The sequence below is a fragment of the Streptomyces sp. NPDC041200 genome, assembly GCF_055591805.1.
In genome coordinates this window covers 55699-112804 of record NZ_JBVIZF010000015.1, presented here as the reverse complement: position 1 = coordinate 112804, position 57106 = coordinate 55699, and the positions used below count along the sequence as shown (strand labels likewise).

The following is a 57106-nucleotide window of genomic DNA, read 5'->3' as shown; positions in this document are numbered from 1 at the left end:
GAGTACGAGCTGGAGCTGATGCGCGACAAGCACGACAACGTCGTGGTCGTCTGCTCCATCGAGAACTTCGACCCCATGGGCGTGCACACCGGTGACTCGATCACCGTCGCCCCGGCGATGACGCTGACCGACCGCGAGTACCAGGTGCTGCGCGACATCGGCATCGCCGTCATCCGCGAGGTCGGCGTGGACACCGGCGGCTGCAACATCCAGTTCGCGGTCAACCCCGAGGACGGCCGGGTCATCGTCATCGAGATGAACCCGCGCGTCTCCCGCTCCTCCGCGCTGGCCTCCAAGGCCACCGGCTTCCCGATCGCGAAGATCGCTGCCCGGCTGGCCGTCGGCTACACGCTGGACGAGATCCCCAACGACATCACCGAGAAGACCCCGGCGTCCTTCGAGCCCACGCTCGACTACGTCGTGGTCAAGGTGCCGCGGTTCGCCTTCGAGAAGTTCCCGGCCGCCGACGCCCGCCTCACCACCACCATGAAGTCGGTCGGCGAGGCCATGGCCATCGGCCGCAACTTCACCGAGGCGCTGCAGAAGGCGCTGCGGTCGATGGAGAAGAAGGGCAGCCAGTTCGACTTCACCGGCGAGCCCGGCGACAAGGCCGAACTCCTCCAGCAGGCCGTCATCCCGACCGATGGCCGGATCAACACCGTCATGCGGGCCATCCGCGCCGGGGCCACCCCGCAGGAGGTCTTCGACGCCACGAAGATCGACCCCTGGTTCGTGGACCAGCTCTTCCTGATCAAGGAGGTCGCGGACGAGCTGGCGGCCGCCGACAAGCTGGGCCCGGAGCTGCTCGCCGAGGCCAAGCGGCACGGCTTCTCCGACGCCCAGATCGCCGGGATCCGCTCGCTGCGCGAGGACGTGGTCCGCGAGGTGCGGCACGCGCTCGGCGTCCGGCCCGTCTACAAGACGGTCGACACCTGCGCCGCCGAGTTCGCCGCCAAGACCCCGTACTTCTACTCCTCCTACGACGAGGAGACCGAGGTCGCGCCGCGCGAGACCCCGGCCGTGATCATCCTCGGCTCCGGCCCCAACCGCATCGGCCAGGGCATCGAGTTCGACTACTCGTGCGTCCACGCCTCCTTCGCGCTGAGCGCCGCGGGCTACGAGACCGTCATGGTCAACTGCAACCCGGAGACCGTCTCCACCGACTACGACACCTCCGACCGGCTCTACTTCGAGCCGCTCACCCTGGAGGACGTCCTGGAGATCGTCCACGCCGAGCAGCAGGCGGGCCCGGTCGCGGGCGTCATCGTCCAGCTCGGCGGACAGACCCCGCTCGGCCTCGCCCAGGCCCTCAAGGACAACGGCGTGCCCATCGTCGGCACCTCGCCCGAGGCCATCAACCTCGCCGAGGAGCGCGGCGCCTTCGGCCGGGTGCTGACCGAGGCCGGACTGCCCGCCCCCAAGTACGGCACCGCCTTCTCGTTCGAGCAGGCCAAGGGCATCGCCGCCGAGATCGGCTACCCGGTCATGGTCCGCCCGTCCTACGTGCTGGGCGGCCGCGGCATGGAGATCGTCTACGACGAGGCCTCGCTCGCCGCGTACCTGGAGCGCCACGCGGGCCTCATCTCCGAGCACCCGGTGCTCATCGACCGCTTCCTCGACGACGCGATCGAGATCGACGTCGACGCGCTCTACGACGGCCAGGAGCTGTACCTCGGCGGCGTCATGGAGCACATCGAGGAGGCCGGTATCCACTCCGGCGACTCGGCGTGCGCGCTGCCCCCGATCACCCTCGGCGGCTTCGACATCAAGCGGCTGCGCGCCTCCACCGAGGCCATCGCGCGCGGCGTCGGCGTGCGCGGGCTGATCAACATCCAGTTCGCGATGGCCGGGGACATCCTCTACGTCCTGGAGGCGAACCCGCGCGCCTCCCGTACGGTCCCCTTCACCTCCAAGGCCACCGCCGTACCGCTGGCCAAGGCCGCCGCCCGGATCTCGCTGGGCGCGACCGTCGCCGAACTGCGCGCCGAGGGCCTGCTGCCCGCGACCGGCGACGGCGGCACCCTGCCGCTGGACGCGCCGATCTCCGTCAAGGAGGCCGTCATGCCCTGGTCGCGGTTCCGCGACGCCTCGGGGCGCGGCGTGGACACCATCCTCGGCCCGGAGATGCGCTCGACTGGCGAGGTCATGGGCATCGACTCGGTCTTCGGCGCGGCGTACGCCAAGTCGCAGGCCGGGGCGTACGGGGCGCTGCCCACCAAGGGGCGCGCCTTCGTCTCCGTCGCCAACCGCGACAAGCGCTCGATGATCTTCCCGGCCCGGGAGCTGGTCGCCCTCGGGTTCGAGCTGATGGCCACCTCGGGCACGGCGGAGGTGCTCAAGCGCAACGGCATCAACGCCACCGTCGTCCGGAAGCAGAGCGAGGGGGAGGGGCCGGACGGTACGAAGACCATCGTCCAGCTCATCCACGACGGCCAGGTCGACCTGATCGTCAACACCCCGTACGGCACCGGCGGCCGCCTCGACGGCTACGACATCCGTACGGCGGCCGTCGCCCGCGGCGTCCCGTGCCTGACCACGGTCCAGGCCCTCGCCGCCGCCGTCCAGGGCATCGAGACGCTCGGCCGGGGCTCGGTCGGCGTCCGGTCGCTCCAGGAACACGCGGAACATCTGACGTCCGCCCGCGAGGAGTGAGACGAGGGAGGGGGACACCGGCCGGTGTCCCCCTCTTCGCGAGCCTGTCCGTCTTCGCGAGCCCGTCCGTCTTCGCGAGCCCCTCCGTCTCGCCGCCCTTCTCGCCGCGCGCAGAAAGCTCCCCATGTACTCGCTGCTCTTCAACCTGATCTTCCGGCGCATGGACCCGGAGAAGGCCCACCACCTGGCCTTCGGCTGGATCCGGCTGGCCGCCCGCGTCCCCGTCCTGCGCACTTTCCTCGCGGCCCTCCTCGCCCCCCGGGACAAGGCGCTGCGCACCGAGGCGCTGGGCCTGCGGATGCACGGGCCGTTCGGGCTCGCCGCCGGGTTCGACAAGAACGCCACCGGGATCGACGGCATGGCCATGCTCGGCTTCGACCATGTCGAGATCGGCACCGTCACCGGTCAGCCGCAGCCCGGCAACCCCAAGAAGCGGCTCTTCCGGCTGGTCGGCGACCGTGCGCTGATCAACCGCATGGGCTTCAACAACGAGGGCTCGGCCGCCGTCGCCGCCCGTCTCGCGGCCCGCCGCGCCGCCTTCCGTACGACGGTCGGCGTCAACATCGGCAAGACCAAGGTCGTCCCGGAGGCGGAAGCGGTCGCCGACTACGTGACCTCGACCGAGCGACTGGCCGCCTTCGCGGATTACCTCGTCGTCAACGTCTCCTCGCCCAACACCCCCGGACTGCGGAACCTCCAGGCCGTCGATCAGCTGCGGCCGCTGCTGACCGCGGTCCGCGAGGCCGCCGACCGGACCGTGACCGGGCGCCGGGTGCCGCTGCTGGTAAAGATCGCGCCAGATCTCGCCGACGCGGACGTGGACGCGGTCGCCGACCTCGCGGTCGAACTCGGGCTGGACGGGATCATCGCGACGAACACGACCATCGCGCGGGACGGGCTCGGTCTGACGTCCCCCGCGCAGGTCACCGCCGAGACCGGCGGGCTGTCCGGCGCCCCCTTGAGGGCCCGCTCGCTGGAGGTGCTGCGGCGGCTGCACGCGCGGGTGGGGGACCGGCTCACGCTCGTGGGGGTGGGCGGGATCGAGACGGCCGATGACGCGTGGGAGCGGATCCTCGCGGGGGCGACGCTGGTGCAGGGCTATAGCGCGTTCGTCTACCGCGGGCCGTTCTGGGCCCGCGGGATCCATCGCGGCTTGGCCGCCCGCCTCGCCGCCTCGCCGTACGAGACGTTGGCCGAAGCGGTGGGGGCCGAGGCCGGGGCGTAACGCCTGCGGCGCCTTGTTCCCCACCCCGCCCCTTCCCGAACCGGGGGCAAGCCCCCGGGCCCCCGCCGGGGCTCCGCCCCGGACCCGGCTGGGGCTCCGCCCCAGACCCCGCTCCTCAATCGCCGGAGGGGCTGGGTTGTACGCCCGGAGGGGCTGGGGGTGGGGCATCTTGCCCCGGGCCGCTGCCGGTAGCCGCACATCTTCGAGGAGAGAACCATGACCACCCCCACCCCCTTCGGGACACGCCTGCGCCAGGCCATGGACGAGCGCGGTCCGCTGTGCGTCGGCATCGATCCGCATGCCTCCCTGCTCGCCGACTGGGGGCTCGGGGACGACGTGGCGGGGCTGGAGCGGTTCACGCGGACCGTGGTGGACGCGCTCGCCGGGCGCGTCGCCGTGCTCAAGCCGCAGTCGGCCTTCTTCGAGCGCTTCGGGTCGCGCGGCATCGCCGTGCTGGAGCGGGCCGTGGCGGACGCGCGGGACGCCGGGGCGCTGGTGCTGATGGACGCCAAGCGTGGCGACATCGGGTCCACGATGGCCGCGTACGCCGCCGCCTACCTCGACCCCACCAGCCCGCTGTTCTCGGACGCGGTCACCGTCAGTCCCTACCTGGGCTTCGGCTCGCTGCGGCCCGCGCTGGACGCCGCGCGGGCGAGCGGGGCGGGGGTGTTCGTACTGGCGCTGACGTCCAACCCGGAGGGCGCCGAGGTGCAGCACGCGGCGCGGCCGGACGGGACGACCGTCGCCGCGTCCGTGCTGGCCCACCTCGCGGCGGAGAACGCCGAGGAGGCGGGGCGGGGCGCGCTCGGCTCGTACGGGGCGGTCGTCGGGGCGACCCTGGGCGGCACCGCGGAGCGGATCGGGGCGGATCTGGCGATCGGCGGGCCGCTGCTGGCGCCCGGCATCGGCGCCCAGGGCGCGACCCCGGCGGACCTCCCGGCGGTGTTCGGCGCGGCGGTCCGTAACGTCGTTCCGAGCGTCAGTCGCGGGGTCCTGAAGCACGGACCGGATGCCTCCGCGCTGGTCGAAGCGGCGGCCCGAATGGCTGATGACGTGCGTGCCGTGGCTGAATAACCGAGCTATTTTGTCCGTGAATGTCCCAGTCGAGCGAGTCTGACCAGGACTTTTCGTCTGTTCTCGCTGACTGGAGCGGGATCGGCCGCTAGTCTCCGACGAGAGCGAACGCGCTGTTGCGTTGCGCGTTGCTCCGCAGGTGAGGGCCGACTAGGTTCCTCACCGGTCCATATCCGACAGTTCGACATCCGAGGTGACGTAGGCGTGGCTCTTCCGCCCCTTACCCCTGAACAGCGCGCAGCCGCGCTCGAAAAGGCCGCCGCGGCTCGCCGGGAGCGCGCCGAGGTCAAGAATCGGCTCAAGCACTCCGGCGCGTCTCTGCACGAGGTCATCAAGCAGGGCCAGGAGAACGATGTCATCGGCAAGATGAAGGTCTCCGCCCTCCTGGAGTCCCTGCCGGGCGTCGGCAAGGTCCGCGCCAAGCAGATCATGGAGCGGCTCGGCATCTCCGAAAGCCGTCGTGTGCGCGGGCTCGGCTCCAACCAGATCGCATCCCTCGAGCGTGAGTTCGGCGGCGCCGCCGGCTGACGTTTTCCGGCACCGCCGGGAACCTGGATAATCTGCTGCATGGCAGCACATCCAGTACGTCCGCGGCTGACCGTGCTCTCCGGCCCCTCCGGGGTCGGTAAGAGCACGGTCGTCGCGCATATGCGCAAAGCACACCCCCAGGTCTGGCTCTCGGTCTCCGCCACGACTCGTAAGCCCCGCCCCGGTGAGCGGCACGGTGTCCAGTACTTCTTCGTGGACGACGGAGAGTTCGACAAGCTCATCGCCAACGGTGAGCTGCTGGAGTGGGCCGAGTTCGCCGGTAACCGCTACGGCACCCCCCGCGAGGCGGTCATCGACCGGCTCGACGCGGGAGAGCCGGTGCTGCTGGAGATCGACCTGCAGGGCGCGCGGCAGATCCGCGAGTCCATGCCGGAGGCCCAGCTGGTCTTCCTCGCCCCGCCCAGCTGGGAGGAGCTGGTCCGCCGGCTCACCGGCCGGGGGACCGAGGCGCCCGAGGTCATCGAGCGCCGGCTGGAGGCGGCCCGGATCGAACTGGCCGCCGAATCCGAGTTCGATACCACCCTGGTCAACACCTCCGTCGAGGGCGTGGCGGCTGAGCTGCTAGCCTTGATGCGAGTGGCTTGATCTTCAATTCATTCTTGCCATGAGGCGTAATAAGGAAGGCTAGAGAGTGTCCTCTCCCATGACCGCGCCCGAGGGCATCATCAACCCTCCGATTGATGAGCTGCTCGAGGCGACCGACTCGAAGTACAGCCTCGTGATCTACGCGGCCAAGCGCGCGCGTCAGATCAACGCGTACTACTCGCAGCTCGGTGAGGGTCTGCTCGAGTACGTCGGCCCCCTGGTGGACACCCACGTCCACGAGAAGCCCCTGTCGATCGCGCTCCGCGAGATCAACGCGGGTCTGCTGACCTCCGAGGCCATCGAGGGCCCGGCTCAGTAAGGTCCAGATCGCTCATCACCGGCCCGGCGGCCTCGCTGCCGGGCTCGTGGTGTGTCATGGGTACGTATACGTTTCGCGTAAACGGCGGGGAAGAGGCGAGCGATGGCCAAGGCGGACACACCCCGGGTCGTACTGGGGGTCAGCGGCGGGATCGCCGCCTACAAGGCGTGTGAGCTGCTGCGACGGCTGACGGAGTCCGGGCACGAGGTACGCGTCGTGCCGACCGCGTCGGCGTTGCACTTCGTCGGCGAGGCGACCTGGTCGGCGCTCTCCGGGCATCCGGCGGGCACCGAGGTGTGGGAGTCCGTCCACGAGGTGCCGCATGTGCGCATCGGCCAGTCCGCGGACCTGGTCGTGGTCGCCCCGGCCACCGCCGACCTGCTCGCCAAGGCCGCCCATGGCCTCGCCGACGACCTGCTCACCAATACGCTGCTCACCGCGCGATGTCCGGTCGTCTTCGCGCCCGCCATGCACACCGAGATGTGGGAGCACCCCGCGACCCAGGAGAACGTGGCGACCCTGCGCCGCCGCGGCGCCGTGGTCATCGAGCCCGCCGTCGGGCGGCTGACCGGTGTGGACACCGGCAAGGGGCGGCTGCCGGACCCCCAGGAGATCTTCGAGGTCTGCCGCCGGGTGCTGACCCGCGGGCCCGAGGCGGCCCGCCCGGATCTGGCCGGACGCCATGTGGTGATCAGCGCCGGAGGCACCCGCGAGCCGCTGGACCCGGTGCGCTACCTGGGCAACCGCTCCACCGGCAAGCAGGGGTACGCGCTGGCCCGCTCCGCCGTGGCCCGGGGTGCCAGGGTGACTCTTGTCTCGGCCAACAGCGAGCTGCCCGACCCGGCCGGTGCCGATGTGGTGCGGGTGGGGACCGCGGTCCAGCTGCGGGAGGCGGTCCTGAAGGCCGCCGCGGACGCCGACGCCGTCGTGATGGCCGCAGCGGTCGCCGACTTCCGGCCCGCCCACTACGCCCCGGGAAAGATCAAGAAGCGGGACGGGCGGGAACCCGAACCGGTCGTTCTGGTGCGCAATCCGGATGTTCTGGCGGAAATCTCCGCCGAGCGTGCCCGCCCCGGGCAGGTCGTCGTCGGTTTCGCGGCCGAGACCGACGACGTTCTGGTGAACGGCCGGGCGAAGCTCGCCCGCAAGCGCTGCGATCTGCTCGTGGTGAACGAGGTGGGGGAGCACAAGACCTTCGGCTCGGAGGAGAACGAGGCCGTGGTGCTCGGGGCGGACGGCACCGAGACGCCCGTTCCGTACGGCCCGAAGGAGGTCCTGGCCGACACGGTCTGGGATCTGGTGGCGGCCCGTTTGGGCTGAGTCCTCGGGTCTCCGGCGGCCCTCTTCGCATCATCTTCACAGGACATTCGCGTGACCTTTCGCCCTACGTGGGTAGGCATTGCCGCCACCGTGGGTTGATCGGGGCGGGAGCGCCCGTTCGGGCCATGACAGCTTTCTGTCATGGAGGCCTTGCTGTATTTCAGCTCGAGGCGAGGTATGTTCCAGGTCAGGCCAGCTCGTCCTGTGAGACGGGGATGCTCGACCGGCGGGATCGCCGGATAAACTGGCCCAGGAACCGCATCGGGCGCAGCCCCCGGGCGGTCCCGCCCATGATCAGCCAGCAGCCGCTGCAACCCCAGGGAGCGATGTGTCCCGCCGCCTGTTCACCTCGGAATCCGTGACCGAGGGTCACCCCGACAAGATCGCTGACCAGATCAGCGACTCCATCCTCGACGCGCTCCTCAAGGAGGACCCGACCTCCCGGGTCGCCGTCGAGACCCTGATCACCACCGGCCTGGTCCACGTGGCCGGTGAGGTGACCACCAAGGCGTACGCCGATATCGCGTCGCTCGTCCGCAACAAGGTCCTCGACATCGGCTACGACTCGTCGAAGAAGGGCTTCGACGGCGCCTCCTGCGGCGTCTCGGTGTCCATCGGCTCGCAGTCCCCCGACATCGCCCAGGGCGTCGACTCCGCCTACGAGCTGCGGGTCGAGGGCGACGAGGACGAGCTGGACAAGCAGGGCGCGGGCGACCAGGGCCTGATGTTCGGCTACGCGTGCGACGAGACGCCCGAGCTGATGCCGCTGCCGATCAACCTGGCGCACCGGCTCTCCCGCCGGCTGTCCGAGGTGCGGAAGAACGGGACCATCCCGTACCTGCGCCCGGACGGCAAGACCCAGGTCACCATCGAGTACGACGGCCACAAGGCGGTCCGCCTGGACACCGTCGTCGTCTCCTCGCAGCACGCCTCGGACATCGACCTGGACTCGCTGCTCGCTCCCGACATCAAGGAGTTCGTGGTCGAGCACGTCCTGAACGAGCTGGTCGAGGACGGCATCAAGCTCGACACGGACGGTTACCGGCTGCTGGTCAACCCGACCGGCCGCTTCGAGATCGGCGGCCCGATGGGTGACGCGGGCCTCACCGGCCGCAAGATCATCATCGACACCTACGGCGGCATGTCCCGCCACGGTGGCGGCGCCTTCTCCGGCAAGGACCCGTCCAAGGTCGACCGCTCCGCCGCGTACGCGATGCGCTGGGTCGCCAAGAACGTCGTCGCCGCGGGCCTCGCCCAGCGCTGCGAGGTCCAGGTCGCCTACGCCATCGGCAAGGCCGAGCCGGTCGGTCTCTTCGTCGAGACCTTCGGCACCGCCACGATCGACGCCGAGAAGATCGAGAAGGCCATCTCCGAGGTCTTCGACCTGCGCCCGGCCGCGATCATCCGCGACCTCGATCTGCTCCGCCCGATCTACGCCCAGACGGCGGCCTACGGCCACTTCGGCCGCGAGGACTCCGACTTCACCTGGGAGCGCACCGACCGCGTCGACGCCCTCCGCGCGGCGGCCGGTCTGTAAGGACCTGGCCGGTACGGCTTGAGGAAAGGCCCGGACGCCCCCGCGGCGTCCGGGCCTCCGCATGTCCGAGGCCTCTGCTAAGACTTGATCTGTGAGCAGGGACGACGAGCAGCGCGAGACCCCGGCGGAGGAGCCGCAGGGAGGTGAGCAGCTCGCGCTCATCCGGGACAGCGTGCGCAAGGCCAAGGTGCCCCGGGCCAAGCCGCGCACCTGGCGCGGAGCGGCGCTGGCCAAGGAGCTTCCGGTGGCCAAGGTGCTCGTGGACAAGGGGCCGGTCCACCTCGACAAGCTGTGGGACTACGCGGTTCCGGCCGAGATGGACGCCGAGGCCCGGCCCGGGGTACGGGTGCGGGTGCGGTTCGGGGCCGGGACGGGGAGGGTGCGCGAGGGGCGGCGCGAGGGCGGCGGGCTGCTCGACGGGTACGTCGTCGAGCGGGTCGCCGAGTCCGACTACCGCGGGCCGCTGGCCGCCATCGCCCAGGTCGTCTCGCCCGAGCCGGTGCTCGGGCCGGGGCTGCTCGCGCTGTGCCGGGCCGTCGCCGACCGGTACGCCGGATCGCTGGCCGACGTCCTGCAGCTGGCCATGCCCAAGCGCCACGTCCGCGCCGAGTCCGAGACCTCCCCGCCGCCGCTGCCCCCGCCCGGACCGCCCGCGCCCGGCAGCTGGCAGCGCTATCCGGCCGGGCCCGGATTCCTGGACGCGCTCGCGGGCGGCGGCACGCCCCGGGCCGTATGGACCGCGCTGCCCGGGCCGCACTGGCCGGACGAGTGGGCCGCCGCGGTCGCCGCCACGCTCTCGTCCGGGCGCGGCGCGCTCGTCGTCGTACCGGACGGCCGCACCGCCGCCCGGGTCGACGCGGCGCTCGCCCGGGCGCTCGGCGGCGCGGGGCGGCATGTGCTGCTGACGGCGGATCTCGGGCCCGAGGAGCGCTACCGGCGGTGGCTGGCGGTCAGCCGCGGGTCGGTGCGGGCCGTCGTCGGCACCCGGGCGGCCATGTTCGCGCCGGTCCGCGACCTCGGCCTGGTGGGCATCTGGGACGACGGCGACCACAGCCACAGCGACGACCACGCCCCGCAGCCGCACGCCCGCGACGTCCTGCTGCTGCGCGCCGTCCACGAGAAGACGGGCTTCCTGCTGGGCGACCTCGGACGCACCGTGGAAGCCGCCCAGCTGGTGGAGAACGGCTGGGCCCGGGCCCTGGAGGCCGACCGCGAGCAGGTCCGCGCGGCGGCCCCGCTGATCCGTACCGTCGACGAGGGCGAGGTGGCCCGGGACACCGAGGCCCGCGCCGCCCGGCTGCCGACCCTCGCCTGGCAGACCGTACGGGAGGCGCTGACCCGGGGCCCGGTACTGGTGCAGGTGCCGCGCCGGGGCTACGTACCCCGGCTGGCCTGTGAGCGCTGCCGCGAGCCCGCCCGCTGCCGGCACTGCTCGGGCCCCCTGGAGGCGCGTGACGCGGACCGGCTGGCCTGCGGCTGGTGCGGGCGGGCCGAGACCGCCTGGCACTGCGCCGAGTGCGGGGGCTTCCGGCTGCGGGCGAGCATCGTCGGCGCCCGGCGCACCGCGGAGGAGCTGGGCCGCGCCTTCCCCGCCGTGCCGGTCCGTACCTCGGGCCGGGACCACGTCCTGGACACCGTGCCGGACCGCCCGTCGCTCGTCGTCAGCACCCCCGGTGCCGAACCGGTCGCCGAGGGCGGCTACGCGGCCGCCCTGCTGCTCGACGGCTGGGCCCTGCTCGGCCGCCCCGACCTGCGCGCGGGCGAGGACGCGCTGCGCCGCTGGCTGGACGCGGCCGCGCTGGTGCGGGGGCATGAGGACGGCGGGCTCGTCGTGGTGACCGCCGAACCGACACAGCGGCCCGTCCAGGCGCTGGTCCGCTGGGACCCCGCCGGTTACGCGGCGCGCGAACTCGCCGAGCGGTCGCAGCTGGGCTTCCCGCCGGTCTCCCGGATGGCGGCGGTGGCCGGGCCCGCGGAGGCGGTGGCCGAGCTGATCGCGTCGGCGCCGCTGCCGGAGGGGACGGAGACCCTGGGGCCGGTCCCGCTGTCCCCCACCCCGCCGGGCCGCCCGCGCCGCCCCGGCGATCCGCCGCCCGGAGCGCAGTGGGAGCGCGCCCTGCTGCGGGTGCCCCCGGGCCAGGGCCGTGCCCTGGCGGCGGCCGTCAAGGAGGCCAAGGCGCTACGGCTGGCCCGCGGCGACAGGGACCCGACGGTCCGGGTGGACCCGCTGGACATCGGCTGAGCGTTGTCAGCCGTTGCGCGGGCTCGGGAAGACGCCCGGGCGGGGTTCGGGGAGGGCCGGGGTGGGGTGCGGGACGGAGCGGGCGGCCGGGACGGCCGGGGCGGCCGGGACCGGCGGCACGGCGGCCGGCTCGGGGCCGCTGTGCCCTACCGGGGGCTCGCCGCCCTCCGCGGGGCTCGCCGTCGCGGCGCGGCGGGACCCGTAACGGCGGTGCACCGCCTGCTTGGTGACGCCGAGCGCCGAGCCCACCGCGTCCCAGGAGAAGCCGAGCGAGCGGTCGAAGTCGACCGCGGCGGTGACCAGGGTTTCGACGCTGTCCCGCAGCTCCTGGGCGAGCCGTACGGTGGGCGCCGGGGCGCGGCCGTAGACGACGAAGCCCGCGGACGGTCCGGTGCGCCGCGGCCGGTAGACGTTGCCCAGCTGGGCGGTGAGGGTGCGCAGCGCGTCCACCTGCCGGCGGACCCGCTCGATGTCCCGGACCAGGAGGTGCAGGCTGGCCCGTGCCTGGGCGTCGTGAGTTGCGTGGTCGGCCATGAACAAGCCTCTCGAACCGGCGGTGAAGGGGGTGGGCGGGAAGGGTGCCGGGCCGCGGGTCGCGGCCCGGTGCGGTCAATCTCTCTTGACCAACGCGGCACCCGCCCGTCGGTCACGGTCCGGGGCGTGCGGGAGTTGGCCCGTACGCCCCCAGGCCCTGTCCGGCGGATCTTCGCGGGCCGCCGGACCATAGACTGAGGCGCCGTTTCCGCCGTATCACGCCCCGCTACGAGAGGTAGTCCGTCACCCATGAGGCTCGTCTTCGCCGGTACCCCCGAGGTCGCTCTGCCCGCGCTGGACGCACTGATCGCGTCCGACCGGCATGAGGTGGTGGCCGTCGTGACCCGTCCCGACGCGCCCGCCGGGCGCGGCCGCCGGCTGGTGGCCAGCCCGGTCGCGGAGCGGGCCGAGGAGGCGGGCATCGAGGTGCTGAAACCGGCCAAGCCGAGGGACGCGGACTTCCTCGCCCGGCTCACCGAGATCGCCCCGGACTGCTGCCCGGTGGTGGCCTACGGCGCGCTGCTGCCCAAGGCGGCGCTGGAGATCCCGGCCCACGGCTGGGTCAATCTGCACTTCTCGCTGCTGCCCGCGTGGCGCGGCGCGGCGCCGGTGCAGCACGCGGTGCTCGCGGGCGACGAGGTGACCGGGGCGTCGACGTTCCAGATCGAGGAGGGGCTGGACTCGGGGCCGGTGTACGGGGTGGTCACCGAGGACGTACGGTCCACCGACACCAGCGGCGATCTGCTGGCCCGGCTGGCCATGGCCGGGTCCGGGCTGCTCGCGGCGACGATGGACGGCATCGAGGACGGTTCGCTGCGCGCGGTGCCGCAGTCCGCCGAGGGCGTCTCCCTCGCCCCGAAGATCAACGTCGAGGACGCGGAGATCGACTGGTCGGCGCCCGCGCTGCGGGTCGACCGGCTGGTACGGGCGTGCGCCCCGGCGCCGGGCGCGTGGACGACGTTCCGCGGGGAGCGGCTGAAGGTGGTCTCGGCGGCTCCGGCGGCGGACCGTACGGATCTGGCCCCCGGCGCGCTCGCCGCGACCAAGAAGGCGGTGTACGCGGGCACGGCCAGCCACGCCGTGGAGCTGACCTGGGTCCGGCCGCAGGGCAAGAAGCCGATGCGGGCGGCGGACTGGGCACGTGGCGTACGGATCGCCGAGGGCGAGCGGCTCGGCGGCTGACGCGGCATGGAGGGGGATGGGGCGCGCCGGGGGCGCCGGTCATTGACTTGAACCTTGGTTGAAGTCCTACCGTCCTGATCGTGCCGCCGGTCCGGACCCACCGGCGTAACTTTCGTGGCGGCACCCCGGAACCCTTCGGAGGTGCGCGATGAGCATGGAAGTCACCGCGTGGCATTCCCTGTACCAGGCCACCCACGCCCACGACGACCGGCGGCCCTTCTCCCGTGCGACCCTGCGCCGCATCGGGACCTTCGCCCGCCCGCACCGCCGCCCGCTGCTGCTGTTCGTCCTGCTGAGCACCGTGGTGGCGGTGACCGCGGTCGCCACCCCGCTGCTCGCCGGCAGGGTGGTGAACGCGATCGACCGCCACGCGCACCAGTCCACGGTCCTCGGCCTGGCCGGGCTGATCGCCGCCATCGCGGTGGCCGAGGCGGCGGTCGGGCTGCTGACCCGGCGGCTGTCCGCGAACATCGGCGAGGGGCTGATCCTCGATCTGCGCACGGCCGTCTTCGACCACGTGCAGCGGATGCCGGTCGCCTTCTTCACCCGCACCCGCACCGGTGCGCTGGTCAGCCGCCTCAACAATGATGTGATCGGCGCGCAGCGGGCGTTCAGCGACACCCTCTCCGGAGTGGTGAGCAACGCGGTGACGCTGCTGCTCACCTTCGTCGTGATGGTCGGCATCTCCTGGCAGATCACGCTGCTCGCGCTGGTGATCCTGCCGGTGTTCCTGCTGCCCGCCCGCCGGGTCGGCAGGCGGCTCGCCACGCTGCGGCGCGAGGCGGCGGCCCACAACTCCGCCATGGGCACCCAGATGACCGAGCGGTTCTCCGCGCCCGGCGCGACGCTGGTGAAGCTCTTCGGCCGCCCGGCCGACGAGTCCGCCGAGTTCGCCGCGCGGGCCCGCCGGGTACGGGACATCGGCGTCCGCACCGCGATGGTCCAGGTCTCGTTCGTCACCGCGCTGACCCTCGTCTCCGCCCTGGCCCTCGCCCTCGTCTACGGACTCGGCGGCTACTACGCGCTGCGCGGCAGCCTCGACCCCGGCGCCGTCGTCTCCCTCGCGCTGCTGCTCACCCGGCTGTACGCGCCGCTGACCGCGCTGGCCGGGGCGCGGGTGGAGGTGATGAGCGCCCTCGTCAGCTTCGAGCGGGTCTTCGAGGTGCTCGACCTGAAGCCGCTGATCACCGAGAAGCCGGACGCGCGGCGGGTCCCGGACGGGCCGGTGGCGGTGGAGTTCGACCACGTCGACTTCGGCTACCCGTCCGCCGACAAGGTGTCGCTCGCCTCCCTGGAGGAGGTGGCCCAGCTGGACACCCGCGGCGGCCTCCAGGTGCTGCACGATGTGTCCTTCCGAGCCGAACCCGGCCAGATGGTCGCGCTGGTGGGATCGTCCGGCGCGGGCAAGTCGACCATCGCGCAGCTGCTGCCGCGCCTCTACGACACCGACGAGGGCGCCGTCCGGCTGTCCGGCGTGGACGTCCGCGACCTGACCGCCGCCTCGCTGCGCGAAGCCCTCGGCATGGTCACCCAGGACGGCCACCTCTTCCACGACACGATCCGCGCCAACCTCCTGCTGGCCCGCCCCGAGGCGGTCGAGGAGGAGCTGTGGGAGGTGCTGCGCCGGGCCCGGCTGGACGGGCTGATCGCGTCGCTCTCGGACGGTCTCGACACGGTCGTCGGCGAACGCGGCTACCGCCTCTCCGGCGGTGAGCGCCAGCGGCTGACCATCGCCCGGCTGCTGCTGGCCCGCCCCCGGGTGGTGATCCTCGACGAGGCCACCGCCCATCTGGACTCCACCTCCGAGGCCGCCGTGCAGGAGGCGCTCGCCGAGGCCCTGGACGGGCGGACCGCCGTGGTGATCGCCCACCGGCTGTCCACGGTGCGGGCGGCGGACCTCATCCTCGTCGTGGAGGACGGCCGGATCGTGGAACGCGGCACCCACGACGCGCTGCTCGCCGCCGAGGGGCGCTACGCGGAGCTGTACCGCACCCAGTTCCAAACCCAGCCCCGGCCCGATGGAATGCCCGGGGAGACAGCGAACGCGCTCAGCTGAGCCGCGTAGGCTGGGTGGGGGTGTCTTGCCGATCATGCCGGGCTCCCGACGCCTGGCACGGCTCCTCGCGGCCCCGCGCTCGTCGCACGCAGCGCCGCTGCGCTCTCCTCACGCGGGTTGCGAGCTACCGCGCCAGACGCCGCTCGCTGATCCGGCCTGATCGGCAAGACACCCCCTAGTGCTGATCACCCATACCCTCCGGAGCACATTTCCCGTGAGCCACCAGCCCGGCCCTCCCCGTCGCAGCCGCCCCGGCAAGCCCTACCGCCGACCGAAGAAGGACCCCGTACGGATCCTCGCCTTCGAGGCGCTGCGGGCGGTCGACGAACGGGACGCGTACGCCAACCTCGTCCTCCCGCCCCTGCTCCGCAAGGCGCGGGAGGACGGTGGCTTCGACGCCCGGGACGCGGCGCTCACCACCGAGCTGGTCTACGGCACCCTGCGCCACCAGGGCACCTACGACGCGGTCATCGCCGAATGCGTGGACCGCCCGCTGCGCGAGGTGGACCCGCCCGTCCTCGACGTGCTGAGCCTGGGCGCCCACCAGCTGCTGGGCACCCGCATCCCCACCCACGCCGCCGTCTCCGCGAGCGTCGAACTGGCCCGGGTGGTGCTCGGCGACGGCCGCGCCAAGTTCGTCAACGCGGTGCTGCGCAAGATCGCCGCCGCGGACCTCGACACCTGGCTGGAGCGGGTCGCCCCGCCGTATGACGAGGACCCCGAGGAACACCTCGGCGTCGTGCACGCCCATCCGCGCTGGATCGTCTCGGCGCTGTGGGACGCGCTCGGCGGCGGCCGCGCCGGGATCGAGGACCTGCTGGAGGCCGACAACGAACGGCCCGAGGTCACCCTCGTCGCCCGCCCCGGCCGGTCCGGCACCGACGAACTGGTCGCCGCCGTCGGCGAGGAGTCCGCGCTGCCGGGCCGCTGGTCCCCGTACGCCGTGCGGCTCACCGAGGGCGGCGAGCCCGGCGCGCTGGACGCGGTCCGCGAGGGGCGCGCCGGGGTGCAGGACGAGGGCAGCCAGCTCGTCGCCCTCGCCCTCGCGAACGCCCCGCTGGACGGCCCCGACCGGCGCTGGCTGGACGGCTGCGCGGGCCCCGGCGGCAAGGCCGCCCTGCTCGGCGCCCTCGCCGCGGGGCGCGGCGCGGCCCTGGTGGCCGCCGAGAAGCAGCCGCACCGGGCCCGGCTGGTGGAGCGGGCCCTCACCGGCAACCCCGGCCCGTACCAGGTGATCACCGCCGACGGCACCCGCCCGCCCTGGCGGCCCGAGAGCTTCGACCGGGTGCTGGTGGACGTCCCGTGCACCGGCCTCGGTGCCCTGCGCCGCCGCCCCGAGGCGCGCTGGCGCCGCCGCCCCGAGGACCTGGCCGGATTCGCCCCGCTCCAGCGCGGCCTGTTGCGCGAGGCGCTGGCCGCCGTCCGCGTCGGCGGCATCGTCGGCTACGCGACCTGCTCCCCGCACCCGGCCGAGACCCGCGCCGTGGTCGATGACGTCCTGGGCGAGGCCCGCAAGAACAAGACCGCCACGGCGGAGTGGATCGACGCCCGCCCCCTGATGCCCGGCGTCCCCGCGCTCGGCGAGGGCCCCGACGTCCAGCTGTGGCCCCATCTGCACGGCACCGACGCCATGTACCTCGCCCTGCTGCGCCGCACGGGCTGAAGGGGCGGGGGGCGTTCGAACAGAAGGCGGTCACGGGATATCTTGATGTCGAGCAATGTTACAGACGTGGAGCGGAGCACCCGGTGACTGACTCGACCATCATCTATACGCACACCGACGAGGCCCCGGCCTTGGCGACGTATTCGTTCCTGCCTGTGGTCGAGGCCTACGCCTCGACGGCCGGGGTCTCCGTGGAGCGGCGGGACATCTCCCTGGCCGGGCGCATCATCGCTCAGTTCCCCGAGCGCCTCGAGGAGAGCCAGCGCATCGAGGACGCCCTCGCCGAGCTGGGCGACCTGGCCAAGACGCCCGGGGCCAACATCATCAAGCTGCCGAACATCTCGGCGTCCATCCCGCAGATGAAGGCGGCCATCGCCGAGCTGCAGGAGCAGGGCTACGCGCTGCCGGACTACCCGGACGACCCGAAGACCGACGAGGAGCGGGACATCCGCGCCCGGTACGACAAGGTCAAGGGCAGCGCCGTGAACCCGGTGCTGCGCGAGGGCAACTCCGACCGCCGCGCCCCGGCGTCGGTCAAGAACTACGCCAAGGCCAACCCGCACCGCATGGGCGCCTGGTCGGCCGATTCGAAGACCAACGTCGTCCACATGACCGGCGACGACTTCCGCTCCACCGAGAAGTCCGCGGTGATCGCCGAGGCCGGTTCGCTGCGCATCGAGCTGACCGGTGACGACGGCTCCACCACCGTGCTGCGCGAGTCGGTGCCGGTGCTCGCGGGCGAGGTCGTGGACGCGTCCGTGATGCGCGTGGCGGTGCTGCGCGAGTTCCTGAAGGAGCAGGTCGCGCGGGCCAAGGCCGAGGGCGTGCTGTTCTCGGTGCACCTGAAGGCCACGATGATGAAGGTCTCCGACCCGATCATCTTCGGCCATGTCGTACGGGCCTTCTTCCCGAAGACGTTCGCCGAGTACGGCCAGGTGCTGGCCGCGGCCGGGCTCACCCCGAACGACGGGCTCGGCGGCATCCTCAAGGGCCTGGAGTCGCTGCCCGAGGGCGCGAAGATCAAGGAGTCCTTCGAGGCGGAGCTGGCCGAGGGCCCGGAGCTGGCCATGGTCGACTCCGACCGCGGCATCACCAACCTGCACGTCCCGAGCGACGTCATCGTCGACGCCTCCATGCCGGCCATGATCCGCACCTCGGGCCACATGTGGGACACCAAGGGCGAGGAGGCCGACACCCTCGCGGTCATCCCGGACAGCAGCTACGCGGGCATCTACCAGGTCGTCATCGACGACTGCCGCGCCAACGGCGCCTTCGACCCGTCGACCATGGGCTCGGTGCCCAACGTCGGTCTGATGGCGCAGAAGGCCGAGGAGTACGGCAGCCACGACAAGACCTTCGAGATCCCGGCCACCGGCACGGTGCGGGTGACCGACGGCCAGGGCAACCTGGTCCTGGAGCAGACGGTCAGCGAGGGCGACATCTTCCGGATGTGCCAGACCAAGGACGCGCCGATCAGGGACTGGGTCAAGCTGGCGGTCACCCGCGCCCGCGCGACCGGCGACCCGGCGGTGTTCTGGCTGGACGAGGGCCGCGCCCACGACGCCAACCTGATCGCCAAGGTCAAGCAGTACCTCCCGGAGCACGACACCGAGGGGCTGCGGATCGAGATCATGTCGCCCGTCGACGCGATCGCGTTCTCCCTGGAGCGCATCCGCCGCGGCGAGAACACGATCTCGGTCACCGGCAATGTGCTGCGTGACTACCTGACCGACCTGTTCCCGATCCTGGAGCTGGGCACCAGCGCCAAGATGCTGTCGGTCGTGCCGCTGATGAACGGCGGCGGGCTGTTCGAGACCGGTGCGGGCGGCTCCGCGCCCAAGCACGTGCAGCAGCTGGTCAAGGAGAACTACCTGCGCTGGGACAGCCTGGGCGAGTTCCTCGCGCTCGCGGTCAGCTTCGAGCACCTCGCGCAGACCACCGACAACGCGCGGGCCCAGGTGCTCGCCGACACGCTGGACCGGGCGACCGCCACGTTCCTCCACGAGAACAAGTCGCCCAGCCGCCGGGTCGGTGGCATCGACAACCGCGGCAGCCACTTCTACCTGGCGCTCTACTGGGCCCAGGAGCTGGCCAAGCAGACCGAGGACGCCCAGCTCGCGGAGTCGTTCAAGGCGCTGGCCGCGACCCTGACCGAGCAGGAGCAGACCATCGTGGACGAGCTGCTCGCCGTCCAGGGCTCGCCGTCCGACATCGGCGGCTACTACCAGCCCGACGGGGCCAAGGCGTCGGCCGTGATGCGTCCGTCGCAGACCCTCAACCAGGCGCTGGCCGCCCTGCGCTGACGGTCGTCCCGGTACGTCCCCGCCCCGGCCGGTGTTCCGGCCGGGGCGGTTCCGTGTCCAGGCGCCTCAGGGCACCGCGGGCATCGCCTCCCGCGGCGCGCCGGTCGGGGTGTACGGCTTCGCCGTATCGGCCCGCGGGCCGAGGTCCTTGTGGACCGCGCGGGCCACGGCCTGGATGGCGGCGACCCCGTCGTTCATCTTGGCGTTGTCCTGGGTGAGCACGGTGAGGGTGTAGTCGTGGCCGCGCCCGGTGAACGCGCCGATGCTGTGCACCCGCCAGCCGTGTGTCGCCCGGGACAGCCAGCCGTTCTTCACCTGGATCGTGGTGCCCCGCGGCGCGCCCGCCGGGGTGCCCCAGCGCTGGGACGGCACGACGTCCCGCATCAGCCTCAGGATGTACGTACGGGAGTGGTCGCCCAGCACCGTGTTGTGCTGCGTCACCCGCTCCAGCAGCTTCTCCTCGTCGTTCGCGGTGATCTGGGTGAGCCCCCAGTAGCCACCGCCGCCGGGCACGGTCCTGGTCATCCCGGCGGCTCGCAGGAACGCCTTCACCCGGGTCACCTTGAGCTGCCGCCACAGCGCGCTGGTGGCGTCGTTGTCCGACTTGGTGATCATGGCGGTGGCGAGCCGGGACTCGCGCCGGGTCAGCGTCCGGCCGTGCTTCTCGGCGTCCCACAGCAGCGTGGCCAGCACCGTCACCTTCACCACGCTCGCGGAGTCGAACGGCCGGTCCGCGCGCAGCGTGCAGCGGGTGTGCGTGGCCGGGAAGCGGAGGCTGACCGCCGTGGTGGCGGACCGGCCGTGCAGCGCCGCGGTGATGTCCCGGGCGAGTTCGGCGGCCTGACCCGCCCGGTCGGAGACGCAGACCGGGTGCGGGGTCGCGGCCGTCGCGGTCTCCGCACCGGCGAGCGCCGGGGTGAGGAGCCCCGCGGCCAGCGCCACGGTGAGCGCGGCGCGGGGCCGTGGGCGTATTCGCTGTCGCGTCATGGTCGGTTGCCTCTGTCCTTACGTGTTCCCGCCCGTCACACGGGCATCCCTGGTCACTCATCCCTCATGACCCACAACCGACAGTGCGGGTTGTCTCCGGGCTCCAGGATCTTGATCACCCCATCGCGGCTCCCGCGCGGCGGCAACCGGGGCGGGCCAACCGGGGCGGCGGCCGGATCGTGATCATCCCGGGTCCATGGGCGGGCGCCGGGCGTGGCAGGCTGGTCCCATGGCCGTGCAGATCAACCCCAGCATCCTGTCCGCGGACTTCTCCCGCCTGGCGGACGAAGCCAAGGCCGTCGAGGGCGCCGACTGGCTCCATGTCGACGTGATGGACAACCACTTCGTGCCCAATCTGACCCTCGGAGTGCCGGTGGTGGAGGCGCTGGGCAAGGCGACGGACACGCCCATGGACTGCCACCTCATGATCGAGGACCCGGACCGCTGGGCCCCGAGTTACGTGGAGGCGGGCGCCGGTTCGGTCACCTTCCACGTGGAGGCCGCCGCCGCGCCCGTACGGCTGGCGCGCGAGATCCGGGCCAAGGGCGCGCGGGCGTCGATGGCGCTCAAGCCCGCGACCCCCATCGAGCCGTACGAGGACCTGCTGCCCGAGCTGGACATGCTGCTGGTGATGACCGTGGAGCCCGGCTTCGGCGGGCAGGCGTTCCTCGACATCATGCTGCCCAAGATCCGCCGCACCCGTGAGCTGATCTCCCGGCACGGCCTGGAGATGTGGCTCCAGGTGGACGGCGGGGTCTCCGCCTCGACCATCGAGCGGTGCGCGGAGGCGGGCGCCGACGTGTTCGTGGCGGGTTCCGCGGTCTACGGGGCGCAGGACCCGGACCGGGCCGTACGCGACCTGCGGGCCTTGGCCGAGAAGGCGGCGGGCACCACCGGGCTGTGCGGCCACGAAGCCACCGGTCCGTGAACGTCACGGTAAAGCGCGAACCAACTCCACCGTTTCTGACAGGATGAACGGTGAGGCCGGAACATTGACAAGTGAGGAGACCGCGGTGTCGACGGGCCGTTCAGCCACGCGGATGGGACCCGCCGAACTGGTGCAGGCGGCGGCCATGGCGCGCCGCTTCTACCTCGAGGGCAAGTCCAAGATCCAGATTGCCGAGGAGTTCGGGGTCAGCCGCTTCAAGGTCGCGCGCGTGCTGGAGACCGCGCTCGAACGCGACTTGGTGCGGATCGAGATCCGGGTCCCGGCCGAACTCGACGCGGAGCGCTCCGACGCGCTGCGCGCCCGCTACGGGCTGCGCCACGCGGTCGTCGTCGAGTCCCCGGCCGACGCCGAGGCCGACACCCCGGACCCGGAGAACCTGGGCGAGGTCGCGGCCGACCTGCTCGGCGAGCTGGTGAACGAGGGCGATGTGCTCGGGCTGGCCTGGGGCCGTTCCACCATCCACATGGCCGCGGCGCTGCACCGGCTGCCCCCGTGCACCGTCGTCCAGCTCACCGGCGTGTACGACGCGGGCACGGCCGAGCGCGGCTCGGTCGAGGCGGTCCGGCGCGCCGCCGCCGTCTCCGGCGGCGAGGCCCACCCGATCTACGCGCCGATGCTGCTGCCGGACACCGCGACGGCGGACGCGCTGCGCGGGCAGACCGGGATCGCCCGCGCCTTCGAGTACTTCGACAAGGTCACCGTGGCCTGCGTGTCCATCGGCTCGTGGGAGGCCGGGATCTCCACGGTGTACGACATGATCAGCGAGAAGGAGCGGGCCCACTACGAGAGCCTCGGCGCCGCCGCCGAGATGTCGGCCCACCTCTTCGACGCCGAGGGCCGCCGCATCGGCCGCGACCTGGGCGAGCGCTGCATCACGGTGGAGGCCGACCGGCTGCGCCGGATCCCCGAGGTGGTGGCGATCGCGGGCGGCCGCCGCAAGGCGGAGGCGATCGGCGCGGTGCTGCGGTCGGGGTTGGTCACCAGCCTGGTGACCGACACGACGGCGGCTGACCACTTGCTGCTGGAGGCGGACCCCGGCCCCCGCCCCGCCCTCGACCGGGCCGATCCCGACGGCGTGTAGCGGCGCGGGTCACATCAGACGCGGGGCTCATACCAGAAGCAGGGCTCACACCAGGCGCGGGGATTACGTCAGCAGCAGGGCGGCGTCCCACGGCACACGGCCGTGGGTGGACTCGGCCGGTGGCGTGCTCCGGCCGAGCAGGGCGAGGGCGACGCCCGCCGCGCCCTCCAGGAACGTCGGCGCGTCCAACGGATCCGGACGGTGCGGCGGCACCGGCGCGGTGGGATAGCCGAAGGCCGCGCCGGGGTCGAAACGGGCGCACAGCCGCTCCGCGATCTCGGCCGCCCGCGCGGACAGCCACGGGTCGTCCAGCTCGTCGGCCATGCGTCCGGTGATCCGCGCCAGCCCGGCGAGGCCGTGGCACACGCCGGGGTCGTCCAGCCCCCGCAGGCCGCCGGGGTGGGCGAAGACCGCCCTCATCGCCTCCGCCGCACCGCGCACCCACGCGTCCTCGCCCAGCGCGACTCCGGCGAGGTGCAGCGCGCGGGCGATCCCCGGTGTGCCGTAGCACCAACTCGCGCGCCCCCGCTCCAGGTCCGGCCGGGTGGGGGCCAGTTCCTGTTCGGCGGAGACCGTACCGGGCCACCAGGCTCCCGTGTCCGCGTCCTGCTGGCGCCAGCTCATCAGCCACCGGGCGATACGCCGGATCGCCGTGTCCTGGTCGGGGACACGCTGTCCGCGCGTCCAGCACAGGGACAGCAGCGCGAGGGGCCCGGCGATGCCGTGGGCGAGGCCCAGGTCGAGCACCCACTCCCGCCCGTGCCCGCCCAGCGCGGCGGGCCACGGGGGGCTGAACCAGCCGGGCAGCGGCCCGGCCTCGGCCGTGACGGGCTCGGTGAGGGCGACGAGATACCGCAGCACGTCGCGGACCGCTCCGGGATCGGCCGGTTCGGCGAGGAAGTACCGGCCGAGGCCGGTCACACCGGAGACGACGTCGAAGTGCCCCCGGTCCGCCCCGGGCGTACCCGTTTCCATCCGGCCGTACTCGGCGTCGAGGACGCTCCCGAGGCGACGCCGCAGGGCGTCGTCGACCCGGCCCCGCACGGTGGCGTAGTCCCGGGGCGAGCGGGCGGCGTGTTTGGTGGCGAAGCCGAGCCCGCCCAGACCCGTGATCAGCCCGGGACCCTTGGCACCGGTGAACCCGGCCTCCGCTGCCAGCAGGGCGTGGACCGTCGTGCGCAGGTCCGGGTCGCTGTCGCTCAGCTCACTGAGGAGCAGCGCCGCCCCCGAGGCACCCATGCCGAGCCCGGCATCGGTGAAGCCCCCGGTGCCGGTGCCGGTGACGTGGTCGCGGATACGGGCGGCGATCTCGGCCACCACCGTGGCGGCGTCCCACTGTCCGGCTGGTGTCGTCATGCGAGGTGCTTCCGTCGTCCGTGTTCGATCTGGGCGAGGCCGCGCAGCGCCGCCAGTGAGCGGTTCTCGGACATGCGTGAGGTGCCGATGAGACGGTTGTGGTGCATGTGCAACACGCTTGCCAGCACCGGTCGGTCGGCGGCCACGGAGGCATAGGCGCGCATGGCGGCCGCCCTGGCATCCACGGCGGCGAGTGCGGCGTCGGCGCCCTCGGCGGGGAAGGCGGCCCGGGGCCCGCCGTCCAGCAGGTGACGTGCCGTCGCGCGGTGTTCCCGGAAGTAGGCGTGGTGCTTCTCGTCACGCGGGTCGCGCAGCCACGACTCGGTCCACCGGTCGCCGTGGACCTGGCGGACCAGGTCGAGGTAGTTGGCCGCGGCGAGCATCGGCGGATCGGTGGTGACCGCGCCGGCCGCCCGGAGGCGCAGTTGTTCCAGGACGGCGACGCTGTCGTGGTGGAAGACCGTCTCGGCGGCTGCCACGGCCTGGTGGCCGCCGTAGCGGTGGGCCTCGGGCTCGTAGCCGTCGATGACGAACGCCCCGGCCAGACGCAGGTCGCGCAGCCGCTCCACCCAGTCGAGGACCCCCGGCAGCAGCTCACCGTGGAGCGTGCCGGGGTCGCCGTGGAACCGCACCCGCAGATGCGCGCCGGACGGATCGGTGTAGCGGAGGAAGAACCAGCGGTCCACCCCGGGCGGAAGGGCCGCCAGTAGCCGGGGCAGGTGCTCGGCCAGGACCTCGTCCTGGCGGTTGGCGTAGGTGTAGAGCTTGCCGTAGAGCCACTCGCGGCTGTGCCGCGGGGCGGGCGGAGCGACCGGGCTGATCGGCCGTGCGGGAGCCCGGACGGCCGAGGGCTCGGCGGCGGCCGGGCGGGCGGGGAAGAGCGGGAGCACCAGCTCGCTGCTGAACGCCCCTGAGCCGGTGGCCAGCCAGCCGTCGCCCGCGCCCGCGTCCTCGGGGGTCTCGTACGCCGTCACCTCCGTGCCCCGGCCGAGTTCGCGGCGGAGCAGCATGCGGTGGAGCGGGGCGGTCAGGTCGAGTTCCACCCGGCGGTCGCCGCCGCCGACGGTCACCCGCTCGGGCATGTTCCAGCGCGCCCGCCAGGCGTCCAGATGACGCTCCCATTCCGCGTCGGGGAGGGCGGAGTCGGACAGCTCCGGGGCGGTCATCCGCCAGCGGGCGGGGGCGAGGACCGACCTGCCGTACCGGACGCGGGGCAGATGGGGAAGCGTGGAGAGGCCACCCCACAGCCATACGCACGAAGGCCCGCTTCCCATGCTCGGCACCTCGCGCAGCAGCCGGAGCGCGGCGGGGGCGAGGTGCGGGCTGAGCATGGCCGGAAAGTGGGGATTGACCTCCTGTCCGGTCGAGGCGTCCACGACATACAGCCGGTCGAGGTCGGCGGCCAGCGCGAGATCGTCCATCCCGCGCACGGCGGGCGAGGCACGGTCCGCGAAGCTGCCCACCGCGACGCGCTCGGTCCAGAACGGTCGTACCCGGGCCAGGTTGGCATCGCGTCCGCTCAGCGGCAGGAAGTCCAGCTGGGCCTGGAGCGCTCCGGGCCGGGCCTGGTCGGCGGCGGAACGGCGGGCCAGCCCGCCCACCGCCTCCCCATCGTCGAGGAGGTAGGCGAACCGGCCGAAGAGGGCACCCGGTGACGGTGACCCCGTCGACGGGGAGAGCACGAGCGCGAAGTCGCCCTGTTCCAGGGCCTGCTGCGAGGGGGCGGTCAGATGGGCGCAGAGTTCCAGCGCCTTGGCGGGCGGCGCTCCTGAGCCGCGCAGCCGGTCGAGTGCCGCGTCGTCGAGCACCACCTCGCGGTCGCCCGAGGCGATCGCCGCGAGAGCCAGCTCGGCCAGGAACGCGTCCCGGGCCCGGGCGCGTTCGCCCGGCTCGCCGGGTTCCGCCGCGCGCCGCTCGCTCCTCGGATGGTCGTAACCGGCGGGCGGGCCCAGGCCGGTGTGCGGGTCGAGTACGTCGCCGAGCGGCACGGCCCGGCCGGTGCCGTAGCGTTCGACGAACGCGTCGCGGTACTCCCGCAGCGCCGGTGCGGGCACCGGGTCGGGTGCGGCGAGAAGCAGCGCCCGGGCCGCGCGCTCAGCCTCCCGCAACACCTCCCGGGGCAGGGTGACATCGGCGTCCAGCCGCATGTCGACCTGGATCGACTGGTCATCGGCGCGCAAGCCGCCCATCGCGTCGAGGGCCGACTGCCAGCGGCCGAGGCCCGCGCCCAGGGGTTCCGCGCCGTACTCCGCCAGCAGATCGCCGATGACGGCCAGCTCACCGGCCTCCTCGGCCCGGCCCACGGATTCGAGGACGTCCACCGCGTACCGCAGCGGGTCGGTTTCGGTGAGCGGGGGGCGCAGTTCGGTGAGGAGGAAGCCCTGGCGGACGAGCCCGAGGAGAAGCCCCTCCTTGGATGACGCGGGGACGCTCGGGTACGCGTCGTCGAGGATCTTCAGCAGGTCCTGGGCCGGACGGGGGTGCCGGGTGGCGGCGAGAACGGTCTTCACGGCCGCCGTGTGGCGTACGGAGACCTCTTGGGCGCTCTGTCCCTCGCGCCGCACTTCGGAACCGTCGAGGTCCTTCGCGTCGTAGGCGACGGGGAGCACCCAGCGCTGCCCGCGCGCGAAGCCCAGATCGTTCGCGGTGACGCGAAGCTCCCGCAGCACTTCGAGGTCTCCCTCCCACGCGGCGAGGACGCCGGTCAGCCAGCCGCCGTCCGGGCGTACCACCTTGCGGTGCCGGGTGTCCATCCGGACCTGGCAGTCCTCGCCGAAGGACACCGGGGCGACGCCCGCGAGGAGTCCGAAGGGAGTGGCGCGGCTGGCGCCGCGCAGGACGTAACGGGTCGCCGAGAGCGTGAGCTTGCGCAGGGCGCCCGGCTTCATCGGCGCGCCCGCGCGCAGCGTTTCGACGGCCCGGCGCAGTGAGGGGCTGGAGACGGCGAGGGCCTCCTCGACCCGTCCGTCGGAGAGGAGCGAGTCGACGTACCGGCGGACCTGTTCACGGTCGCGCGGGTCGATGTCGGCGCGGGTCGCGGCGGCCGCGCGAGGAAGGAGGGGGACCCGGAGCATTCCGGTGGGTTCCGCGTGGAACGTCGCGTGGTCTCCGGTCATGGTGTGCCCTCTCCCGTTCGCGCTCGGCACCGTACAGATTCCGCCGTCAGCGAGCCGTGGGGCCCGGGAGCCGGTGCCCCGGGCCCCACGGCCTCAGCCCGCTCGTATCAGGGGCAGACGGCCTGCGAGGCACAGCCCCCCAGCTGGGACGGGCAGTAGACGATGGTGCCCGTCTTGGCGCCCTCGGCGGCCGTCGACTCGTCCAGCTCGATCCGCACGTCCAGGTCGAACTCCGACAGCTCGGTCATCGGCTCTGCCAGCGTGGCAGCAGACATAATCCATTCCTTTCAGTGGAGGGACGCGACGGCAGTCGTGCGCACTGAGTGCCTGTCAACACGCCCACCCCGTGCGGCCCCCGGTCCGCAGGTTTACACACCGGGCACTCGTGTCGAGCGCCCGGACAACCTGTGTACCTCACCTACCTGCGATTTCGCATTTCCGGAGAGTTGACGCTGAGGATTCCCTCAGAGAGTCGCCGCTGATGGAACGCGCGGCATCATCCGGTCCCTCTTAGGTATTTATGGACGGGCCCCGCCGCAGGTGGGCGCGGGGAACGGCAATTCTCCGTATGGGATCACTCGCCCTTGAGCGGACGCTCGGGTAGCGTTTTGACGTAAGGTAGACGACTTTTCCGGCATGGGAGTGGCCCCCGCGGGTTCCTCTTTGGAGGATCACATGATTGCGGGGTCTTTTATTGTGCCTTCGGAGGAGTGACCTACGTCGCTGCGCGTGAAATTGTGAGACCCATGCGTTTCCTTGAGCCCGGTACGGGGTGCCACGTAGAAGCATCCCCGGTTCCCTATGACCTGACGTACGACGATGTGTTCATGGTGCCGAACCGCTCCGCGGTCGGCTCCCGCCAGGGCGTCGACCTGGCCTCACCCGACGGCACCGGCACCACCATCCCGCTCGTGGTCGCGAACATGACCGCGATCGCGGGTCGCCGGATGGCCGAGACGGTCGCCCGGCGCGGCGGCCTCGTCGTCATTCCGCAGGACATCCCGATCGACGTCGTCGCCGACGTCGTCCGCTGGGTCAAGAGCCGCCACCTGGTCCTGGACACCCCGATCGTCCTCGCCCCCTCCGGCACCGTCGCCGACGCGCTGTCGCTGCTGCCCAAGCGGGCGCACGGCGCGGGCGTCGTCGTGCAGGACGGCCGCCCGGTGGGCGTGGTGACCGAGTCCGACCTGACCGGGGTGGACCGGTTCACGCAGCTGTCCGAGGTGATGTCCCGGGAGCTGCTGCTGCTCGACGCCGATATCGACCCGCAGGAGGCCTTCGGTCAACTCGACGCGGCGCACCGCAAGTTCGCCCCGGCCGTCGACGCGGACGGGAAGCTGGCCGGAATCCTGACCCGCAAGGGCGCGCTGCGCGCCACGCTGTACCAGCCCGCCGTGGATGGCGGTGGCCGGCTGCGGATCGCCGCCGCCGTGGGTGTCAACGGCGATGTGGAGGGCCACGCCAAGGCGCTGCTCGACGCCGGGGTGGACACCCTGGTCGTGGACACCGCGCACGGCCACCAGGAGTCGATGATCACCGCGCTGAAGGCGGTCCGCGCGCTGGGCCCGCGGGTCCCCGTCGTCGCGGGCAACGTGGTCGCCGCCAAGGGGGTGCGCGATCTGATCGAGGCGGGCGCCGACATCGTCAAGGTCGGCGTCGGACCGGGCGCCATGTGCACCACCCGCATGATGACCGGCGTGGGCCGCCCGCAGTTCTCGGCGGTGCTGGAATGTGCCGCCGAGGCGCGGAAGCTGGGCAAGCACGTCTGGGCGGACGGCGGGATCCGGCACCCGCGCGACGTGGCGATGGCGCTGGCGGCCGGGGCGTCCAACGTGATGGTCGGCTCGTGGTTCGCCGGTACGTACGAGTCTCCGGGCGACCTCCAGCACGCCGCCGACGGGCGGCCGTACAAGGAGAGCTTCGGCATGGCGTCCGCGCGCGCCGTGCGCAACCGCACCAGTGAGGAGTCGCCCTACGAGCGCGCTCGCAAGGCGCTGTTCGAGGAGGGAATCTCGACCTCGCGGATGTTCCTGGACCCGTCCCGGCCGGGGGTCGAGGACCTGATCGACTCGATCATCGCGGGGGTGCGCAGCTCCTGCACCTACGCGGGCGCGGGCTCGCTGGAGGAGTTCCACGAGCGCGCCGTGATCGGCGTGCAGAGCGCCGCGGGCTACGCCGAGGGCAAGCCGCTGCACGCCAGCTGGGAGTGACGAGGCGGTGCCCCGCGAGGGCACCACACGACGGTGGCCCCACTCGGCTCGGGTGAGTGGGGCCACCGTCGTGTCGTTGTACCGAATTACCGGATGACGCCTCGCGGGTCACCACCCCGGCGGGGCAGGGCGTGCCGGGGCGGGCTGGTGAGGGTGATCTGGCGTACCAGCTGGTGGAACGAGACCAGCGCGGCGACCGGGGGGAGACCGGCGACGGCCATGCTGGGCGCGTTCCTGGGGGCGTGCGCGACGCACAGGAAGACCGCGATCGTCGAGAAGAGCACGACCACCGCCCAGGAGTGCGCCGCCCCGCGGCGGTGCAGCGCGGCCCGCAGCACGGACAGCGAGGCGACCAGCCAGGGCCCGTAGACCAGCAGGGGCCACCACGCCGCCATGGACTCCGAGGTGCTGGGGGAGGCCAGATAGCGCAGCGGGCGGTACGAGATCATCCCGCCCAGCACGCTCAGCATGGCGACGATCACCGTGGTCATCGCCGCGAAGATCAGGCTGATCATCTGGAGCCACGGCATGGTCGGCAGCCGGAAGCGGACCCGGCGGCGCTTGCCGCGCCCGCGCACATGGGCGGGGGAGGGGGGTCGGAGGGGGATCGGGCCGGTGGAGTGCACCGGCTCCTCGAGGGGGACGGAACCGGGGATCGGACCGGGAACGGAACCGGGGACGGGCCCCGGGGCGGGGACGGTGGGGATGGCCCCGGTGCTCTGGAGCAGCCGCGCCAGGTCTCCCTCCAGGTCCCAGCGGCCCTCCAGGGAATCCGGGTCCGGCAGGGGGAAAGGATTCATCTGGTACGCGACGCCCGTGTCGAACCGCTCCGCGGGGTCGGGGGGCAGGCGGTGGCCGGTGGGGTGGGGCCCGTAGCCGCCCGGCCTCGGCTCGGTGTACGTCATGCCTGGACGCCCGCCTCGACGCCCGGCTCCGCCGGACCGGAGCGCTGGAGGAAGTCGTCCTCGATCCTCCCCAGCGTCGTGAGGAAGTCCTCCCAGACCCTCGAACAGTAGGCGAGGGGGTAGTCGTGCGGGAACCGCTCGTCCTCCGCCCCGTGGTCCCGGGCCCGGAACACGGGTTCGGCCGTAAGCGGAGCGTGGTCAGGGGGCTGCAGCCTGTCAGTCGTCACGTCCCCACCAACGACCGCCAAATTGGTGCCGTATCGCGGCATTCGGGTGAACCGGGGGGTGACGCGCGCACGGGCGTCGCAATGATTCCCTGGCGAGCGCCCCCGAGCGCAATGATCGGACACGTATGCGCAAGGATGGTGCATTACGGCCGCGGCCGGACGACTCATAGGGTCTTGCGCTAACGCTGAGTGGCGGGGACCGACTGCTCGGCGATTCCCATCTGCGGATTTGTCACCCGGGCATCCCTATGCCCGCGTTCGGTCGTACGCCACCAGATACCTACGCCGATGGCAGCGATTAAGGAGCCCCCCACGTGTTGGAGCACGGCACAGCCCCTCCCACCCCCCAGCGACCGGAGCCAGGACCCCCGGCCGGTGGGCTCGGCGCCCGCCTGATGCGGCGCAAACCGGTGGAGCGGCTGGTCGCCGAGGGTGGCCAGGGTGAGGGCGGGAGCCTGCGGCGCTCCATGGGCGTCTGGCAGCTGACGATGATCAGCATCGGCGCGACGCTGGGCACCGGCATCTTCGTCGTCCTCGGCGAGGCGGTGCCGGACGCGGGTCCCGCGGTCATCGTGTCGTTCGTCATAGCCGGGCTCACCGCGCTGTTCTCCGCGCTCTCGTACGCGGAGCTGGCGGGCACGATCCCGGTCTCCGGGTCCTCGTACTCGTACGCCTACGCGACCATGGGCGAGCTGGTCGCCTGGGTGTGCGGCTGGTGTCTGATCCTGGAGTACGGCGTCTCGGTCGCGGCCGTCGCCGTGGGCTGGGGGCAGTACCTCAACGAACTGCTGGACGGCACGCTCGGCATCACCATCCCCGACGCGCTGGCCGCCCCGCCCGGCGACGGCGGCGTCTTCAACCTGCCCGCGCTGCTGGTGGTGTTGCTGTCCATGGCGTTCCTGCTGGGCGGCGCCAAGGAGAGCGCCCGGGCCAACGCGATCATGGTCGGGGTGAAGATCGCCGCGCTGATCCTGTTCTGCGCAGTCGCCTTCACCGGCATCCGGGCCGGGAACTACACGCCGTTCATGCCGCTGGGCATGGCGGGTGTCAGCGCCGCCGGGGCCACCCTCTTCTTCTCGTACATCGGCTTCGACGCCGCCTCCACGGCGGGCGAGGAGGCCAAGAACCCGCAGCGTGACCTGCCGCGCGCGATCATGCTCTCGCTCGTCATCGTCACCGCGCTGTACTGCCTGGTCGCGGCGGTCGCGGTGGGCGCCCTGCCGTGGAAGAAGTTCGAGGGCACCGAGGCCGCGCTCGCCGGGATCATGCAGGACGTCACCGGTCAGAGCTTCTGGGCCGTGGTGCTGGCGGCCGGCGCCGTCATCGCGATCGCCTCCGTGGTGCTGACCGTGCTCTACGGCCAGACCCGCATCCTCTTCGCGATGTCCCGCGACGGGCTGGTGCCGCCGGTCTTCTCCAAGGTCCACGCCGGAACCGGGGTGCCGCGCGCCAACACTGTGATCGTCTCGCTCTTCTGCGGCGTCCTCGCCGCCGCGATCCCGCTCGGCCAGCTCGCCGACGCCACCAGCATCGGCACGCTCTTCGCGTTCGCGCTGGTCAACATCGCCGTGATCGTGCTGCGGCGGCGCCGTCCCGATATGACGCGGACCTTCCGGGTGCCGCTGTCGCCGCTCTTCCCGCTCATCGGCTTCGGGCTGTGCCTGTGGATGATGAACAGTCTGGAGATGGTGACCTGGGTGGTCTTCGGTGTCTGGATGGCCGTCGGCCTTGTGCTGTACTTCGCATACGGCATGCGCCGATCCCGACTGGCCACAGCAGAGAAGTGACACCCCCGCAGTGCGACTGAACGACCTCGACGAACGCATCGTCCACGCCCTCGCCGAAGACGCCCGCCGCTCCTACGCCGACATCGGCGAACAGGTCGGCCTGTCCGCCCCCGCCGTCAAGCGGCGGGTGGACCGGCTGCGGGCCGACGGCGCCATCACCGGCTTCACCGTACGGGTGGACCCGGCGGCGCTGGGCTGGGAGACCGAGGGGTTCGTCGAGCTGTACTGCCGCCACAACACCTCGCCCGACGACATCCGCCGCGGCCTGTCGCGCTACCCGGAGGTGGCGTCCGCGTCGACCGTCACCGGCGACGCGGACGCCGTCGTCCAGGTGTTCGCCGCCGATATGCGCCACTTCGAGCGGGTGCTGGAGCGGATCGCGGGTGAACCGTTCGTGGAGCGCACCAAGTCGGTGCTGGTGCTGTCGCCGCTGCTGCGGCGTTACACCTCGGGTGCCCCGACGTAGCGCCCCCTCGCGCCGGAGCGGCATCTCGCCGCTCCGGCCCCGGCGCGCTGAATCACCGGCGCAACGAATCGCCGTACGGGTCCGGAAACGCGTAACGGATCCACGCGGAGCGCGCAACGATCGCGGCTTGTCGGCCGATCTCGGCGCAACGTACCGTTTTCTGTGTACGGTCACGTCTCCCCAGAGGTCTCCATGCCGCCGCTGCGCACCGCCCTGCTCCAGAGCTCCGGTCACCCCGGCGACCCCGCCCGTAACCTCAAGGCCCTCGACGCCGCCGCCGAGCGCGCCGCCGCGGACGGGGCCGGGCTGCTGGTCACGTCCGAGATGTTCCTCACGGGCTACGCCATCGGCGACGGCGTGCACCGGCTGGCCGAACCCGCCGACGGGCCAAGCGGCCGGGCCGTGGCCGAGATCGCCGCCGAGCACGGCATCGCCGTCCTCTACGGCTACCCGGAGCGCGCCGGACAGGCCGTCCACAACTCCGCCCGCCTGGTAGGCCCCGACGGCACCGCGCTCGCCAACTACCGCAAGACCCACCTCTTCGGCTGCTTCGAGAACGACTGGTTCACCCCCGGTGACACCCCCGTCGTCCAGGCCGAGCTGGGCGGGCTGACCATCGGCATCATGATCTGCTACGACGTGGAGTTCCCGGAGAACGTCCGGGCCCACGCCCTGGCCGGCACCGATCTGCTGCTCGTGCCGACCGCGCAGATGCACCCCTTCCAGTTCGTCGCCGAATCCCTCGTCCCGGTACGGGCCTTCGAGAGCCAGATGTACATCGCGTACGTCAACCGCAGTGGCCCCGAGGGCGAGTTCGACTTCATCGGGCTGAGCTGCCTGGCCGGTCCCGACGGCACCATGCGCGCCCGGGCGGGCCGCTCCGAGGAACTGGTCCTCGGCGACGCCGACCCCCGGCTGCTGGCCACCTCGCGCCGGATCAACACGTACCTGCGCGACCGCCGCCCCGGGCTGTACGGGTCCATCGGCTGACCCTGACCCCCGCCCGCTCCCCCCACCCTCATCTGGCCACCCTCACCTGGCCCGATCCGCAAGGAGTCCGTACCCGATGACGTCCACGGTGCCCACCGCCGTCCACGACGAGCACGAGTCCGAGCACACCGACACCCTTCCGCCGGTCACCATGTTCGGCCCGGACTTCCCGTACGCCTACGACGACTTCCTCGCCCATCCGGCGGGCCTCGGCCAGATACCGGCGACCGAGCACGGCAGCGAGGTCGCGGTCATCGGCGGCGGGCTCTCCGGCATCGTGACCGCGTACGAGCTGATGAAGATGGGCCTCAAGCCCGTCGTGTACGAGGCCGACCGGATCGGCGGACGGCTGCGCACCGTCGGGTTCGAGGGCTGCGACGGGGACCTGACCGCCGAGATGGGCGCGATGCGGTTCCCGCCGTCCTCCACCGCGCTCCAGCACTACATCGACCTGGTCGGCCTCGTCACCGAGCCGTTCCCCAACCCGCTGGCCCCGGAGACCCCGTCCACCGTCGTCGACCTCAAGGGCCAGTCCCACTACGCCCGCACCATCGACGACCTGCCGCAGGTGTACCGCGAGGTCGCGGACGCCTGGAACGCCTGCCTGGAGGAGGGCGCGGACTTCTCCGACATGAACCGCGCCATCCGCGAGCGTGACGTCCCGCGCATCCGCGAGATCTGGGCGAAGCTCGTGGAGAAGCTCGACAACCAGACGTTCTACGGCTTCCTCTGCGACTCCTCGGCCTTCACCTCCTTCCGCCACCGCGAGATCTTCGGCCAGGTCGGCTTCGGCACCGGCGGCTGGGACACCGACTTCCCCAACTCCATCCTGGAGATCCTGCGCGTCGTCTACACCGAGGCCGACGACCACCACCGCGGCATCGTCGGCGGCAGCCAGCAGCTCCCGCTGCGGCTGTGGGAGCGCGAGCCCGAGAAGATCGTCCACTGGGCGCAGGGCACCTCGCTGTCCTCCCTGCACGACGGCGCGCCGCGCCCGGCCGTGACCCGGCTGCACCGCGCCGCGGGCGACCGGATCGTGGTGACGGACGCGGACGGTGACATCCGCTCGTACCAGGCGGTCGTCTTCACCGCGCAGTCCTGGATGCTGCTCTCGAAGATCGACTGCGATGACTCGCTCTTCCCGATCGACCACTGGACGGCGATCGAGCGCACCCACTACATGGAGTCCAGCAAGCTCTTCGTGCCCGTCGACCGGCCGTTCTGGCTGGACCGGGATGAGGAGACGGGCCGGGACACGATGAGCATGACGCTCACCGACCGGATGACCCGCGGTACGTACCTGCTGGACAACGGCCCGGACCGGCCCGCCGTCATCTGCCTCTCGTACACCTGGTGCGACGACAGCCTCAAGTGGCTGCCGCTGTCCGCGAACGAGCGGATGGAGGTCATGCTGAAGTCGCTGTCGGAGATCTATCCGAAGGTGGACATCCGCAAGCACATCATCGGCAGTCCGGTCACGGTGTCGTGGGAGAACGAGCCGTACTTCATGGGCGCGTTCAAGGCCAACCTGCCCGGGCACTACCGCTACCAGCGGCGGCTGTTCACCCACTTCATGCAGGACCGGCTGCCGGCCGGACAGCGCGGCATCTTCCTCGCGGGGGACGACATCTCCTGGACCGCGGGCTGGGCCGAGGGCGCCGTGCAGACCGCGCTCAACGCGGTGTGGGGCGTCATGCACCGCTTCGGCGGCGCCACCGACGCGCACAACCCGGGGCCGGGCGATGTGTACGACGAGATCGCGCCGGTCGAACTCCCGGAGGACTGAGCCTCCTCAGTCGGCGGACGGCAGGGGAGTGAGCAGGCAGCGCCCGACCAGGCCCACGGTCTTGTCGATCCGCTCCGTGAACTCCTCGACCAGCTCCGGCAGTGCCCGCAGACCCCACAGGGCGCGGAACGCCGCCCACGCGGCGTCCCGCGCCCTGTCCAGGCTCCACGAGCCGACGAGATGGGTGAGCGGATCGGCCGCCTCCAGCGGATCCGGGCCGGGCATCAGCTCCTCCCGGATCCGCACCTCCATATCGGTGAGCAGCGCCCCGACCTGGTCGAAGTCGCCCTCCAGGGCGGCGGGTTCGGTACCCCGGGCCCGGCAGGTGTCCACCAGCGCGAGCGCCAGGTCGTGGCCGATGTGGGCGTTGATCCCGGCGAGGGCGAACTGCACCGGGCGGACGCCGGGGTGGCCGCGCAGTTCGAACAGCGGCCGCCAGCAGGCCGGTGGCCGCCGCCCGGCCGCCCCCGCGTCGACCGCCGCCAGATAACGGCAGGCGAACCGTACGTCCAACTCCTCGGTGGCGGCCGGGTCCTGGAAGCCGCCGGTGCCGAGGCGGCGGCCGACCTCCTCGGTGACCTGCAAATACACCCGGTTGAAGACCGCCACTCCGTCCTCGGGCGGCAGCGCCGCGCCGAGCGCGCTCATGCGCGCCACGACGCTCCGCACGGTGCGCGGCGGTGTGAGCCGCTGGGCGGGCATCGGCATCGGCGTCGGCGTCGTCATGGGGAACAGCGTGGCAGCGCGCACCGGGCCTCGGAAGCTGGTGCCCCGTCACATCCCCCGTACGGCGCAGCGTTTCGGCATGACCGTTACAGCACGCCCGCGTCGCGCGCCGTCCACATCGACGGGTACAGCGGACGCCAGCCCAGCTCGTCGCGCAGCCGCAGGTTGGAGGTGCACCCGAACCAGGTGTCGCTGTCCGTCCGCTCGGCCAGGCCCTCGGGGAGCGGTACCCCGAGGATCTGATGCAGCTCGACGATGGTCGCCGGGGCGTCGTCCACGATGTTGTACTTCCGCCCCGACACCGAACCGCCCGCCGCACCGCCGGGGGCGCGCAGCAGCCGCAGCAGCGCCTGCGTCACATCCGCGTGGTGGACCATGGCGAGCCGCTGGTTCCCGGCCCAGGCCCCGGCCAGCTGGAGCGACTCGGCCAGATGCGGGTCGCCGTCCCCGTACACGAAGGCCAGGCTGCCGATGCGCAGGTCGAGGCCGTGGTCCCGGTGCAGCGCCAGCAGTTCCCGCTCGGCCTCCGCCTTCGCCGCGGGGTACGCGCCCCACAGCAGGGCGCCGTCGGGCATGCTCTCGTCGTCCTCCACCAGCGGCCGCCCGCGCGAGGCGCCGTACACGAGATTCGTGCTGACCTGGACGAACCGGCTCGTGCCCGCCTCGACCGCGGCCCGTCCCAGGGCCACCGCGGCGTCCCGGTTGACCGCCCACGCCTCCTCGTCCGGCACCCCGCGGAACGCCGCCGCGATGTTGACCACGGCGTGCGCCCCGTCCACGGCCTTGCGCAGATCCTTCTCTTCGCGCAGATCACCCACCGCCATCTGCGCGCCGAGCGCCGCGAACGGCGCGCCCCGCTCCTCGTCGCGGACCAGCACCCGCACCTCGGTCCCGGACCGGGCCTCCGCCAGCAGCCGCTTCGTGAACCGCTGCCCCACCCGGCCCGTCACACCCGTCACCAGAATCAACGGCATGCGAACAACCGCCCTTCGTCTCGATTGGTCGGCGTCTTGATCGGCCGGCGTTCACTGTGCGCCCACGGATCAGGGCACCGGGAGAGACCTCCGTATCCAGGGATCGGCAGACCCTGGATACGGGCGGGCCGTGGCGCGACGATGGGCAACGTGCACCGAACGGAACTCGCGGACTTCCTGCGCCGCCGCCGCGCCCGCCTCGGCCCCGCCGACGTGGGGCTCACCCCCGGCCCCCGGCGGCGTACGCCCGGCCTGCGCCGGGAGGAGGTCGCCCAGCTCACCGGCATGTCCACGGACTACTACGCCCGGCTGGAACAGGCCCGCGGCCCGCGCCCGTCCCGCCAGATGCTGACCGCCCTGGCCCGTGCGCTACGGCTCACCGACGACGAGCGCGACCACCTGTTCCACCTGGTCGGGGAGGAGCCGCCGCGCGACGCGACCACGTCCGGGCATGTGCGGCCCGGTCTGCTGCGGGTCCTGGACCGGCTGTATGACACCCCGGCGCAGGTGATCACCGACTGGGGCGATGTGCTCGCGCAGAACGCGATGGCGGCCGCCCTGATCGGCGACATCACCGCCCGTCCGCCGGACGACCGCAACATCCTCCGCAGCTTCTTCCTCCGGCGGTCCGACACCGGGATCTTCCCGTCCGACGACATGGACGAGCACGCCCGCACCCACGTAGCCGCCCTCCGCGCGGTGGTCGCCGCCCGCCCCGGCGACCCGGGCCCGGCGGCCCTGGTCGCCGAATTGCGCGCGGGGAGCGCGGAGTTCGCGGCGCTGTGGGAGACCCACGAGGTCGCGGTGCGCCGCTCGACCGTCAAGCGGTTCGTGCACCCGGTGGTGGGGGCGCTGGAGCTGGAGTGCGAGGTGCTGCTGAGCACGGAACACGCCCAACGCCTGATCGTCCACACGGCGGCCCCGGGCAGCGAGTCGGCCGAGCGCCTGGAACTGCTACGGGTGGTGGGCCTCCAGGACCTGACCCCCAACGCCTGAGCCCGCGGGGCCTCGTTCCCCACCCCGCCCCTCCCCGATCCGGGGACACCCCGGCCCTCGCCCGCCCGTGCCAACGCCCGCCCAGCGGGCTTGTCGGGCGCGAATTCGTAGGCTTACCCGGGCCCGAGAGGCCACCTTCCGCCAGGGCGGGACCCTGCGGGCGAGCAGCCGTGCCACACCCGCCCCGGCGCCCGGGGTGTCCCCGGGCGCCGGGGCCTACGGGGTGCGGTCCTCGTCGTCGTACGCGCTCGTCCCCGCGTCCAGCAGCGGCTCCCGGGATGGCTTCAGATGCTCCGGCGCCAGCACCCGCAGCGCGTGATAGCCGACGATCACCACGATCGTCCCGAGCGCGATCCCGCTCAGCTCGAAGTTGTCGCTGATCTTCAGGTTCACGCCGCCGACGCCGATCACCACACCCGCCGCCACCGGCACCAGGTTCAGCGGGTTCCGCAGGTCCACCCCGTTGTGCACCCAGATCTGCGCACCGAGCAGCCCTATCATGCCGTAAAGGATCACCGTGATGCCGCCCAGCACCCCGCCCGGCACCGCCGCCACGACCGCGCCGAACTTCGGGCACAGCCCGAAGAGGAGCGCGAATCCGGCGGCGGTCCAGTACGCGGCGGTCGAGTAGACGCGGGTGGCGGCCATGACGCCGATGTTCTCGGAGTACGTCGTGGTGGCCGGGCCGCCGACCGCGGTCGACAGCACGGTCGCGGCGCCGTCCGCCGCGATCGCCGTGCCGAGCTGGTCGTCGAGCGGGTCGCCGATCATCTCGCCGACGGCCTTCACATGCCCGGCGTTCTCGGCGATCAGCGCGATGACGACCGGCAGCGCGACCAGGATCGCCGACCAGTGGAACTCGGGCGCGTGCAGGGACGGCAGTCCGACCCAGTCGGCCTTGGTGACGCCGGACAGGTCCAGCCGCCAGTGGTCGGTGACCTTCCCGCTGCCGTCGATCGAGTGGATCCTGCCGAAGACGCGGTCGAAGACCCAGGAGACCGCGTAGCCGAAGACCAGCCCGAGGAAGATCGCGATCCGCGACCAGAAACCACGCAGACAGACCACGGCCGCGGCGGTGACCAGCATGGTCAGCAGCGCGGTCCACTGGTCGGCGGGCCAGTACGTCGTGGCGGTCACGGGCGCGAGGTTGAAGCCGATCAGCATGACCACCGCACCGGTCACCACCGGCGGCATCGCCGCGTGGATGATGCGCGCCCCGAACCGCCGTACCGCCAGCCCGCTCAGCAGCAGCGCGCCGCCCACCACCAGGATCGCCCCGGTGACGGCGGCGCTGCCGCCGCCCTGCGCCCGGATCACCGCGGCCACGCCGACGAACGAGAGGCTGCAGCCCAGATAGCTGGGCACCCGGCCGCGGGTGGCCAGCAGGAACAGCATGGTCGCGACCCCGGACATCATGATCGCGAGGTTGGGGTCGAGCCCCATCAGCACGGGGGCGACGAAGCTCGCGCCGAACATCGCCACGACATGCTGGGCGCCGAGGCCCGCCGTCCTCGGCCACGACAGCCGCTCATCCGGCCGGACGACGGCTCCGGGGGCCGGGGTGCGCCCGTCACCGTGCAGGGTCCAGCGCATGCCGAGGCCCATGACTGCTCCACTTCATTTCCGCATACAGGCATACAGGGGGATCCGCATACCGGGGGATCGGAGCAATGTTAGTTGGCCGAAAATGTGCACCTTGCACCTGATGACGGCTGCCCGGCGGCTGCCCACCCGACGATTGATCGACAACTGAGCAACAGTCGTTCCGCTTCCATGGAGTTGACGCCCCGTGAAGTGTGAGGGTCGGGCACATGGCCTTTCGATCCACCTCCCACGCCACCCGCCCCGCCCTCGCGGTCGGCGCCGTCTGTCTGGCCCTCGCCCCGCTCACCGGATGCGGCGGTGCGGACGGCGGCGAACCGTCCTCCTCGAAGGGGCAGCCCAGCGCGCCCGCCGAGAGCCGGGCACCGGGCCAGGGAAAGGGGTCGAAGGACCCGGACGACCTCAACGGGGACGGCCACCGCGATCTCGTGCTGCCCGCCCCGGCCCGGCGCGACCCGCAGAAGGTCGGCCGGGACGAGCGCGTCGCCGTGGTCTACGGCTCGGCGAAGGGCCTCGACCCCGCGACGCGCACCGTCCACGGCCGCCGTGGCCTGGGCCTGCCCGCCGCCGCGGACACCACCCCCGGCGCCGGGCCCGACCACGTCCCCACCGACGGGGTGGTGACCGCCGATCTGGACGGCGACGGCTTCTCGGACGTCGTCACCAACGCGGAGGGGGAGATGGCGGAGGACGGGAACATCAGCGCCGCGCGGACCGTCCCGCACGTCACGTGGGGCGGCACCGGCGGGCCCGGGAAGGGTGCCGAGGCGACCCCGGTGAAGTTGCCGGAGAGCGTGTCGAAGCTGGGCGTGACCTCCGTGGTGCGCGGCGACTTCGACGGCGACGGCCACCACGACCTCGCGGGGCTCGCCCAGAACCAGTCCTCCGGGGTGGTGCTGTACGGCCCGTTCACCCGCTCCGGCGAGCCGAAGCGCACCGACACCTCCCTGCCGTGGACGGACGGGGACCTGGTCGCGGACGACATCGACCCGTCCGGCAAGGCCCGCGCGACCTCCCTGCTGGTCCACGCCATCAGCGACGGCGAGCAGTCCGGCAACACCCTCTACCCGGCCCGCCGCGGCACCGGCCTGTCCGCCGAGGGAAGGAAGCTGCGCGCCGGGAACGCCCACGCGTTCGGCGACTTCGACGGCGACGGGCAGCGCGATGTGGCCATCGGCGACGACGGCTCCCGCAACGACGAACCCGGCAACGAGACCGAGCCGTCGGACGTCTCCGGTTCGCTCGCCGTGTACCCCGGCAGCGGCGGGGAGCCGGTCGTCCACCGGTCACCCGCCGCGGTGCCGGACGATGTGGGGTACGAAGCGGCGGGCGGGTACACGGCCGCCGACCCGGACGGTGACGGTCGCGACGGCATCCTGGTCGCCACGTACGAGGGCGCCACGTTCGTCGACGGCGACCGCCGCACCCCGGTCCTGCGCAAGGGCCCCGCGAAGGCCGACGGCCGGAAGATGTCCGCCAAGGACCGGCGCACCCATCCCGTGGGGGCGGCCGACTTCGACGGTGACGACAAGGACGAACTGATCCTGAACTGGGAGTCCGGCGTCTCCACCGGCCCGTACGGCCAGCAGCCGACCCACTGGTGGATCACCGACGGCACCGGCTCCCGGGACAAGACCTCCTTCGCCACCACGAAGTTCGTGAACGGCTAGGAGGGCGTCGTATCGGGCGCGCGGTCCGTCCGGCCGGGCTCGGCGGTGCCCCGGCCGGGCTCGGGGGCGCCCTCCGGGGCCACCGCGGCGGAGCCGCGCAGCACCCCGGCCCCGGCCACCAGCCCCAGCGCCAACACCGTGACCAGGCCGAACGAGGCGGTCAGCGAGGTCATGTCGGCGATCGAGCCGATCGCCGCCGGCGCGATCAGACCCGAGGTGTACGTGATCGTCGCGACGCCCGCGATCGCCTGGCTCGGCGCCGGGCCGCTGCGCCCGGCGGCGGCGAAGGCGAGGGGGACGACGACCGCGATGCCCAGGCCGATGAGGCCGAATCCGGCGATCGCGGGCACCGGGCCCGTGGCCGTGACCACCAGCACCCCGCCGAGCGTGGCCAGCACACCACTCGCCCGTACGGTCCGCACCGGGCCGAACCGGCCCACCACCGCGTCACCGGCGAACCGGGCGGCGGCCATCATGCAGGAGAAGGCCGTGGTGCAGGCGGCGGCGACGCCGGGGGAGGAGTCCAGCACCTCGCGCAGATACACCGCCGACCAGTCGAGGCTCGCGCCCTCGGCGAAGACCGCGCAGAACCCCACCGCGCCGATGACCAGCGCGGAGCGGGGCGGCAGCGCGAAGCGCGGCGGTGGATGCTCCTCGGGGGCGCCGCGCAGGTCGAGGACCCAGCGGCAGGCGCCGGTGCCCAGCAGCGTGAGCACCGCGGCGGCGATCGCGAGGTGCGCCCGGGCGTCGGTGTCCGCGTGGGCGGCCACCGTGCCCGCCGCCGAGCCGAGCAGCGCGCCCGCGCTCCACATACCGTGCAGCCCGGACATGATCGACCGGCCGAGCCGTTCCTCGATCTCCACGCCGAGGGCGTTCATGGCGACGTCGGCCATCCCGGCGGTCGCCCCGTAGACGAAGAGCGCCCCGCACAGCCACACCAGACCGGGGGAGAGCGGCGGCAGGACGAGGGCCAGGCACCACAGGGCGATCAGCCCGCGCAGCGCGGTGCGGACGCCGAAGCGGTGGCTGATCGCCCCGGCCAGGGGCATCGCGCAGGACGCGCCGATGGCGGGGAAGGCGAGGGCGATCCCGAGCTGACCCGCGCTGATGCCCAACTGCTCCTGCACCCAGGGGATACGGGTGGCGAAGTTGCCGGTGACCGCGCCGTGGACCGCGAACACCGTGGCGAGGGCCATGCGGGTGCGCCGCACGTCACGCGGGGACGGTTCGGTACCGCGGCTCATCGCCGCTCATGGCGCTCATCGCTGCTCATGTCCGTACTCTGCGCATGATCCGCGGTCCGGCTCAAGGCTATTTCGGCACGATCCCTTGTCGTGCTCATGATCCAGTTCTACTCTGACCTCCAATCTCGATTCTGAATTCGGTTCAGATATCTGATTGGAGTGCCCGATGGTTGCGACTCCAGCGGAGCGCGGGAGACCCACCCGCGCGATCGTCGCCCTCGCCACCCTGCTCGTCCTCCTGGCCACCCTGGCGACGCCGTCCGCCCACGGCGCCGAGCGCGGCCGGTGGCCCGGCCGGGTGCCGGACACGGTGGTCCTCGACGGCCCCCGGCTGGCCCTCACCAAGCTGAAACTGCAGCTCGGAGACCGGCCGCTGAAGCGGACCCTGCGCGATCTGACCACTCAGGCCGACCAGTGGATGACCCAGGGGCCGTGGACCGTCACCGACAAGGAGCAGGTGCCGCCGAGCGGTGACAAGCACGACTACTTCAGTCAGGCCCCCTACTGGTGGCCCAGCAAACCGAAGACCGACGACAATCCGTATGGCTGCCCGTACGTTCAGAGGGATGGCCAACGGAACCCCGATGTGGACAAGATGACGGACCGCCCCGAGGTCGGAAAGGTCTTCGAGTCCGCCTACGAGCTGTCCCTCGCCTGGTACTACACCGGCAAGCGCGGCTACGCCGAGCACGCCGCCGACATCCTGCGCACCTGGTTCGTCACCCCGGCGACCCGGATGAACCCCAGCCTGAACCACGCCCAGTTCATCCCCTGCATGTACGACGGCCGCTCCATCGGCATCATCGACTTCTCCCAGGGCTTCACCAGCCTCCTGGACGCCGCCGCCATCCTCGACGCCGACGCCCCGGGCTGGTCGCGCGCCGACCACGCTGGCTTCCGCACCTGGAACAAGCAGTTCCTGGACTGGCTGGTGAACAGCGACTTCGGCAAGGAGGAGAGCGCCGCCGACAACAACCACGGCACCTTCTCCGACATGCAGGTCGCCGCCATCGCCACCGCCGTGGGCGACCGTGACCTCGCCCGCAAGGTGCTGCGCGAGGCCCGGACCAAGCGCATCGACACCCAGATCGCGGCCGACGGCAGCCAGCCCCAGGAACTCGCCCGCACCCGCAGCTTCCACTACTCCACGTTCAACCTCGTCGCCTACACGCGGATGGCGGCCATCGGGCGGCACGTCGGCGTCGACCTGTGGCACTACACCGGTCCCACCGGCTCGAACCTCTTCAAGGCCGTCGACTTCCTGCTGCCCGCCGCCACCGGGGCGAAGCCGTGGCCCTACCCCGACCTGCAGTTCAAGGCGTACGCCGCCAGCGACCTGGTGCACGCGGCGGCCGACGCGGGCGACCGCCGAGCCCGCGCGGCCCTCCCCAAGCTCCAGCCCCCACCGGGCGGCGACCTGTGGTCACTGCGCCCCGCGGTGGAACAGCTGGACAGCATCGCGCAGGGATGAGCGCCGGCATCGCGCGGAAATGAGCCCCCGGGGCCGGGGTGGGTGAGCCAGCCCACACCGGTCCCGTCTCCCACCTGCGGTGATCGCCGTGGCACACTGGGGCCGTACCAGTGACGTCAGCGCACTCCGGGGTCGGTGAAAATCCGAACCGGCGGTTATAGTCCGCGACCCGTCCGCCGCCAGCGGCCGGTTGACCAGGTGAAATTCCTGGACCGACGGTGAAAGTCCGGATGGGAGGCAGTGCGCGGCGGTAGCGACTTCACCGGTGCGCCGTCTTCGCGGCGGCCGCGCTTTCGGCGCGGGCCGTACGTAGCGATCCCGGCGTCCCGGCGGCGGCGTTCCCGCTCCTTGTCGTTTCCGACAGCCCCGGAGTCCGTGCCCGAAGAGGCAGGAGGACCCGGTGGCCCCCGCACCCGGCACAGAAGCCCAGGCGATGCGCCGTGCCGTCGTGCTCGCCGCCCGCGGTCTCGGGCACACCAGCCCCAACCCCGTCGTCGGCTGCGTCATCCTCGACGCCGAAGGCCAGCCGGTCGGCGAGGGCTGGCACCAGCGCGCGGGCGGCCCGCACGCCGAGGTGCACGCCCTGCGCACGGCCGGGGAGCGGGCCCGCGGCGGGACCGCGCTCGTCACCCTCGAACCCTGCAACCACACCGGCCGCACCGGCCCCTGCGCCCAGGCGCTCATCGACGCCGGGATCGCCCGCGTCCGCTACGCGGTCGCCGACCCCACCGCCCAGGCGCGCGGCGGCGCCGCGACCCTCGCCGCCGCCGGGGTCGACGTCGCGGCCGGGCCGCTGGGCGACGAGGCGGCGGCGGTCAACGAGGCCTGGCTGACCGCGATGCGCCGCGGCCGCCCCTTCGTGCTGTGGAAGTACGCCGCCACCCTGGACGGCCGCAGCGCCGCGGCCGACGGCACCAGCCGCTGGATCACCTCGTCCGCCGCCCGCGCCGATGTGCACCGGCTGCGCGCCGAGGCGGACGCCGTGGTCGTCGGCTCCGGCACCCTGCGCGCCGACGATCCGCACCTCGCCGTACGCGACCGGGAGGGCGTCACCCAGCCGCTGCGGGTCGCCGTCGACACCGGCGCGACCGCGCTGAAGCCGGGCGCCCGCATCCTGGATGACGCCGCGCCGACGCTGGTCGCCGTGGCCGAGGACGCCGACACCGGCCGACTGCCCGCCGGGACGGAAGCCCTGCGGCTGCCCCGCTCGACAACAGGCCCGGGGCTCGACATCGCCGCGCTGCTCGCCGCCCTCCACGACCGCGGCATCCGCTCCGTCCTGCTGGAGGGCGGGCCCACCCTCGCAGGGGCGTTCCTCGCAGCGGGCGCCGTCGACAAGGTCGTCGGCTATCTCGCCCCCGTCCTGCTCGGCGCGGGTCCCGCCGCCCTCGCCGACGCCGGAATCACCACGATCGCGCAGGCGTTGCGGCTGGATACGGCCGATGTCACCCGGCTCGGCCCCGATCTGCGCATCACCGCTGTCCCCACCATCGCCCCCATCGCCCTCGCCGAGGAGAGCTGACGTGTTCACCGGAATTGTCGAAGAACTGGGTGAGATCGTCGCCGTCGAGAACCTGGACGACGCGTCCCGCTTCCAGGTCCGCGGCCCCGTCGTCACCGAGGGGGCGCGGCACGGCGACTCGATCGCCGTCAACGGCGTCTGTCTCACCGTCGTCGACACCGGAGACGGCCACTTCAGCGCCGACGTCATGGCCGAGACCCTGAACCGCTCCAGCCTGGGCGCGCTCACGGTCGGCTCCCGCGTCAACCTGGAGCGCCCCATGGCGCTCGGCGGGCGGCTCGGCGGCCATCTCGTCCAGGGCCATGTGGACGGCACCGGCACCCTCGTCGAGCGCAAGCCGTCCGAGCACTGGGAGATCGTCAAGATCTCGCTGCCCGGCGGACTCGGCCGCTATGTGGTCGAGAAGGGCTCCATCACGGTCGACGGCATCAGCCTGACCGTCGTGGACGCGGGCCCCGACTACTTCACCGTCAGCCTCATCCCGACGACGCTCGACCTCACCACACTCGGCGTCAAGCAGCCGGGCGATCCGGTCAACCTCGAAGTCGACGTCCTCGCCAAGTACGTCGAGCGGCTGCTCAGCCACAAGGACGCCGAAGGGGACACGGACCAGGACAAGAAGGCGATCGAATGATGTCCCTCGACTGGCTGGGCGCCGAGGCCGGGCAGATATTCGGCCAGCACATCCTGTGGTCGGACGCGATCGGCAACACCATCGGACTGCTCGCCCTCGCCCTCGGCAGCCGCCGCTCCCTGTGGACCTGGCCCGCCCAGCTCGCCTCCGGCGTCATCCTGGTCGCCGCCTACGCCTCGGCGCACCTCAGCGGCGGTGTGGGCAAGCAGCTCCTGGTCATCGGCGTCGCCGCCTGGGGCTGGCGGCAGTGGCGGCACGGCCGCCGCGACGAGGGCGGAGCCGTCGCCGTCCGCTTCGCCACCGGCCGCGAGCGCGCCGCGCTCCTCACCGGCCTGGCGATCGGCACGCTCGCCGTCGGCGCCCTGTTCACCGCCGTCCCCCAACTGTCCTGGAACCCCTGGCCCGACGCCTACATCTTCGTCGGCACCCTCGCCGCGATGGTCGCCCAGGCCCGCGGCCTGATCGAGTTCTGGTTCGCGTGGATGCTGGTCGACGTGGTCGGCGTCCCGCTCGCCTTCAGCAGCGGACTGGCCTTCTCCGGCCTCGTCTACGTCATCTACTTCGCACTCGTCCTCTGGGGCGCGCGCGACTGGTGGCTGCGCTCCCGTACCGAGAACACCCGGACGTCCCCGAGCGCGACCACACCCGCAATGGAAGGAGTGTCAGTGTCATGAGCGACGCATACGCGACGACGCGGTCGCGAGCGATGGCCGAGGACGACGACCCCGCGGGCGCGTGGCCGCCCGACGAACTGGCGCTGGACACCGTCGAGCGGGCGATCGCCGACATCGCGGCGGGCCGCCCCGTCGTGGTCGTGGACGACGAGGACCGGGAGAACGAGGGCGACCTCATCGCCGCCGCCGAGACGATCACCCCGGAGATCGTCGCCTTCATGATGAACGAGTGCCGCGGACTGATCTGCGCGCCCATGGAGGAGAGCGACCTCGACCGGCTGCGGCTGCCGCAGATGGTCGAGGAGAACACCGAGTCCATGCGGACCGCGTTCACCGTGTCCGTCGACGCCACCCCCGAACACGGCGTCAGCACCGGTATCTCCGCCGCCGACCGGGCCACCACGCTGCGCCTGCTGGCCGACCCGGAGACCGCCTCCGGCGACCTGGTGCGCCCCGGCCACATCTTCCCGCTGCGCGCCCGCCCCGGCGGCGTCCTCGCCCGCGACGGCCACACCGAGGCCGGGGTCGACCTCGCCCGGCTGGCCGGACTGCGCCCGGCGGCCGTGATCTGCGAGATCGCGGGGGAGGACGGCGTGATGCTGCGCCTGCCCGCCCTGGTCGCCTTCGCCCACAAGCACGACCTCGCGATCATCTCCATCGCCGACCTGATCGCGTACCGCAGGGCCGCCGAGCCCGCCGTGCGGCGCGAGGCCGCGACCCGGCTGCCCACCGCCTTCGGCGACTTCCAGGCGTACGGCTACCGCGCGACCGCCGACGGCGTCGAGCACATCGCGCTCGTCCAGGGCGACATCGGCGACGGCGAGGACGTGCTGGTCCGGGTCCACTCCGAGTGCCTGACCGGCGACGTCTTCCACTCGCTGCGCTGCGACTGCGGACCCCAGCTGCACGCCGCCCTGGAGCGGGTGACCGCCGAGGGCCGCGGCGTGGTGCTGTATCTGCGCGGCCACGAGGGCCGCGGCATCGGGCTGCTGTCCAAGCTGCGCGCGTACCAGCTCCAGGAGCTGGGCCGGGACACCCTGGACGCCAATCTGGAGCTGGGCCTGCCCGCCGACGCGCGCGACTACGCGGCGGGCGCCGAGATCCTGGCCGACCTGGGCGTCCGCTCCCTGCGGCTGATGACCAACAACCCCGAGAAGACCACCGCCCTGGTCCACCACGGGCTGCGGGTCACCGGCCGGGAGCCGATGCCCGTCCAGGCCGGGGAGCACAATCTGCGCTACCTGCGGACCAAGCGGGACCGCATGGGGCACGACCTGCCCTGGCTGGAGGGCGACCACCGGGCGGAGAGCCCGGAACCCGTGTCCGCCTGCGGCAACCAGTAGAACCACCTGTACGTACGAAAGATCTTGAGGAGTGACGTGAGCGGTAAGGGTGCCCCCGAACTGTCCGTGGAGAACTGCGGGGACCTCCGCGTGGCCGTCATCGCCGCGCAGTGGCACGAGCAGGTGATGGACGGCCTGGTCGCCGGGGCCCGGCGGGCCCTCGGCGAGCTGGGCGTCGCCGAGCCGACCGTGCTGCGGGTGCCCGGCAGCTTCGAGCTGCCGGTCGTCGCCAAGGTCCTCGCGGACCGCGGCTACGACGCGGTCGTGGCGCTGGGCGTCGTCATCCGGGGCGGCACGCCCCACTTCGACTATGTGTGCCAGGGCGTCACCCAGGGCCTCACCCAGGTCAGCGTGGACACCGGCGTCCCCATCGGCTTCGGCGTGCTGACCTGCGACACCGAGGAGCAGGCCCTCGACCGGGCCGGCATCGCCGGTTCCAGCGAGGACAAGGGGCACGAGGCGGTCACCGCCGCCGTCGCCACCGCCGTCACCCTGCGGTCCGTCGCGTAGCCCTGCGCGAAGTTGAGCCGTCCACCCCAAGTAGGATGGCGCACACCATGTCCAAGAAGACGTTCGAGGAGCTGTTCGCCGAGCTCCAGCAGAAGGCCGCCACGGCCGACCCCGCCACCTCCCGTACCGCCGAACTGCTCCAGTCCGGCGTGCACGCGATCGGCAAGAAGGTCGTCGAGGAAGCCGCCGAGGTGTGGATGGCCGCCGAGTACGAGAGCGACGCGGCGGCCGCCGAGGAGATCTCGCAGCTCCTCTACCACCTCCAGGTGATGATGGTCGCCAAGGGACTCACCCTCGACGACGTCTACGCCCACCTCTGAACCACCCCCAGCTCAACCACCCACCCCTCGTACGAAGGAAACACCCCTCATGCTGCGCATCGCCGTCCCCAACAAGGGTTCACTGTCCGAGCCTGCGTCGGCGATGCTCCATGAGGCGGGCTACCGGCAGCGCAAGGACCGCAGGGAACTCGTCCTGGTCGACTCCGACAACGACGTCGAGTTCTTCTTCCTGCGCCCCCGCGACATCGCCGTGTACGTCGGCTCCGGCCGCCTCGACATCGGCATCACCGGCCGCGACCTGCTGCTCGACTCCGGCTCCCAGGCCGAGGAGATCCTGCAGCTCGGCTTCGCCGGGTCCACCTTCCGCTACGCCACCCGCCCCGGCACGGCCACCGATGTGAGCGAGTTCGGCGGGATGACCGTCGCCACCTCCTTCTCCGGCCTGGTCACCAAGCACCTCGCCGACCACGGCGTGGACGCCGCCGTCGTCCACCTGGACGGCGCCGTGGAGACCGCCATCCAGCTCGGCGTCGCCGAGATCATCGCGGATGTCGTGGAGACCGGCACCACCCTGCGCAACGCCGGTCTCGACATCATCGGCGAGCCGATCCTGGAGTCCGAGGCGGTCGTGATCCGCCGCACCGGGGCGCCCACCGACGACCCCAAGGTGCGCCAGTTCCTCCGCCGGATGCAGGGCGTCCTGGTGGCCCGGCGCTACGTGATGATGGACTACGACATCCGGGTCGAGCAGGTCGAGCGGGCCGTGGCGCTCACCCCCGGCCTGGAGTCGCCCACCGTCTCCCCGCTGCACCACGAGGGCTGGGTCGCGGTCCGCTCGATGGTCCCCTCCAAGGACGCCCAGCGGGTCATGGACGAGCTGTACGAGCTGGGCGCGCGGGCGATCCTCACCACAGGCATCCACGCCTGCCGTCTCTGAGCCCCCCTCCTTCACCCCCTCTCACGAGAGACCCGTCACACGTGTCCGCCGCCGCCCCGCCGCCCGCCCTCCCGGTCACCTTCCGGCCGACCCGCACCCGGGTCATCCTGCTGACCACCGGCGCCGTCCTCGTCGTCGCCCTGACCACGATCGCGCTGCTCCTGGAGAACCTGTCCCCGGGTGAGCAGCTCAGCTTCGTGGTCACCGGGCTGCTGTTCTTCGCGGGGCTCGCCCTGTTCAGCCGCCCCAAGGTGGTGGCCGACGAGGCCGGGCTGACCGTGGTCAATCTCATCAGCACCCGGCGGCTGGACTGGGCCGAGGTGCTGCGGGTCAATCTGCGGCCCGGCGACGCCTGGGTCTATCTGGACCTCGCCGACGGCACCAGCCTGCCCGCGATGGGCATCCAGCTGGGCCTGGCCAAGGCGCGGGCGATCAGCGACGCCCGCATCCTGCGCACCCTCTCCGAACACCACGGCTCGGGCGGCGGCACGTCCTGACAGCACCGGGGGCCTGCCCGTAACCCGCCATCCTTGTTTACTCTGTTGCCGGGGCCGAACGACGCCCCGCCCCGCCTCGACCTGTCCGCGCACCGCGCGCAGCCGGCGGGAACACCTGCGACCCGAGGAGTGACTCCCTCCAGAGATGGACGGATCGTCCTGTAGTACCTGCGCCGCCGCCGACCCCGAGGCGGCGGCATGAGCGTCACCCTGTCTCTCCTGCTGCTCGCCGCGGCACTCGTCCTCATCCTCGCGAACGGCTTCTTCGTGGCCGCCGAATTCGGCCTGGTCACGGTCGAGCGGCCGGACGCGGAGCGGGCCGCCGAGGAAGGCGACCGGCGCGCCCGTACCGTCGTCGAGTCGCTGCGCGAGCTGTCCTTCCAGCTCTCCGGCACCCAGCTCGGCATCACCATCACCTCCCTGGTGGTCGGCATGCTGGCCGAGCCCGCGCTCGGCCATCTGCTGACCGTGCCGCTGTCCGCGGTGGGGTTGCCGCACGGCGCCGTCTCCGGCGTCGCCGTGGTCATCGGCATGCTGGTGGCATCCGCCGTCCAGATGGTGATCGGCGAACTCGTGCCCAAGAACTGGGCGGTCTCCCGGCCGCTGCAGGTCGCGCGCTTCGTCGCGGGCCCGCAGCACGCCTTCGCCCACTTCTTCCGGCCCGTCATCGCCCTGCTCAACACCGTCGCCAACCGGCTGGTGCGCATGCTCGGCGTCGAGCCCACCGAGGAGCTGGCGTCCGCCCGTACCCCCGGCGAACTGGTCTCGCTGGCCCGCCACTCGGCGCTGGCCGGAGCGATCGAGCAGGACACCGCCGATCTGTTCGTCCGCACCCTCTCCCTGGGCGACCTCACCGCACAGCACGTGATGACCCCGCGGGTGCGGGTCAGCGCGCTGCAGTCCACGGCGACCGCCGTGGATGTGCTCAACCTCACCCGGGCCACCGGACTCTCCCGGTTCCCGGTCTACCGCGACCGCCTGGACGAGGTCATCGGCATGGTCCACCTCAAGGACGCCCTCGCGGTGCCCTCGGAGGAGCGGCTGCGCACCCCCGCCGGGTCCATCGCCCAGCCCCCGCTGCTCGTCCCCGAGACGCTGCCCGTCCAGCCCCTGCTGGAGCGGCTGCGCAGCGAGCAGCCGATAGCCGTGGTCGTCGACGAATACGGCGGCACGGCCGGCGTCGTCACCCTGGAGGACATCGTCGAGGAACTGGTCGGCGAGGTCCGCGACGAACACGACGACGAGGCCGCCGACACGCCCGACCTGGCCCAGACCGTCGCCGAGGACGGCCGGCCCGCCTGGGACGCCGACGGGGCCTGCCGCGTCGACACCCTGCGCCGGATCGGGATGGAGGTGCCCGACGGGCCGTACGAGACGGTGGCCGGTCTGGTCGCCGATCTGCTCGCCCGGATCCCCGCCCCCGGGGACACCGCCGAGCTGCCCGGCTGGAAGCTGGCCGTCCGGCAGGTCGGTCACCACCGGGCGGAGCAGGTACGGATCGTGCGGACCGGAGCGGGTACGAGTGCCGGTGCCGCTGCCCCCGCAGCTGCCGCTGTTGTCGCCGTCGCCGAGAAGGAAGCTGAGCGATGAGCCTCGTCCAACTCCTCTTCGCCGCTCTTCTGGTCCTCGCCAACGGATTCTTCGTCGGCGCCGAGTTCGCCTTGGTCTCCGTACGCCGCAGCCAGATCGAGCCGCGGGCGGCCGAGGGCTCCGCCCGGGCCCGTACCGTGCTCACCGGGCTGGAGAGCCTGCCGCAGATGATGGCCGCCGCGCAGTTCGGCATCACCGTCTGCTCGCTGACCCTCGGCGCGGTCGCCGAGCCGACCGTCGCCCAGCTGCTGGAGCCGGTCTTCCACGCCGTGCACCTGCCCGCGGGGCTGGTCCATCCGCTCGGCTACGCCATCGCGCTCGCCGTCGTCGTCTTCCTGCACCTGGTGATCGGCGAGATGCTGCCGAAGAACCTGGCCATGGCGGCGCCCGAGAAGACCGCGCTGTGGCTGGCCCCCGGCCTCGTCGGCTTCGCCCGGCTGTGCCGTCCGGTCACCGCGGCGCTGGGCGCCTGCTCCCGGCTGGTGCTGCGGCTCTTCCGGGTCGAGCCCAAGGACGAGGTCGAGGCCGTCTTCACCAGCGAGCAGCTGACCCATCTCGTCGAGGACTCCCGGCAGGCCGGGCTCCTCGGCGACGGGGAGCACGAACGGCTCTCGGACGCCCTGGAGCTGGGCAGCCGCCCGGTCACCGACGTCCTCCTGGACCCGGCGGGCCTGGTCACCGTCGACCCGACGGTCACGCCCCGGCAGATCGAGGAGCTGACGGTACGGACCGGCTACTCGCGCTTCCCGGTGCGCGGCGCAGGTGGCGCCTTCATGGGCTACGTGCACGTGAAGGACGTCCTGGACCTGGAGGCCCCCGAACGGGCGGTCCCCCAGCGGGTCTGGCATCCCATCGAGACCCTGCGCGCCGAACTGCCGCTGGACGACGCGCTCACCGCGATGCGGCGGGCGGCCTCTCACCTGGCCGCCGTGGCCGACGCCTCGGGCAAGGTGCTGGGGCTCGTCGCGCTGGAGGACGTGCTGGAGATGCTGGTGGGCGAGGTCCGCGACCCGTCCCACCGGGACAGCGGGCGCGGCCACCCGGCCGAGCCGCGCGGCGGGACGCCGGTCCAGGCCTCGGACCCGGCTGCGGCCTCGGCGCAGGGTCAGGCCTCGGCTCCGGCCTCGGCCTCGGAGGAGCCCGCGATGGTCTCCCGCTAAGGGGCACGGCCGCTCAGGGGCACGGCTGCTCAGCGGTACGGCCCAAGGGGTACGACCCGAGGGTTACGGCAGCGGGGGGTCCTCCGGGTCGCGGTACATGGGACCGCGGCCCGACAGGACCTCCCCGTACGCCTGCATCAGGTCCGCCAGCCGCAGCGTCGCCAGGTCGTCCCGGGTCGGTATGCCCGTCCACCCGGACAGCCGCAGATCCCGGTACGCGCAGCTCTTCTCGTACAGGGTGCGCAGGAAGCGCCCGTTCCCCAGCTCGTCGATCCAGCCCTGTTCGACCACGTGACCGCTGATGCTGCGCAGCTCCTCCAGGGACTCCTCGTCCCACACGTCCCCGTTCTCCGCGGCCAGCACCTCGCCTATGCGGGTGAGTTCGAGCGGACGGTAGCTGGGGAAGTCGACGCGGGTGGTGAAGCGGGAGCCGAGGCCCGGGTTGGCGGCGAGGAGGCGGTCCATGCCCTCGGGGTAGCCCGCGAGTATGACGACCAGCCGGTCGCGGTTGTCCTCGGCGCGCTTGAGCAGCACCTGAAGCGCCTCGTCGCCGTAGGCGTCGCCCTTGCTGTAGCCGGAGTTGGACAGGCTGTAGGCCTCGTCGACGAAGAGGACCCCGCCGAGCGCCGAGTCGATCAGCTCGTTGGCCTTGACCGCGGTCTGCCCGAGGTATTCGCCGACCAGATCGGCGCGCCCGGCCTCGACCAGATGGTCGCCGCCGAGCAGCCCGAGCGCGTAGAAGACCCGGCCGAGGATGCGGGCGACGGTGGTCTTGCCGGTGCCGGAGGGGCCGGAGAAGACGAAGTGCCGCTTCGGCGGCTGGACCGGCAGGCCCTGCCCGGCGCGCAGCCGGGCCATGTGGAGCTGCGCGGACAGCGCCCGCACCTGCCGCTTGACCGGCTCCAGGCCGACCATGCGCTCCAGCTCCTGCAGCGCGCTCTCCAGCAGGGCGGGATCGGAGGGCCCGGGCTGGGCGGGCTGGCCGCCCCGGTCGCGGGTGCCGCCGCCGGACACGGGGGTGGCCAGGAGCGGCGGCCCGTCGGGGCCGTCGCCGCCGGTGCGCAGATCGCGCCCGTCGGCCGGGTCTCCGGCGGCCGACAGGGTGTCGGCGGGGTCGGTGAGGGTGCCGTCCGTGGCGTCCTGGCTGCTGACCCCGGGCAGGGTCACGGTCGCGAGGTCGGCGGTCTCGTCCAGGCCGTCCGACTCGGCTATCGCGGCCAGCCGCGCCGAGGTGTCCATGAAGGTGGGGTCGATGCGGTGCACCGCGCGGTAGAGGGGGAGGGCCGCGGCGCTGCGGCCGGTGCCCTCATGGGCGCGGGCGAGCCAGTAGCGCAGCTCCTTGCGCTGGGGCTGTTCGCTGCGGCAACGCATCAGGGCGGCGGCGAGCAGCGGCTCCGCCTGGCCGTACATCTCCAGCCGGACCCGGGCCATGCCGCCGAAGAGTCCGGCCTCGATGCCGAGGAAGGAGTCGTCCAGGAGGGGTTCGGTGTGGCGGACCAGCTGCTCCCAGTCCTTGACCAGATACGCGCGGCAGGCGTGCAGGAAGCGGGCCTGCGGATCGGCCTCCACGGGCGGACAGCCCGCCAGCGCCCGGTCCAGCTCGGGGACATGGCGGCCGTCGAGCCAGTGCGAGGCGTGGGCCAGCAGCAGGTCACGGCTGGTCTCCAGCACGGGCTGGACCCACCAGCCCAGCCAGTACCAGGAGTTGAGGGTGCGGCGGTGGCGGGTGCGCTGCTCGCCGAAGCGATCGCGGTGCCGGTACATGCGTAACAGCGCCGTCGCCGTGTCGGCGCGCAGCGCGTGCAGGCCGAGCCATGCGTCGGCCATGCCCGGATCGTGTCGCACCGCGGCCCGGAACTCCTCCTCGGCCTGTGCGTAGGCGCCCATCGTGTAGGCGTCCACGGCACGCAGCCAGGCGAGATCGGCCGGGGTCTGCGAACCCTGCGTGCCGAAATCCATCACGTCCCCCACAACCCCTGCCCCCGTGGATGCCGCCGGGGCGGCTGCCCTTTTCGCATCGTACCTGCGCAGGCCGCACCGGCCGAGAGTGCCGCACTGTTGTTCGTCGCAATCGCACAAGCCTTGGCAGGCGTGCGCGGGGGCGTGTAAGGGGCGCACACGGCCGGAGGGGGTGAATTACCGAGAGTGACACCGCGATGCCGTACGGCAGTCGGAATACGGTGCCGAACTGGCCGTAGACAGGACGAAGCCCCCGATCACGGGGGAACAACCGGGGGCTTCGCGTAGTGGGGCGACTCGTACGAGTCGCGCATTCAGAACGTAAGACCTGTATGGGCCCCAGGTCAAGCCGAGTTGGGGTGTGTGTGGCAGGTCGGATGCGGGGTGCGGCCGACCTGCTTTCGTCCCGTCACGCTGAGTGATACCCAGGGGTGTTCTGGGTGGTCGCGGCGGGCCCCGTGAGTATCGCGTACCCCTCTTTTCGCTGCGCTATCAGTGTCTCCGCATGGGGGCGCGACGGGTCGGCGGCGAAATGCGCGCGCTCGGCCGGTTGCCAGCCGTCCCAGAATGTGGACAGTTCGGGGCCGTCGCGCAGCCTTCCGCGCCGCCAGGCGTCCCGGTCGGACAGCTCCATCCACGCCAGATGGGCCAGGTGTGGCCGCACCGCGCGGCGTCCGGCGCCCACGCCTTCGAGGAGGACGACCGGCGCGGGCTCCAGCCGCCGTCGGGTGGCGGTGAAGCGGCGCTCGACCCAGTCATACGGGGCATACCGGGCGGCGGTGCCGTGGCTCAGCGGGGTCAGGATGTGCTCCTGCAACCGCCCGGCCCACCCGAACGGCTCCTCGTGCGTGGCGAGATCGTCCGTATGGACGACGGGCGCGCCGCCCAGCGCCTCCGCCAGCCGCGCGGCGAAGGTCGTCTTCCCGGAACCCGCGTGTCCGTCGACGGCGACGAGCCGCACCGGACCGCAGGACGGCGGCAGGCCGCGCAGCCACCGGGCGAACGCGCGGAGCGTCTCGGCGGGGCGGTCGGCGGTCTCCATGGGGGGTCACTCTACGGCTACCCGGGAGTATTCACTCCATTGGTCCACACCAATATTGGTCTACGGGCGGGCGGGGAAGCACTGGCCTGACACCACTCGCAGCGGCCATAGTTGTGCGACTGTCGCGCATCCGCCGCCGCTGGACGACGACTGGGGGAGCCCCGTATGACCAGTTCCGGATTCACGCCCCGCCGCTCCGTGCTCACCGCCGCCCTCGGCGTCGCGGGCGCGGCCGCCGTACAGATGACGTCCGCCGCGGCCGCCCCCGGGCCCGCCCGCCCGAACCCGGTAGCCGCCTCGGCCGCGAAGAAGGCGGGCGCGACCGCCGAGTACCACGGCTGGACCAGCCACGCCGACTGGCTGGCCGGAGCCGCCAAGGGCGTCCGCGCCGAGGCCGGAGCCCGCCCCGGCATCGTGATCTCCCGCCCGGCCGGCACCACCGACTACACCGACCCGCACACCGGCACCAAGGCCGCCTGGGAGTACGCCACCTGGACCTCCCCGGTCCGTCAGCTCACCGTCCCCGCGACCGAGGTCATCGTCTCCTGGAACGCCCGCACCCCGGCGGGCACCTGGATCCAGGCCGAGCTGAAGGGCACCTACTCCGACGGCACCGCGACCCCCTGGTACGTGATGGGCCGCTGGGCCTCCGGCGACGGCGCGAACTCCATCCGGCGCACCTCCGTGGACGACCAGAGCGACGACAAGACCTCGGTGTGGACCGACACCCTCGCCGTCGACGACCCCGCCAGCGGCCTCCGGCTGACGGCGTACCAGCTGCGCCTGACCCTCTACCGCAAGCCCGGCACCACCCGCACCCCCACCGTGTGGCGGGTCGGCGCGATGGGCTCGGACGTCCCCGACCGCTTCGAGGTGCCCGCCTCCGAGCCGACCCTGCCCAAGGGGCGCGAACTCGCCGTACCGCGCTACTCGCAGGAGATCCACAAGGGCCAGTACCCGGAGTACGACAACGGCGGCGAGGCCTGGTGCAGCCCCACCTCCTCGCAGATGATCATCGAGTTCTGGGGCCGCGAGCCCACCTCCGAGGACCTGGCCTGGGTCAACCCCGACTACGCCGACCCCCAGGTCTGCCACGCGGCCCGGGCCACCTTCGACTACCAGTACGACGGCTGCGGCAACTGGCCCTTCAACGCCGCCTACGCCGCCACGTAC

At 72.5% G+C, this 57106-nt stretch carries 47 protein-coding genes and 1 riboswitch (2 of these 48 running past the window's edge); of the genes, 34 read left to right on the top strand and 13 right to left on the bottom strand.

Translation table 11 applies throughout. The features are described 5' to 3' along the window. The 9 genes from carB to ACZ6CL_RS28185 all read left to right on the top strand — a co-directional run. Positions 1–2652 carry the 3' portion of a carbamoyl-phosphate synthase large subunit gene (gene carB, locus ACZ6CL_RS28225; protein ID WP_468940331.1) on the top strand. The gene continues 660 nt to the left of window position 1, outside the view, so only the last 2652 of its 3312 coding nucleotides appear in the window; the start codon falls outside the window, past its left edge; the stop codon is at positions 2650–2652. A gap of 124 nt (positions 2653–2776) precedes the next feature. After that, positions 2777–3877 carry a quinone-dependent dihydroorotate dehydrogenase gene (locus tag ACZ6CL_RS28220; protein ID WP_468940328.1) on the top strand — a complete coding sequence of 367 codons (1101 nt, stop codon included), beginning with the start codon at positions 2777–2779 and terminating at the stop codon, positions 3875–3877. A gap of 216 nt (positions 3878–4093) precedes the next feature. Continuing rightward, the gene (pyrF, locus tag ACZ6CL_RS28215; protein ID WP_468940326.1) at positions 4094–4951 is read left to right on the top strand and encodes an orotidine-5'-phosphate decarboxylase; all 858 of its coding nucleotides are present in this window, start codon (positions 4094–4096) and stop codon (positions 4949–4951) included. A gap of 204 nt (positions 4952–5155) precedes the next feature. Continuing rightward, a complete protein-coding gene (locus ACZ6CL_RS28210; protein ID WP_009713618.1) occupies positions 5156–5479 on the top strand; it encodes an integration host factor in 324 nt (107 codons plus the stop codon). A 39-nt stretch (positions 5480–5518) separates the two neighbouring features. After that, positions 5519–6085, top strand: coding sequence for a guanylate kinase (gene gmk, locus ACZ6CL_RS28205; protein WP_468940323.1), 567 nt, complete (start codon positions 5519–5521; stop codon positions 6083–6085). 58 nt (positions 6086–6143) lie between these two features. Continuing rightward, positions 6144–6404, top strand: a complete 261-nt coding sequence (gene rpoZ, locus ACZ6CL_RS28200; protein ID WP_020867048.1) for a DNA-directed RNA polymerase subunit omega — start codon at positions 6144–6146, stop codon at positions 6402–6404. Between the two features lie 102 nt (positions 6405–6506). Continuing rightward, complete coding sequence (coaBC, locus tag ACZ6CL_RS28195; RefSeq protein ID WP_468940321.1) at positions 6507–7724, top strand: bifunctional phosphopantothenoylcysteine decarboxylase/phosphopantothenate--cysteine ligase CoaBC; 1218 nt, start codon at positions 6507–6509, stop codon at positions 7722–7724. A gap of 328 nt (positions 7725–8052) precedes the next feature. Further along, positions 8053–9261 carry a methionine adenosyltransferase gene (gene metK, locus ACZ6CL_RS28190; protein WP_468940318.1) on the top strand — a complete coding sequence of 403 codons (1209 nt, stop codon included), beginning with the start codon at positions 8053–8055 and terminating at the stop codon, positions 9259–9261. Between the two features lie 91 nt (positions 9262–9352). Continuing rightward, entirely contained in the window at positions 9353–11503 is a 2151-nt protein-coding gene (locus ACZ6CL_RS28185) for a primosomal protein N' (protein WP_468940315.1), read from the top strand. Between the two features lie 6 nt (positions 11504–11509). Here the strand turns inward: ACZ6CL_RS28185 and ACZ6CL_RS28180 are convergent, their stop codons facing one another. Beyond that, positions 11510–12037 carry a hypothetical protein gene (locus ACZ6CL_RS28180; RefSeq protein ID WP_468940312.1) on the bottom strand — a complete coding sequence of 176 codons (528 nt, stop codon included), beginning with the start codon at positions 12035–12037 and terminating at the stop codon, positions 11510–11512. A gap of 249 nt (positions 12038–12286) precedes the next feature. Here ACZ6CL_RS28180 and fmt point away from each other — a divergent pair, with 249 nt between their 5' ends. The 4 genes from fmt to ACZ6CL_RS28160 all read left to right on the top strand — a co-directional run bounded on the left by fmt (position 12287) and on the right by ACZ6CL_RS28160 (position 19241). Next, positions 12287–13219, top strand: coding sequence for a methionyl-tRNA formyltransferase (gene fmt, locus ACZ6CL_RS28175; protein ID WP_468940310.1), 933 nt, complete (start codon positions 12287–12289; stop codon positions 13217–13219). A 148-nt stretch (positions 13220–13367) separates the two neighbouring features. Further along, a complete protein-coding gene (locus tag ACZ6CL_RS28170) occupies positions 13368–15275 on the top strand; it encodes an ABC transporter ATP-binding protein (protein WP_468940307.1) in 1908 nt (635 codons plus the stop codon). A 214-nt stretch (positions 15276–15489) separates the two neighbouring features. After that, a complete protein-coding gene (locus tag ACZ6CL_RS28165) occupies positions 15490–16938 on the top strand; it encodes an RsmB/NOP family class I SAM-dependent RNA methyltransferase (RefSeq protein WP_468940304.1) in 1449 nt (482 codons plus the stop codon). Positions 16939–17021: 83 nt separating this feature from the next. Then, positions 17022–19241: an NADP-dependent isocitrate dehydrogenase gene (locus tag ACZ6CL_RS28160; protein WP_468940301.1), complete on the top strand. Its 2220-nt coding sequence runs from the start codon at positions 17022–17024 to the stop codon at positions 19239–19241. Between the two features lie 66 nt (positions 19242–19307). On the opposite strand, the gene ACZ6CL_RS28155 is transcribed toward ACZ6CL_RS28160, so the two are convergent. Further along, the gene (locus ACZ6CL_RS28155; RefSeq protein WP_468940299.1) at positions 19308–20228 is read right to left on the bottom strand and encodes a serine hydrolase; all 921 of its coding nucleotides are present in this window, start codon (positions 20226–20228) and stop codon (positions 19308–19310) included. Positions 20229–20457: 229 nt separating this feature from the next. Between ACZ6CL_RS28155 and rpe the strand changes: the two genes are divergently transcribed. Beyond that, complete coding sequence (rpe, locus tag ACZ6CL_RS28150; protein WP_468940297.1) at positions 20458–21156, top strand: ribulose-phosphate 3-epimerase; 699 nt, start codon at positions 20458–20460, stop codon at positions 21154–21156. A 112-nt stretch (positions 21157–21268) separates the two neighbouring features. Next, positions 21269–22258 carry a sugar-binding transcriptional regulator gene (locus tag ACZ6CL_RS28145; RefSeq protein WP_468940468.1) on the top strand — a complete coding sequence of 330 codons (990 nt, stop codon included), beginning with the start codon at positions 21269–21271 and terminating at the stop codon, positions 22256–22258. A 63-nt stretch (positions 22259–22321) separates the two neighbouring features. On the opposite strand, the gene ACZ6CL_RS28140 is transcribed toward ACZ6CL_RS28145, so the two are convergent. From ACZ6CL_RS28140 to ACZ6CL_RS28130, 3 genes are all read right to left on the bottom strand, one after another. Further along, on the bottom strand, positions 22322–23614 hold the full coding sequence (locus tag ACZ6CL_RS28140; RefSeq protein ID WP_468940295.1) for a lanthionine synthetase C family protein: 1293 nt from the start codon (positions 23612–23614) through the stop codon (positions 22322–22324). Beyond that, the gene (locus ACZ6CL_RS28135) at positions 23611–26730 is read right to left on the bottom strand and encodes a lantibiotic dehydratase (protein WP_468940294.1); all 3120 of its coding nucleotides are present in this window, start codon (positions 26728–26730) and stop codon (positions 23611–23613) included. The genes ACZ6CL_RS28140 and ACZ6CL_RS28135 overlap by 4 nt, the downstream gene beginning before the upstream one ends. A 107-nt stretch (positions 26731–26837) precedes the next feature. After that, on the bottom strand, positions 26838–27005 hold the full coding sequence (locus ACZ6CL_RS28130) for an FDLD family class I lanthipeptide (protein ID WP_468940292.1): 168 nt from the start codon (positions 27003–27005) through the stop codon (positions 26838–26840). 471 nt (positions 27006–27476) lie between these two features. On the opposite strand from ACZ6CL_RS28130, the gene ACZ6CL_RS28125 reads away from it, so the two are divergent. After that, positions 27477–28940: a GuaB1 family IMP dehydrogenase-related protein gene (locus tag ACZ6CL_RS28125; protein WP_468940290.1), complete on the top strand. Its 1464-nt coding sequence runs from the start codon at positions 27477–27479 to the stop codon at positions 28938–28940. 86 nt (positions 28941–29026) lie between these two features. On the opposite strand, the gene ACZ6CL_RS28120 is transcribed toward ACZ6CL_RS28125, so the two are convergent. Together ACZ6CL_RS28120 and ACZ6CL_RS28115 are read right to left on the bottom strand one after the other, a co-directional pair. Continuing rightward, complete coding sequence (locus tag ACZ6CL_RS28120; RefSeq protein ID WP_468940288.1) at positions 29027–29845, bottom strand: DUF2637 domain-containing protein; 819 nt, start codon at positions 29843–29845, stop codon at positions 29027–29029. Continuing rightward, positions 29842–30072, bottom strand: coding sequence for a hypothetical protein (locus ACZ6CL_RS28115; RefSeq protein ID WP_468940286.1), 231 nt, complete (start codon positions 30070–30072; stop codon positions 29842–29844). Before ACZ6CL_RS28115 ends, ACZ6CL_RS28120 begins: the two co-directional genes overlap by 4 nt. Positions 30073–30386: 314 nt before the next feature. On the opposite strand from ACZ6CL_RS28115, the gene ACZ6CL_RS28110 reads away from it, so the two are divergent. From ACZ6CL_RS28110 to ACZ6CL_RS28095, 4 genes are all read left to right on the top strand, one after another. Continuing rightward, positions 30387–31859, top strand: coding sequence for an amino acid permease (locus tag ACZ6CL_RS28110; protein ID WP_468940283.1), 1473 nt, complete (start codon positions 30387–30389; stop codon positions 31857–31859). A 10-nt stretch (positions 31860–31869) separates the two neighbouring features. Then, positions 31870–32325 (top strand): Lrp/AsnC family transcriptional regulator, encoded by a 456-nt coding sequence (locus ACZ6CL_RS28105; protein WP_468940281.1) that lies wholly within the window; start codon positions 31870–31872, stop codon positions 32323–32325. Between the two features lie 192 nt (positions 32326–32517). Beyond that, positions 32518–33315, top strand: coding sequence for a carbon-nitrogen hydrolase family protein (locus ACZ6CL_RS28100; protein ID WP_468940278.1), 798 nt, complete (start codon positions 32518–32520; stop codon positions 33313–33315). 76 nt (positions 33316–33391) lie between these two features. Then, positions 33392–35101, top strand: a complete 1710-nt coding sequence (locus ACZ6CL_RS28095; protein ID WP_468940275.1) for a flavin monoamine oxidase family protein — start codon at positions 33392–33394, stop codon at positions 35099–35101. 6 nt (positions 35102–35107) lie between these two features. On the opposite strand, the gene ACZ6CL_RS28090 is transcribed toward ACZ6CL_RS28095, so the two are convergent. Continuing rightward, positions 35108–35827, bottom strand: coding sequence for a DUF5995 family protein (locus ACZ6CL_RS28090; protein ID WP_468940272.1), 720 nt, complete (start codon positions 35825–35827; stop codon positions 35108–35110). 86 nt (positions 35828–35913) lie between these two features. Next, positions 35914–36801, bottom strand: coding sequence for an NAD-dependent epimerase/dehydratase family protein (locus ACZ6CL_RS28085; RefSeq protein ID WP_468940270.1), 888 nt, complete (start codon positions 36799–36801; stop codon positions 35914–35916). Positions 36802–36951: 150 nt separating this feature from the next. Here ACZ6CL_RS28085 and ACZ6CL_RS28080 point away from each other — a divergent pair, with 150 nt between their 5' ends. Beyond that, a complete protein-coding gene (locus tag ACZ6CL_RS28080) occupies positions 36952–37797 on the top strand; it encodes a helix-turn-helix transcriptional regulator (protein WP_468940267.1) in 846 nt (281 codons plus the stop codon). A 216-nt stretch (positions 37798–38013) separates the two neighbouring features. Here ACZ6CL_RS28080 and ACZ6CL_RS28075 read toward each other — a convergent pair whose 3' ends face one another. After that, positions 38014–39402, bottom strand: a complete 1389-nt coding sequence (locus ACZ6CL_RS28075; RefSeq protein ID WP_468940265.1) for a uracil-xanthine permease family protein — start codon at positions 39400–39402, stop codon at positions 38014–38016. Between the two features lie 206 nt (positions 39403–39608). On the opposite strand from ACZ6CL_RS28075, the gene ACZ6CL_RS28070 reads away from it, so the two are divergent. Next, positions 39609–41069, top strand: a complete 1461-nt coding sequence (locus ACZ6CL_RS28070) for a hypothetical protein (protein WP_468940262.1) — start codon at positions 39609–39611, stop codon at positions 41067–41069. On the opposite strand, the gene ACZ6CL_RS28065 is transcribed toward ACZ6CL_RS28070, so the two are convergent. Then, entirely contained in the window at positions 41066–42313 is a 1248-nt protein-coding gene (locus ACZ6CL_RS28065; RefSeq protein WP_468940260.1) for an MFS transporter, read from the bottom strand. The genes ACZ6CL_RS28070 and ACZ6CL_RS28065 overlap by 4 nt on opposite strands. 166 nt (positions 42314–42479) lie before the next feature. Between ACZ6CL_RS28065 and ACZ6CL_RS28060 the strand changes: the two genes are divergently transcribed. The 11 genes from ACZ6CL_RS28060 (at position 42480) to ACZ6CL_RS28010 (ending at position 52932) form a co-directional block, all read left to right on the top strand. Then, entirely contained in the window at positions 42480–43784 is a 1305-nt protein-coding gene (locus tag ACZ6CL_RS28060) for an alginate lyase family protein (RefSeq protein ID WP_468940257.1), read from the top strand. Positions 43785–43901: 117 nt separating this feature from the next. Further along, positions 43902–44032: riboswitch (FMN riboswitch) on the top strand. 185 nt (positions 44033–44217) lie between these two features. After that, a complete protein-coding gene (gene ribD / locus ACZ6CL_RS28055) occupies positions 44218–45306 on the top strand; it encodes a bifunctional diaminohydroxyphosphoribosylaminopyrimidine deaminase/5-amino-6-(5-phosphoribosylamino)uracil reductase RibD (protein WP_468940466.1) in 1089 nt (362 codons plus the stop codon). Between the two features lies 1 nt (position 45307). Then, entirely contained in the window at positions 45308–45940 is a 633-nt protein-coding gene (locus ACZ6CL_RS28050; RefSeq protein ID WP_468940254.1) for a riboflavin synthase, read from the top strand. Next, positions 45937–46614, top strand: a complete 678-nt coding sequence (locus tag ACZ6CL_RS28045) for a nicotinamide mononucleotide transporter family protein (protein WP_468940251.1) — start codon at positions 45937–45939, stop codon at positions 46612–46614. The genes ACZ6CL_RS28050 and ACZ6CL_RS28045 overlap by 4 nt, the downstream gene beginning before the upstream one ends. Positions 46615–46646: 32 nt before the next feature. Then, positions 46647–47957 carry a bifunctional 3,4-dihydroxy-2-butanone-4-phosphate synthase/GTP cyclohydrolase II gene (locus ACZ6CL_RS28040; protein ID WP_468940464.1) on the top strand — a complete coding sequence of 437 codons (1311 nt, stop codon included), beginning with the start codon at positions 46647–46649 and terminating at the stop codon, positions 47955–47957. Positions 47958–47993: 36 nt separating this feature from the next. After that, positions 47994–48467 (top strand): 6,7-dimethyl-8-ribityllumazine synthase, encoded by a 474-nt coding sequence (gene ribH / locus ACZ6CL_RS28035; RefSeq protein ID WP_468940248.1) that lies wholly within the window; start codon positions 47994–47996, stop codon positions 48465–48467. 47 nt (positions 48468–48514) lie between these two features. Then, positions 48515–48787 (top strand): phosphoribosyl-ATP diphosphatase, encoded by a 273-nt coding sequence (locus ACZ6CL_RS28030; RefSeq protein ID WP_039936817.1) that lies wholly within the window; start codon positions 48515–48517, stop codon positions 48785–48787. 49 nt (positions 48788–48836) lie between these two features. After that, entirely contained in the window at positions 48837–49685 is an 849-nt protein-coding gene (gene hisG / locus ACZ6CL_RS28025; protein WP_009713584.1) for an ATP phosphoribosyltransferase, read from the top strand. Positions 49686–49726: 41 nt separating this feature from the next. Further along, positions 49727–50182 carry a PH domain-containing protein gene (locus ACZ6CL_RS28020; RefSeq protein ID WP_468940245.1) on the top strand — a complete coding sequence of 152 codons (456 nt, stop codon included), beginning with the start codon at positions 49727–49729 and terminating at the stop codon, positions 50180–50182. Positions 50183–50380: 198 nt separating this feature from the next. After that, on the top strand, positions 50381–51772 hold the full coding sequence (locus ACZ6CL_RS28015; protein ID WP_468940243.1) for a hemolysin family protein: 1392 nt from the start codon (positions 50381–50383) through the stop codon (positions 51770–51772). Next, positions 51769–52932, top strand: a complete 1164-nt coding sequence (locus ACZ6CL_RS28010) for a hemolysin family protein (RefSeq protein ID WP_468940241.1) — start codon at positions 51769–51771, stop codon at positions 52930–52932. Before ACZ6CL_RS28015 ends, ACZ6CL_RS28010 begins: the two co-directional genes overlap by 4 nt. A gap of 63 nt (positions 52933–52995) precedes the next feature. On the opposite strand, the gene ACZ6CL_RS28005 is transcribed toward ACZ6CL_RS28010, so the two are convergent. Beyond that, on the bottom strand, positions 52996–54891 hold the full coding sequence (locus ACZ6CL_RS28005) for an AAA family ATPase (RefSeq protein WP_468940238.1): 1896 nt from the start codon (positions 54889–54891) through the stop codon (positions 52996–52998). A 409-nt stretch (positions 54892–55300) separates the two neighbouring features. Continuing rightward, entirely contained in the window at positions 55301–55933 is a 633-nt protein-coding gene (locus ACZ6CL_RS28000; RefSeq protein ID WP_468940235.1) for a uridine kinase family protein, read from the bottom strand. Between the two features lie 165 nt (positions 55934–56098). Between ACZ6CL_RS28000 and ACZ6CL_RS27995 the strand changes: the two genes are divergently transcribed. Continuing rightward, a protein-coding gene (locus ACZ6CL_RS27995) for a peptidase C39 family protein (RefSeq protein WP_468940233.1) crosses the window boundary here: on the top strand, positions 56099–57106 show its 5' portion. The gene runs 387 nt beyond the window's last position; the window shows 1008 of its 1395 coding nt (coding positions 1–1008); it begins with the start codon at positions 56099–56101; its stop codon lies off the right edge, out of view.

What these genes read in the sequence shown, in the direction of transcription:
- hisG (WP_009713584.1), top strand. Translation starts at nt 48,837, where the DNA reads ATGCTGCGCATCGCCGTCCCCAACAAGGGTTCACTGTCCGAGCCTGCG.
- ACZ6CL_RS28170 (WP_468940307.1), top strand. Translation starts at nt 13,368, where the DNA reads ATGAGCATGGAAGTCACCGCGTGGCATTCCCTGTACCAGGCCACCCAC.
- ACZ6CL_RS28095 (WP_468940275.1), top strand. Translation starts at nt 33,392, where the DNA reads ATGACGTCCACGGTGCCCACCGCCGTCCACGACGAGCACGAGTCCGAG.
- ACZ6CL_RS28135 (WP_468940294.1), bottom strand. Translation starts at nt 26,730, where the DNA reads ATGACCGGAGACCACGCGACGTTCCACGCGGAACCCACCGGAATGCTC.
- ACZ6CL_RS28030 (WP_039936817.1), top strand. Translation starts at nt 48,515, where the DNA reads ATGTCCAAGAAGACGTTCGAGGAGCTGTTCGCCGAGCTCCAGCAGAAG.
- ACZ6CL_RS28220 (WP_468940328.1), top strand. Translation starts at nt 2,777, where the DNA reads ATGTACTCGCTGCTCTTCAACCTGATCTTCCGGCGCATGGACCCGGAG.
- ACZ6CL_RS28180 (WP_468940312.1), bottom strand. Translation starts at nt 12,037, where the DNA reads ATGGCCGACCACGCAACTCACGACGCCCAGGCACGGGCCAGCCTGCAC.
- coaBC (WP_468940321.1), top strand. Translation starts at nt 6,507, where the DNA reads ATGGCCAAGGCGGACACACCCCGGGTCGTACTGGGGGTCAGCGGCGGG.
- ACZ6CL_RS28010 (WP_468940241.1), top strand. Translation starts at nt 51,769, where the DNA reads ATGAGCCTCGTCCAACTCCTCTTCGCCGCTCTTCTGGTCCTCGCCAAC.
- rpe (WP_468940297.1), top strand. Translation starts at nt 20,458, where the DNA reads ATGGCCGTGCAGATCAACCCCAGCATCCTGTCCGCGGACTTCTCCCGC.
- ACZ6CL_RS28125 (WP_468940290.1), top strand. Translation starts at nt 27,477, where the DNA reads ATGCGTTTCCTTGAGCCCGGTACGGGGTGCCACGTAGAAGCATCCCCG.
- ACZ6CL_RS28065 (WP_468940260.1), bottom strand. Translation starts at nt 42,313, where the DNA reads ATGAGCCGCGGTACCGAACCGTCCCCGCGTGACGTGCGGCGCACCCGC.
- ACZ6CL_RS28015 (WP_468940243.1), top strand. Translation starts at nt 50,381, where the DNA reads ATGAGCGTCACCCTGTCTCTCCTGCTGCTCGCCGCGGCACTCGTCCTC.
- ACZ6CL_RS28075 (WP_468940265.1), bottom strand. Translation starts at nt 39,402, where the DNA reads ATGGGCCTCGGCATGCGCTGGACCCTGCACGGTGACGGGCGCACCCCG.
- rpoZ (WP_020867048.1), top strand. Translation starts at nt 6,144, where the DNA reads ATGACCGCGCCCGAGGGCATCATCAACCCTCCGATTGATGAGCTGCTC.
- ACZ6CL_RS28120 (WP_468940288.1), bottom strand. Translation starts at nt 29,845, where the DNA reads ATGACGTACACCGAGCCGAGGCCGGGCGGCTACGGGCCCCACCCCACC.
- ACZ6CL_RS28130 (WP_468940292.1), bottom strand. Translation starts at nt 27,005, where the DNA reads ATGTCTGCTGCCACGCTGGCAGAGCCGATGACCGAGCTGTCGGAGTTC.
- ACZ6CL_RS28000 (WP_468940235.1), bottom strand. Translation starts at nt 55,933, where the DNA reads ATGGAGACCGCCGACCGCCCCGCCGAGACGCTCCGCGCGTTCGCCCGG.
- pyrF (WP_468940326.1), top strand. Translation starts at nt 4,094, where the DNA reads ATGACCACCCCCACCCCCTTCGGGACACGCCTGCGCCAGGCCATGGAC.
- ACZ6CL_RS28060 (WP_468940257.1), top strand. Translation starts at nt 42,480, where the DNA reads ATGGTTGCGACTCCAGCGGAGCGCGGGAGACCCACCCGCGCGATCGTC.
- ACZ6CL_RS28005 (WP_468940238.1), bottom strand. Translation starts at nt 54,891, where the DNA reads ATGGATTTCGGCACGCAGGGTTCGCAGACCCCGGCCGATCTCGCCTGG.
- ACZ6CL_RS28085 (WP_468940270.1), bottom strand. Translation starts at nt 36,801, where the DNA reads ATGCCGTTGATTCTGGTGACGGGTGTGACGGGCCGGGTGGGGCAGCGG.
- ACZ6CL_RS28145 (WP_468940468.1), top strand. Translation starts at nt 21,269, where the DNA reads ATGGGACCCGCCGAACTGGTGCAGGCGGCGGCCATGGCGCGCCGCTTC.
- ACZ6CL_RS28140 (WP_468940295.1), bottom strand. Translation starts at nt 23,614, where the DNA reads ATGACGACACCAGCCGGACAGTGGGACGCCGCCACGGTGGTGGCCGAG.
- ACZ6CL_RS28100 (WP_468940278.1), top strand. Translation starts at nt 32,518, where the DNA reads ATGCCGCCGCTGCGCACCGCCCTGCTCCAGAGCTCCGGTCACCCCGGC.
- ACZ6CL_RS28155 (WP_468940299.1), bottom strand. Translation starts at nt 20,228, where the DNA reads ATGACGCGACAGCGAATACGCCCACGGCCCCGCGCCGCGCTCACCGTG.
- gmk (WP_468940323.1), top strand. Translation starts at nt 5,519, where the DNA reads ATGGCAGCACATCCAGTACGTCCGCGGCTGACCGTGCTCTCCGGCCCC.
- ACZ6CL_RS28045 (WP_468940251.1), top strand. Translation starts at nt 45,937, where the DNA reads ATGATGTCCCTCGACTGGCTGGGCGCCGAGGCCGGGCAGATATTCGGC.
- fmt (WP_468940310.1), top strand. Translation starts at nt 12,287, where the DNA reads ATGAGGCTCGTCTTCGCCGGTACCCCCGAGGTCGCTCTGCCCGCGCTG.
- ACZ6CL_RS28040 (WP_468940464.1), top strand. Translation starts at nt 46,647, where the DNA reads ATGGCCGAGGACGACGACCCCGCGGGCGCGTGGCCGCCCGACGAACTG.
- ribD (WP_468940466.1), top strand. Translation starts at nt 44,218, where the DNA reads ATGCGCCGTGCCGTCGTGCTCGCCGCCCGCGGTCTCGGGCACACCAGC.
- ACZ6CL_RS28090 (WP_468940272.1), bottom strand. Translation starts at nt 35,827, where the DNA reads ATGACGACGCCGACGCCGATGCCGATGCCCGCCCAGCGGCTCACACCG.
- ACZ6CL_RS28070 (WP_468940262.1), top strand. Translation starts at nt 39,609, where the DNA reads ATGGCCTTTCGATCCACCTCCCACGCCACCCGCCCCGCCCTCGCGGTC.